This window comes from Acidisoma sp. C75 (assembly GCF_054665095.1).
Genome location: NZ_BAAFHD010000003.1, coordinates 277,577 through 331,961, shown reverse-complemented (window position 1 = coordinate 331,961; position 54,385 = coordinate 277,577). Strand labels below are relative to the sequence as shown.

Genomic DNA, 54,385 nt, shown 5'->3' with positions numbered 1-54,385 from the left:
GCCCTGTTCGGCAGCGGCTCGTAAGGAAAGCTTCGTCATGGCAAAGAGATGGTACGTCGTCCACGTCTATTCCGGCTTCGAGAAGAAGATCGCCCAGCAGATCCGTGAGCAGGCGGCGCAGAAGGGCCTCGCCGATCATTTCGACGAGATCCTCGTTCCCTCCGAGGAGGTGGTGGAGGTTCGCCGCGGCCAGAAGGTCAATGCCGAGCGCAAGTTCTTCCCCGGCTACGTGCTGGTGAAGATGGAGCTGACGGACGAGGCCTGGCATCTGGTCAAGGATACGCCCAAGGTCACGGGCTTCCTCGGCAACCGCAACAAGCCGAGCCCGATCACCGAGGCGGAAGCAGACCGCATCATGAAGCAGGCCCAGGAAGGCGTGGACCGTCCGCGCCCCTCCGTGGTCTACGAAGTGGGCGAGCAGGTGCGCGTGGCGGATGGGCCCTTCACCAGCTTCAACGGCACGGTGGAGGAGGTGGACGAGGAGAAGGGCCGGGTGAAGGTCTCCGTCTCCATCTTCGGCCGCTCGACGCCGGTCGATCTCGAATTCAGCCAGGTCGAGAAGGTCTGATCCGCGCGGCCTTGCCCGGCGGCCAACCGCCGCCGGCGGCGAGCAGGAAAGAGAAAGACAGATGCCCCGCTTCGCCGCCAATCTCTCGATGATGTTCACCGAGTGGTCCTTTCTGGACCGCTTCCAGGCGGCGGCGGATGCGGGCTTCACCGCCGTCGAATACCTCTTCCCCTACGAGCATCCGCCGCAGGCGGTGGGCGCCGCCCTCCGCCGGGCGGGGCTTACCCAGGCGCTCTTCAACCTGCCGCCGGGCGATTGGGCGAAGGGCGAGCGCGGCATCGCCGCCTTCGCCGCCCGCGCGGAGGAGCGCCGCGCCGGGACCGAGACGGCGCTTGCCTATGCCGCCGAAACCGGCTGCCGCACCCTGCATCTGATGGCCGGAATCGCCGACCGGGCAGACGCCGAGGCCGCGGCCGCCTATCGCGCGGCGGTTGCCGAAACCGCCGATCGGCTGGGGCGCGAGGGCATCACGCTCGTGCTCGAACCCATCAACAAGCGCGACATGCCGGGCTATTTCCTCAATGATTTCGATGCTGCGGCGGCGCTGATCGGCGCGCTCGGCCTGCCTCATCTGGCGCTTCAGTTCGACATCTATCACCGCCAGATCCTGCACGGGGATGTGGTGATGGGCTTGCGCGCGATGATGCCGATCATCGGGCATGTCCAGATCGCCGGCGTGCCGGACCGGCACGAGCCCGATTCGGGCGAGCTTGATTTCACCTATGTCATGGCGGAGCTCGACCGCCTCGGCTACCGGGGCTTCGTCGGCTGCGAATACCGCCCGGCGGGCAAGACGACCGATGGCCTCGGCTGGCTCGGCGCCTTTCCGCAAGGCTGAGCACCCCTATCCGCCGCCGACATAGGCGCCGAGTGCGGTCACCAGATGATCGAAGAGCAGGCGGAGCCGCTTCAGGCTGCGCCTGTCCTCATGCATCGTGACCCAGATGCCGACCTCTGCCACGTCGATCTCGGGCAGCACGGGGATGAGCGCGGGATCGGCCGCCGCGATCGGGCGCTGGCAGGCGCCGATGCCGCAACCGGCCCGCAAGGCCGCGAGCAGTCCGATATCGCTCGGGCAGGAGAAGCCGAAGCGCAAGCTCAACCCTGCCAGGGCCTCGATGCGCTCGGCATATTCCTCCCGCCCGATCAGCGAATGCTGTTGCAACCCGTCCAGACTTTCCGGCAGGCCGCAGCGCGCCGCGTAATCCCGATGGGCGAAGAGCCCGATCGGCACGAGCCCGACGCGGCGGACGAGCAGCGCCGCCTGGCTCGGCGCCACGTTCCGCACCGCGAGATCGGCATCGCCACGCAGGAGATCGAGGTTGCGATCCGTCATCACGAGTTCGATTTCGATGGCCGGATAAAGCGCCTGGAACCGCGCGATGATCGGCGGCAGGACGGCAAGCCCCATGAACTCGCTGCTCGTCAGCCGCACCCGCCCTTCGGCGCGGCCGGCCTCGCCCGAGGCGATGCGGGCGAGCTGGGCTGCGGCCGCCGCCATCACCTCCGCCTGGGGAGAAAGGCCGAGGGCCAGCGCCGTCGGCCGCAGCCCGGTTTGTGCCCGGGTGAAGAGCACGGCGCCGAGCGCCGCTTCCAGCAGATCGATATGTCGCCCCACGGTCGGCTGGGTCAGCGAAAGCCGGCGCGCGGCCTGGCTGAGGCTGCCCGTCTCCAGCACGGCGAGGAAGGAGCGCCAGAGGGTCCAATCCGGGTCTGTCATACATTCTTGTATAGCTCTGCTAGAAAGTTAGGCAATTCTTCTTGGGCAATCCCGGGAGGAGATTGAGCCCTGTCAGGAAACAGGAGCGTGAGATGCCCGAGGTTCAGAAGATCGCCTTCGTTACCGGAGCCACCGGCGGGGCCGGCGGCGCCGTCGCCGAGGCCCTGCTGGCGAGGGGATGGCGCGTGCGGGGGCTCACGCGAAAGCCGCGCGCAGCCGCGCCCGCAGCCGCCGAGGGCGGCAGGATCGAATGGATCACCGGGGATGCGATGAATGCGGAGCACATGCGCCGGGCGGCGGAGGGTGCCACCATCCTCTTCCACGGCGCCAACCCGCCGGGCTATCGCAACTGGCGCGGACTCGCGGTGCCGATGCTGGCGAACGCCATCGCCGCTGCGCAAAGCGCGGGGGCGCGGCTGATCTATCCGGGTTCCGTCTATGTCTATGGACCGGATGCCTGGGGTCGCGCGGCGGAAGACGCGCCGCAGCACCCGCGCACGCGGAAAGGCGCGATCCGCGTCGAGATGGAGGCGATGATGGCAAAGGCCGCCGCCCGATCTGGGCTGCGCACGCTCATCGTCCGCGCCGGAGACTTCTTCGGCCCGGGCGCGCCAAGTTCCTGGGTGAGTACCGTCATGCTCGGTAACGGCAAGCCGCTCCGCGCCATCCGCACGCCGGAACGGCCGGGCACGCGCCATGCCTGGGCCTATCTGCCCGATCTGGCCGAGACGATCGCGCTCCTTGCCGAGCGGGAGCGGAGCCTTCCCGCGGAAGCCCGCTTCCATTTCGCGGGCCATGTGCTGCAGGGGTGCGGCATGGCGGAAGCGCTCTCCCCCGGCATCGGCGGCGGCTTGCCCGTCCGCGCCTTCCCATGGGCGCTCGTCTATGCCGCCGCGCCCTTCGTGACCGTCATGCGCGAGTTGATCGAGATGCGCTACCTCTGGCGGGAGGAGGTCCTGCTCGACAATCGCGCCCTCGTCGCCGAACTGGGCGCCGAGCCCCACACGCCCCTGGCGGAGGCGATTGCCGCCACGCTCAGCCGAAGAGATGGCGGATGAAGCGGGCGAAAAGCTCCTGCTGGCTCGAAATGCCGAGCTTGGCATAGATGCTCTTGCGATGGTTCTTCACCGTGCCTTCGGCGATGCCGAGCTGATCGGCGATCGAATGAGTGGAATGGCCCCGCAGGACGAGCTGCACGATATGCTGCTCGCGCGGGCTCAGGCAGCCTTCGGCAAATTGTTCGAAGGCCCGTTCCAGGCCGGAGCCGAAGCTGCGCCGGGATGCTGGCGCCTTGGCGCCCGGCACCGGCAAATCCCGCCAATGCAGCTGGATCGCCTGCCGCACCACGGGCTCGACATGGCGCAGCAGGCCGATTTCGGCCTCGCTGAAAGCTGGGCGGCCATGCCGCCGCATGAGCGAATAGGAAGCCATGAAGCCGGCAGCGAGCGGCACCATGAAGCCGATCTCCTCGGCGAGCGACCCGCTTTCCAGTGAGATGCAGGGATGGACCTCGGGCGAATTGACGTATTCGCCGGCGAAGAAGGCATCGGGCGCCAGTTGCCGCATGCGGTAGAGGCCGGGGCGCACCCGCCGCGCGCAGGCGGTATAGAACGGGTCCAGCAGATAGGCGCCGGATAGGTAGCGCCCCAAGGCCTGGCCGGGAACGTGGCCGTAGAAGCCATCATGCAGATAGAGCGGCTCGGCGCCGTCGGGATAGGCGAAAATGACCGTCATATCGAAGGAGACGAGGCGGGCGAGGCTGCGGTCCAACGCGCGGGGCAGATCTTCCTGGCCGAGGCAAGCCATGATCTCGGCCATATGTTCGGGCCAGGTGGCTAGCGACATCGCGAGGCCGGCCGCCGCATCATCCGCCCGCATCTCCGCCCGCGCCAGAGTCACCCTCGTCTTCTCCTCGCCACCTTAGCCGAGTTCAGCAAGGATCATGCCGCAACAGACTCGCATGTCCCTTTGGGGATATTGCTCCGGTCTGACATGCGCTGCCAGCATAACGTTTGTTTTCGGCAACAGCAGAGGCAGGAGAGGCTTATGGCGCGCCAACCGGGCGGCGACGACCACTACAGCGACACCGACAAGCATCACGACGTCAAGGTTCTGCACGGCATGGGCTATGCCCAGGAACTTGAACGGCGGATGAGCCGGTTCTCGAATTTCGCCATCAGCTTCTCGATCATCTGCATCCTCTCGGGCGGCATCAATTCGCTCGCCCAAGGGATCAGCGGCGTCGGCGGCGCCTCGATCGGCATCGGCTGGCCGCTCGGCTGCATCATCTCGGGCGTTTTCGCGGTCGCCATGGCGCAAATCGCCTCCGCCTATCCCACGGCCGGCGGCCTCTATCACTGGGGTTCGATCCTCGGCAATCGCGGCTCCGGCTGGCTCACCGCCTGGCTGAACCTCATCGGGCTCGTCACCGTGCTCGGCGCCATCAATGTCGGCACCTGGGGCTTCTTCCTCGGCGCCTTCGGCCCGGCGTTGCACCTTTCGGGCACCTATATCCAGCAGCTGGTCTTCGTCATCCTCATCACCGCAGCCCAGGCAATCATCAACCATCGCGGCATCCGGCTGACCAGCCTGCTCACGGATTTCAGCGGCTATCTCATCTTCTTTGGCGCGATCGCGCTCGCCATCGTCTGCTTTGCCTTCGCGCCGCATTACGACTTCTCGCGCCTCTGGACCTTCCACAATTACAGCGGCGATCCCGGCGGCGGCGTCTGGCCCAAGACCGGCCACGCCTCCATGCTTTTCCTGCTCGGCCTGCTGCTGCCGATCTACACCATCACCGGCTACGACGCCTCTGCCCATACCTCGGAGGAAACCCGTCGTGCGGCCCATAGCGTGCCGCGGGCGATGGTCAGCTCCGTCCTCTGGTCCAGCCTGCTCGGCTGGTTCTTCCTCATCGCCATCGTGATCGCCATCCCCGACATGAACAAGGCCGCCGCCCAAGGCTGGAACGTGTTCTTCTGGATGATGGATCAAGTCGTCCCGGCGCCGATCAAGATCCTGCTCTACCTCGTCATCCTGGCCTCGCAATTCCTCTGCGGTCTCGCGACCGTTACCTCGGCGTCCCGCATGATCTTCGCCTTCTCGCGCGATGGCGGGCTGCCGGGCTCGAACTTCCTCAAGCGGGTGAGCCCCAAGTTCCGCACGCCGGTCGCCGCGATCTGGACGGCCTCCGTCCTCGCGGTCGCCTTTACCGCCTATACCTCGCTCTACACCACGATCGTCTCCGTCACGGTCATATTCCTCTTCCTCTGCTTCACGGTGCCCATCACCCTCGGCCTCATCGGCTACGGCACCAAGTGGCGGGAGATGGGGCCCTGGGATATCGGCCAGTGGTACCGGCTCTTCGCCGTGCTCTCCATCATCAGCATGGTGCTCATCTTCTTCATCGGCGTGCAGCCGCCGAATGAGAACGCCCTCTGGATCACCCTCGCCTTCCTGGTGCTGACGGCGATCGTCTGGTTCGGAGTGGAGCGCCGGCGCTTCAAGGGTCCGCCGATCGGCGAAGAAATCGCGCGCCGCCGCGCCGAGATCGCCGCTGCCGAAGCCGCGATCGGCGAGACCGGGGATTGAGGAGAGGCGTGATGGCTCAAGCGAGGTTCACGGGGCGCAGCGCCCTCGTCTCGGGCGGTGCAGGCGGATGCGGGGCGGAAGCCGCGCGTCTCTTCGCGGCCGAAGGTGCCCGCGTCACAATCGTCGATCGCCAGGCCGAGATGGGCGAGGCGCTGGCCACCGAAATCCGCGCGGCCGGAGGCGAGGCGATTTTCGCCCGCGCGGATGTCTCACAGAAGGCCGAGGTGGAAGCGGCGGTCGCCGCCGCCGCCGCGGCTTTCGGCGCGCCCACCGTGCTCTTCAACCATGCCGGCTCGATCGTCGTGAAACCCTTCCTCGAGACCACGATGGAGGAATACGACTGGCTGATGGATGTGAACGTCCGCTCGATGTTCATGATGACGCAAGCCGTGCTGCCCGGCATGCTGGCGGCGGGCGGCGGCGCGATCGTCAATACCTCCTCGATCTCGGCGGTCGCCGCGACGCCGATGGAGGTGCTCTACGGCCTCACCAAGGGCGCGGTGCATATGTTCTCCCGCGCCATCGCCGTGGAATTTCGCGATCGCGGCATCCGCTGCAACGCCGTCTGCCCCGGCTTCATCCGCACCGCCCACGGCATGCGGGAGGTCGATGCGCTGGCGGGCTACGGCGTCGATGTGTCCGAGGCAGCACTCGCCGCCCAGCAAGGCCGCATGTGCGAGCCGATCGAAGTGGCGCGCGCCGCGCTGTTCCTCGCGAGCGACGAGGCGAGCTTCGTCAACGGCACGCATCTTTTCGTGGACAACTGCTTCACCGCCGTCTGAGGGAGGCCTCCGCCATGGAGTTTGAGAAGGGTGGGCTCTGGCGCAACTGGGTCGGCAACCAGTATTGCGTGCCGGCCCATAAGGGCGCGCCTTCAAGCGAAGCCGCGTTGCAGGGCTTCGTGGCGGAAGCGGCGAAGCGGGATCTCAAGCTCCGCGTCTCCGGCTCGGGCCATTCTTTCACCCCCGTCGTCGGCACGGGGGGGCTCCTGCTCTCGCTCGAAAACCTGCGCGGCGTCCTCGCGGTGGATGCGGCGAAGCAGCGCATCACGGTCGCCGGCGGCACCCCTATCCACGAAATCGGGCGTACGCTGAAGGCGCATGGGCTCTCCCTCATCAACCAGGGCGATATCGATAGCCAGGCGGTCTCCGGCGCGCTGACCACCGGCACGCATGGCACCGGGCTCGCGCTTGGCAATATGGCCTCCGCCATCGCCGGCCTGCGCATCGTGAAAGCCGATGGCACGATCTGGGAGATCGGCGAGGACGAGACCGAGATGCTGGATGCCGCCCGCGTCTCGGTCGGCACCCTCGGTGTGATTTCGGCGCTGACGCTGAAAGTCATGCCCGCCTACAATCTGCATGAGCGGCTGTGGCGGGACGATTTCGAGACCTGCATGGAGCGGCATGACGACCTCGCTGCCCGCCACCGGCATTTCGGCTTCTTCTGGTGCCCGGTGCCGGAAAGCCGGCATCTCTATTGCCTGGCCGATACCGCCGCGGCGCCGCTGAGCACCACACGCGCGACGGCGGACGTCTGCGAGATGAAGGTGATGGACATCACCGATGCGCCGCCGATGAAGTCCGACTTCGAGACCATCGCCTATAGCTCGGAGGTCTATCCGATCGAATACGTGCCGAACTTCGTCGAACTCGAATATGCCGTCCCGCTCGAACACGGAAAGGCGGCCGTGCGCGCGGTGCGGGAGTTGATGCTGACCAAGCATACAAACTGCATCTACCCGATCGAATACCGCTTCACGGCGGGCGACAATGGCTGGATCAGCCCCTTCTACAAGCAGGACAGCATCACCCTCTCCGTCTCCGGCGGCCCGGGGATGGATTACTGGCCCTTCCTGCGGGATGTGGATGCGATCCTGCGCGGCTTCCGCTCCCGCCCGCATTGGGGGAAGATGCACTTCCTCGACCGCGCGGACGTGCCCGCCCTCTACCCGCGCGGCGAGGAATTCCGCGCGCTCCGCCGCAGCCTCGACCCCGCGGGCCGCTTCCTCAACGATCATCTCGCGGCCCTCCTCGGCTGAGCCGCTCCCCGCCCTCTCGTGACAAGCGGGCCCCGGCGTGCTTCTACCGCCACGCGAGCGCAGAACGGGCGCGGACGGCTTTCGGGAGATCCGGCCGCGCCGGGCCGCTCGCGACGACAAGAACCGAGAGGGCCGATCGCGCGCGCCAGGCGTGCGGGATGCGCCCTGCGAGCGAGCGGATGCGATGGCGGGCGACGAGACCACCCCCTCTCCTGTCTTCGACGCGGCGTTCCGCGGCCGGCTGATGGCGCTGTTCCGCTGGCGGCGCGATGTGCGGCACTTCAAGCCTGATCCGGTTGCTCCAGCCCTGCTCGCCCGCTTGCTGGAGACGGCCTGCCTCGCCCCCTCGGTCGGCCTCTCCGAGCCATGGCGCTTCGTGCTGGTGGAAAGCGCCGGCTGCCGCGCCGCCATCCGCGCCAATTTCACTGAGGCCAATGCCGCGGCGCTGGCCGCCCAGGCCGAGGGCCAGGCCGCGCTCTATGCCCGCCTCAAGCTCGCCGGGCTCGACGAGGCGCCCGTGCATCTCGCGGTTTTCGCCGAGAGCGACCCCGCCCAGGGCCATGGCCTCGGCCGGCAGACGATGCCGGAAACCACCGCCTATTCCGCCGTCATGGCGGTGCATACCCTCTGGCTCGCCGCCCGCGCCGAAGGGATCGGCCTCGGCTGGGTCTCGATCCTCGATCCCGAAGCTGCCGCCCGCAGCCTCGACGTGCCGCGGGATTGGCTCTTCATCGGCTATTTCTGCCTCGGCTTTCCGGCGGAAGAGAGCGAAACCCCAGAACTCGCGCGCCTCGGCTGGGAGCGGCGGCAGGCGCAGGCCCGGCCGCCGCTGCGGCGATGAGGCCGCCGCGCCGCTTCAGATGAGGATGCGGCTGCGGCGAAGCTCGGCGAAGAGATCGAGGAAGGAATCCTCCGTCGGCTGATAGTCGAGAAAGCCGAGCCGGCGGCTCTTGGACATATCGGTCAGCACCTCGATCGGGCGGCCGAGATCGGCATCCGTGTGCCAGGGGGAAGCCAGCACGCCGAGATCGGGCTCGGCCAGGCCGTGCCGGGCGGCAAGCTCCGCCCAGAGCGGCTTGGCATCCGCCAGCTGCCTCTCCAGCGGCAGGCCCCCGGGCGGCGGCGCCACCGGCTCCAGCTCGAAATAGGCGGCAAGCCGGCCCCACATCCAGCTCCAGCGGAAGACATCGCCGTTGACGACGTTGAAGGCCTGGTCGCGCGCGGCGGGCGTGGTGCTCGCCCAGAGCAGATGCCGCGCGAGCAGCCGCGCATCCGTCATGTCGGTGAGGCTCGTCCATTGCACCGCCGAGCCCGGGAAGACGAAGGGCCGGTTATAGGCGCGGCAGATCGTGGCATAGGCGCCGAGTGTCACGCCCATGTTCATGGCATTGCCGATGGCATAGCCGATGATGGTGTGCGGGCGATGCACGGTCCAGCCGAACCCGTGCCGCGCGGCGGCGGCGAAGACCTCGTCCTCCTGCGCATAGTAGAAATTGTCGATGTCGAGCCGACCCTGCTCCTCGCGGAAGGGCGTCTCGGGCAGCTTACCTTTGCCATAAGCTTCGAAGGGCCCGAGGTAATGCTTGAGGCCGGTGACGAGCGAGACGCATTCCACGCTACCCGCGGGTGCCACCGCTTCGAGGAGATTGCGCACCATGCCGGCATTGATGCGGATATTCTCCGCTTCCGTCGGCTGGCGCATCCAGGTGGTGATGAAGACATGGCTCGGCTTCAGCCCGCCGAGGGCGGCTTTCAGCGAAGCGGGGTCGAGCAGGTCGGCGGCAATCGGCGTCATGCCCGCGATCGCGCCGGGGCGCCGCGCCAGGCCGAAAACCTGCCAACCCTCCGCCACCAGGCAGCGCGCGAGATTGTTGCCAACGATCCCGCTGACGCCCGCAATCAGTGCTGACTTCGCCATATCAATGCTTCCTCTCTATCGTCACACCAGCACCATGCCGCCGTCGCACATGATGATCTGGCCGGTGATGTAATCCGAATCGGCCGAGGCCAGGAAGACGCAGACGCCTGCGAGATCATCCGGCGTCGCGGGCCTGCCCATCAGAATGCCGGCCGAGAAGGATTCGATGAACTCGCCCTTCTTCTGGATCACGCCCTTATCGATCATGTCGCGCTCCAGACCGTCCCAGAGGGGTGTTACGACGACGCCGGGCGCGATGCCGTTCACCGTGATCTTGTCGGGCGCGAATTCCCGTGCTGCCGCCTGGGTGAGCGAGATGACGGCCGCCTTGCTCGCGCAATAGGGGGCGAATTCCGCATAGCCCTGGCGCCCGGCGATGGACGCCGTGTTGATGATCTTGCCGCCGCGGCCGCGCGCCTGCATGTGCCGACGGACCTCCTGCATGCCGATCATCACGCCGAGGGCGTTGACCCGCATGATGTCGTTGAAGTTTGCCTCATCAACCTCCAGGAAGGGCAGCGGCTTGTTCACCCCGGCGTTGTTGAAGAGCACATCGATGCCGCCAAAGTGCGCGGCGACCGCCTCCACCATCGCGCGTACCTGGCCGCGCTCCGCGACATCCACGGCGATGCCCATCGCCTCCTCACCCAAGGAGGCCGCAACCGCCTCGGCCTTCGCTTGGTCGAGATCGGCGATCACCACACGGCCGCCCTCGGCCGCGGCGCGGCGCGCGATGCCTTCGCCAAGCCCCGAGGCACCGCCAGTGACGATGATCACGCGATCGGACAGACGTCCCATATCCCCGCCATCCCTGCCCTAGCCGTTGCGCAGCGTGACCTTGATGCACTTCTCCGCCTGCGCGCCGAGCCTGAAGGCCTCCACGCTCTCCGCCAGCGGAAATTCATGCGTGCGGATCGGCGAAAGATCGAGCCTGGTGCGCTCCAGAAAGCGGATCGCATCCGGCCAGACGCCGGGGGAGCCGATGCAGCCGCGCACGGTGAGGTTGCGCATCTGGATATTGCCGAGATGCGACGAGACCTGCCGCCCGATATTGATCCCGACCATCGAGATGCGCCCCTCTTCCCGCACGAGATCGAAGACGATGCCGAGCGAGGCATCATGCCCGGATGCTTCGACGACGACATCGGCGCCCCGGCCGCCCGTCATCTGCAGGACGGTATCGACCGTATTGCCCGCACCGGGATCGATCGTCTCGGCGGCGCCGAGCTTCATCGCCGCTTCCCGCCGATGGGGAAGCGGGTCAATCACGATGACGCGCGCGCCCATGCCGATGGCGGCCGCCGCCGAGACCAGGCCGATGGTGCCGCCGCCCGAGACGACGACGGTCTCGCTCGCATCCGTGCCGCCGGCGCGCCGCACGGCGTAGAAGCCGCAGGTGAAGGGCTCGATCAGCGAGGCTGTGCCGTCGTCGATCGTCTCGGGCAGCTTGTGCAGCCATTCGGGGCGGGCGACGAAATATTCGCGGTCCGCGCCGTCCAGCGAGAAGCCGAAATGGTGGACGCGATCGGGCAGCCGCACCACGCATTCGCCCACCACCCGCTCGCCGGGCGTGAAGTTCCGCACATTGCGCCCGACCTCGACGATCTCGCCGCACCATTCATGCCCCGGTGTGACGGGATAGCTGATCGGAATGATGTAGCGACCGGCGAGCAGTTCGTAATCCGAATGACAGATGCCGACGGCGCGCAGCCGCAGCAGAACCTCATTCTCGGTAATGCGCGGCATCTCCACCTCGCGCACCACCGGATGCTCGGGCTTCTCGAAAACGAGCGCTTTCATGCTGCGTTCCTCTCCTCCGGTTGAACGGTCTCCGTCCGGCCCGAGCCCGCGCCCCGCACGATCGCCTCCAGAAGCGCGATATTGTCGATCATCTCGGCGCCCGTGATGGGATAAGCGGCTTCGCCACGCACGGCGCGGGCGAAGGCCTCGAAATTGGCAACGACCGGCTCCGCCTTGCCGACCTCCTCGACCGTGATCGGCCCACCCTTCATTCCTTTGGTGACGACCCAACCGTCCGGCGCCTCGACATGCGCACGGTCCCGCACGTCGATCCAGCCTTCGGTGCCGAAGAGCGCGAAGCGTGAGAAGAAGGGGGTCGCGAGCGTCGCCGAGATATAAGCCGTGCCGCCGCTCGCAAAGCGCACATAGGCACTCATCGTATCGCCCGACGGAAGGTCGGAGGCGAGGCGCTCGCAGGTCACCGTCACATCGCGCGCCGACCCCATGAGCTTGACCGCGAGATCGGTCAAGTGAATGCCGGTTGCCGTCATGCCGCCGGCCGGCGCCTGTTCGGGCTTGAGCCGCCAATTGCCACGATCGAGGGTGAGGAATTTGTCGTGGCTGAAATTCGCCTCGATCTGCAGTAGCCGGCCAAGCCGGCCCTCGCCCGCCATCGCCAGCATCTCGGCGATCGGCGGCTCGAACCGCCGCTCATGCCCCATGCCGAGGACGAGGCCGGCATCGCGGCAGAGCGTGACCGCCCGCTCGGCTCCCGCGCGCGTCAGCGCCAGCGGCTTCTCGCAGAAGACATGCTTGCCGGCACGCACGGCGGCGGCGATCTGCTCCTCATGCAGGCTATGCGGCGTGATCAGCAACACGGCGTCGATCGTGGAGTCGCCTAGCACCTCCTCCAGCCGATCGGTGACGGGCACCGGATGCGCGGCCTTGAAGCTTGCTGCCGCCTCCGCATTCACCTCCACCGCGCGGGCAATGCGGATCGCGGCATTGCCGTCGAGCGTGACCGCGATCTTGCGGCCCCACCAGCCAAGGCCCACCAGGGCGACATTGATCGGTTCCATGCGTTTCCTGCCTTTCTCCGCCTGGCGCCGCGCGCTCAGGCGACTTTTGTTGCAGATTTGCGAAACAGCGCGTCGATCTGCTGTTGCGCGCTCACCAATGCGGCGCGGTCCCCGGTGCGGCCGGTCAGCGCATCGTGGATTTCGTTGCCAAGCACCGTCTCCACCGCGACATATTCCGGGATCGGCGGCCGCTGCCACCCGTCCAGCAAATCACGCCGCGCGACACGCTCGACGAAGTTGACGATCGGTGAGCTGCGCATGACCTCAGGGTCCGAAATGACGCTGAACCGCGGCCGCACCGGCAGGCCGCTCTTCACATGATCGCGCACCGTATCGGGCGAGGTGATCCAGGCGATCGCATCAACCGCGAGGCGAATGCGCTCCTCCGGCAGGTTCGCCGGCACGCAGAGCACGAAGCCGCCGATCGGCGCCGTCACCCGCCCCTGGGGCCCGGCCGGATGCGGCAGATACTCGACCTTGCGGGATACTTTCGATCTCGTATCGTATTCGAAGCGCGCGGCGCGCATGCTCCAGCAATAGGTCATCGCCGCGTGGCCGGTGAGAAAGGTATCGAGGCTCGTCTCCCAGTCGAACTCCGTCACGCCGGGTGGGGAGATCTCCACCAGCCGGTGCATGTAGTCGAGCACGCGAAGGCCAGCCGGAATGTCGATCACCGGCCGCGCCGGCGCGTCTCCGCGCGCGGCTGAGCGCTCCAGCAGGAAGCTGCCGCAATCGGCAAGGAAGAAGAGGAAGCTCGCGGCGATCGGCATGCCGCGCGCGGCGTTCCAGGTAATGCCATAGCGGCCATGCGCCGGGGCATGCAGCGCGCGCCCGGCCGAGATCACCTGATCGAAGGTCGAAGGCAGGGACAGCGCCGCTTCCTCGAAGAGATCGCGGCGCAGCGCCAGCGTCTCGATCGTGCAGTAGATGGGCACGCCATATTGCTTGCCGCGCCATTGGCCGGTGGCCCAGAAATCGGCGTGAAACTCGGTCGGGTCCAACCCGGCGGCACGGACCACCTCGCCCACCGGGCGGATATAGCCTTGGGCGGCGAACTCACCCATCCAGGGAATATTGATCGCCACGATGTCATATTGCGAAACCGGCCGCCGCGCATTTTCGAGTGCCAGTTGATAGAGCTGCGGCAGGCGCGCGAGGGTGAAATCGCGCCGGGAGCCGAAGCTCGTCCGCAGATCCGCCCACATATTCTGCATCGCGACGAAGTAGTTGTCCTCCGCCAGCAGAAAGCGCAGGTCGAAGCGGCGCGCCTGGCTCGGCCGGCGCATCGAGGGTGGCCAGGCGAGGCTCGCGGCAGCCGGGGCGCCGAAGTAATAGTCGTCGCTCGCCTCCCCAGGCTCGCGGCTGCCAAGGGTTTCAGCCACCACCCGCTTGACCTGCAGGAGATAGCGCTCGAAATCCTTCTTGAGCCGCGGGCTCGGCTGCAGCGCGAAGGATTTGCCGGTCTTGCTGCGCGGCACGCGAATGATGAATCCCTCGCCGATCAACTCCTCGATCCTGCGAAGCGCGGTGGTATAAGGCGCGTAGCCCGCCTGGGCGAGGCTCGATATCGTCACGAGATCGCCGCGCGTATGGGCAGCCACGAGGTGATGCAGCACGCGCCAATCGAGATCGCTATCGGCGTGAGGGAAGGCTTCCCGCCACGGCAGCCGCAGCTGCTCGAGAAAGTCCAGGATGCGCAGACATTCGAGATCCTTCATGGCTGCTTTCCCGCGCCTCTAGCCCGCCATAGGGGGCCGTCTCATCCCGGCCATCGCCTCATATTGCTCGAGAAGCACGAAGAAGTCCCGCCCGCCTTGGCCCTGGGCGCGCGCCGCCTCGTATTGCTGGCGGATGAGCCCGGTGAGGAAGACCGGCACCTGCTCCTCCCGCGCGGCATCGACGAGAAGATCGAAATCCTTGATCATCTGCTCGATCGTGAAGGCCGGGGCGAAATCCCGCCGCTCCAGCATGTCGCGCTTATAGGCGATGAGGGGTGAGGCGACCGCGCTTTCGCAAATCACCTCCAGCATCTGGGCGATGGACAGGTTGCCCTTCTGCCCGAAGATCAGCGCCTCCGCCAGCAGCGCGGAGGTGGCGCCCACCAGCATGTTGATGGCGAGCTTGAGGTAGCGCGCTTCCTCCCCCGGGCCGAGATAGAATTGACGTGAGGAGAAGGCCGCGAGCAGCGGCTCCACCCGGCGATAGGCACCCTCATCGCCGGAGGCAAGCACGGTAAGCTTGCCGGCTTCGGCGGTTGCCGTGCTGCCCGAAAGTGGCGCGCGCAGGTAGTGCACGCCGGCTGCCGCCAGCGCCTCCGCAACCTCTGCCGAGACCCGGGGCGAGACGGTGCTGGTCTCGACCAGGATCGCGCCCGGCTGCATGACGCGCGCGAGCCCCTCGGGCCCGAGCACGAGATTGCGCAGCACGGCATCGTTCGGGATGGAGGAGAAGACGATGGGTGCCGCCGCGCCGACCGCCGCTGCATCCGCCGCGATCCTGCCGCCCGCGGCTTCGATCGGCCCGTGCACGTCTGACGCAGGGTCATAGGCGTGCAGCTCGTACCCCGCGGCTGCCAGATGACGGCTCATCGGCGAGCCCATCTTGCCGAGGCCGATCCAGCCGACGGCCATCCTGTTCTTCATGCGCGCGCTCCTGCCGAATGCGCAGCTCTCGGCGCGCCAGCCAGATGGGAATGGGTTTCGGGTTGCAGCCGGAAATCGAGCGCGATGGATTTGCACTCAGGCAGTAGGCCATAAGCGCTCCGCTGCTCCGGCGTCGCCACGCCAAGCGGGGCGATCAGCGCATCCTTCACGCCGAAGACTGCGTCGCTATCGAGATAGGGATCACCGTCGATGAATATATGCGTGGTCAAGCTCTCATAGCCCGCGGCGCGCAGGATGAAGTGGATATGGGCTGGGCGCATCGGATGGCGGCCGAGGGCCTTGAGCATCGCGCCTACCGGCCCATCACTCGGGATCGGGTAGGAGGCGGGCACAATGCTGCGAAACCAGAACCGCCCGTCCGCCCCGGTGCGGAACAGGCCGCGCAGGTTCATATCCGGCTGCGTTGCATCCTGCGTGTCGTAAAATCCGTCCTCCGATGTCTGCCAGACATCAAGCTCCACATCGCCGAGCGGCTGCCCGGCCGCATCGGCCACCATGCCGCTGACGAAGAGCGGCTCGCCACGGCCGTGATGCGCGATCGTCTCGCCCATCGCGAGATGCGGCGCGCCCTGCACGTAGAAGGGGCCGAGCACGGTTGACGGCGTCACCTCATCGATCTTGCGGTTGTTGATGGCATCCACCAGCATCGAGACGCCGAGCGTATCCGAGAGCAGGATGAACTCCTGCCGCCGGTCGCTGCAGATCTGCCCGGTACGGGTAAGAAACTGGATCGCCGCCAGCCACTCATCCGGTGTCAACCGCAATTCCCGAACGACGGCGTGGAGATGCGGCACCAACACGCTCATGATCTCGCGCAGCCGCGCATCCGAACAGCCCTCGTTCCGCTGCAGCACGGCCTCCGTCGCGTTCTCCTCGGTAAAGTTGCGGGCAATCGCGGTCATGCATGGGGCTCCGACTGCTGCGGCCTGCGGCCGTGATAGGCGTCATCGAGAAGACGGCGCAGCGCGCCCTTTTCCAGCGGGCGGGGGTTGGGATAGGGCTTGGCCGCCGCCAGCGCCGCCGCACGGTCGAGATCGGCCTCTCGCATGCCGAGCGCGCCGAGGGCGAGCGGGGTGCCCAGGCGCTCGGCGAGATCGAAGAGGCCCGTTGCCGCGTCATCCGTGCCGAGTGCCGTCGCGATACGGCGCATCGCCTCCGGCGCGCCCGCCGCATTATAGGCGACGGCATGCGGCAGGATCACGCTATGCGTCGGCGCATGCGGAAGATCGAAGGTGCCGCCGAGAACATGGCAAAGCTTGTGGTGCAGCGCCATACCGACGGCGCCGAGCGCCACGCCGCACAGCCAGGCGCCGTAGAGCGCCTCCTGCCGCGCCGCGCGATCCTGCGGCGACCGGACGATGACCGGCAGCGAGCGCGCGAGCGCGCCGATCGCGGCTTCGGCCATCAGCGAGATGATCGGGTTGCGCTCCTCAGCATAGAGCGCCTCGACCGCATGGGCGATCGCATTCATCCCGCTCGTGGCACTGATGGCGGGGGGCAGGGTGAGGGTCAGCGCAACATCGTAGATTGTCGTTTCCGGCAGCACTTTCCGCGTGCGCTGCGTAACCTTCTCGCCGTCCCTGGTCTCGCCGATGATCGGCGTCATCTCCGATCCGGCATAGGTGGTGGGGATGGCGATCTGCGGCATGTCGGTCCGAAGCGCGAGCGCCTTGCCGAGCCCGATCGTCGATCCGCCGCCGACCGAGACGACGCCATCTACATCGCGCTCGCGCACAAGGGCAAGCGCACGCTCCGTCACCGCAACCGGCGTATGCATCGTCGCCTGATCAAATACTCCAACCGCGATCGTCCCGAGCCGCGCCGCAATCTCACCTGCCTGCTCCCGCTGCTCCGGCGTGCAGAGCACGAGCGCGCGCCGCAGCCCAAGCCGCTCGGCCTCGGCGCCGAGTTGCGCGAGGGTGCCGTCTCCAAAGACGACGCGCATCGGCAGGCCATCGAATACGAAGTCTTCGAACACTCTACCTCCTCGATCCGCGCGTTTTATTTTGCAGTGCAAAATACCGCGATGGCGCGTTGTTTGTCGGAGGCAGGATAGATCCGCGATCAGCTACCCGGCGAGATGCAAAATATCCATTTTGAACAAAATTGCGCTGGCCAAAATGGCTGCGCCTCGTAGGTTGCGCGGAAGTAAGACCGCTGCGAAGCCCATGCTGAGGCGATAACAAATGCGGCTGCAACGGTCAAAAGGGGAGACGAACAATGAGCGATCGGCAGAGATCCGGCGCATTCGGTAGTCCTTCCAGAACGGGCGTGGCCGGCCTTGCTCTGCCCGCCATCGCCATCGCGCATTCCTTTATCTGATCGAATTCCTGAGCCATTTGCCGGAGCCTCGCCGATGCACTTCATTATCCACTGTCTGGACAAGCCCGGCGCCGTGCAGCAGCGGCTGGCCCATTACGAAGCGCATAAGGCCTATCTTGGCAAGGCGCCGGTGCGTATCCTGGTATCCGGCCCGCTGCTCGCGCCCGATCATGAAACGATGATCGGCAGCTTCTTCCTCGTCGAGGCAGAGTCGGAAGAGGACGTTCAGGCCTTTCACAATGCTGATCCCTTCAAGAAGGCCGGTATCTGGGAACGCGTGTCGATCCACCCCTTCCTCAAGCGGATGGACAATCGCAGCTAGATCACCTGCAATGGCGGCTATCTCGCCCAATGAAGGAGGATTGACCGATGCGTGCCGTTCGCTTCCACACCAAGCGCGATATTCGGGTCGAAGATGTTGCCGAGCCATCAGGGCCGCTCGGAGCGAACGACGTGCTGGTTGCACCCGTCATCTGCGGAATTTGCGGCACCGATCTGCATGAGTTCGTCGCCGGCCCGATCGTGACGCCGACGGAGCCGAACGCGCTGACGGGCGCCACGCTGCCGCAGATCCTCGGCCATGAGTTCTCGGCGCGGGTGATCGAGACCGGCGCCGCCGTGCATCATCTGAAACCCGGTGATCTCGTCTCGATCCAGCCGCTGATGGCGCCGGCGGATGACTATTACGCCCGGCGCGGCCTGTTGCATCTGAGCGAGAAGCTCGGCGTCATCGGCTTGTCGCACCCGTGGGGCGGCATGGGTGAGCGCGCGGTGCTCGATGCCGCCAACCTGATCCCGGTACCCAAAGCCCTCAGCCCGGTGCAGGCGGCGCTGATCGAGCCTGCTGCCGTTGCCGTCTATGCTGTCGATCGCGGCCGTGTGCAGGCCGGCTCATCGGTTCTCGTCTCCGGTGCCGGGCCGATCGGGGCTCTGACCCTGCTCGCCGCGCGCGCCGCCGGCGCGAGCACGCTGTTCGTATCAGAGCCTAATCCGAATCGGCTGCGCAAGGCGCAGGAAATCGTCCCCGGCGTCATTCCCATCGATCCACGCTCAGACGATCTCGTTCAGATCGTGCGGGACAATACCGAGAGTGGCGTCGGCGTCGATACCGCGCTCGAATGCGTCGGCCATGAGGGATCCCTCAACGCCTGCGTCAAGGCGGTGCGGCGCCAGGGTGTCGTCGTCCAGGCCGGGCTTCATGTGCGCTCGGCCTCGGTCGAGCCGATGCTCTGGGCGCTCAAGGATATCACCATTGAAGCGACCTGGTGCTACCCGGTGCAAAGCTGGCCGCGCATCGCCCGCATGATCGCGGCCGGCATTTTCCCGGTGGAACGCGTAGTGACCGCGACGATCGACGCCGCCGACGTGGTGCGGGATGGTTTTGAGGCGCTGCTCGATCCCGCCGGCAAGCATCTGAAAATTATGGTGACGACCTGAAGGTGCCTCGCCCTTCCTTCTAGGACGGCACCTTCGCCGATCCCGCTCAACGGCAGAAACCCGCGCAAGGATTGTGGACATTGCAATGACCATCGAGGCAGGCAGATCCAGGGCAGGAAGGCTAGACAGACGCCGCCCCGTGCCCCGGGGCTTCTCGACGATGGTGTCCGCAACGGCGCTCCTCTTCGTTGTGTGTTCTCTCTTCGCGCCATCGAGCATCGCGGCCGGGGCACTCTCGGGAAGCCTGCCTTTCGCCGCGATCCTGGCGATCGTCGGGCTCGGCCAGATGCTCGTCGTGCAGCAGGGCGGCTTCGATCTTTCGGTGGCGGGCGGCGTTTCACTCGCCGTCGTTATCGCAACGCACCTGCCGGCAGGCCATGACAGCGCCTTGTTGCCGGCCGTTCTGGTAGCCTTCGGCTGTACAGCCCTCGCCGGGGCTTGCAACGGGCTGATGGTCGGCCTGCTGCGGCTCAACGCGATCGTTGCCACGATCGGAACCAATGCGTTGCTCTACGGCGCAATTTTCGCGATTTCAGGGGGCGTTCCGCAAGCCACCACCCCTCTGCTCGCGGCAATCGCGGGGAACAGCGTCTTCGGCATCGGCAACACCGTCTGGTTCGCGCTGCTGATCCTGCTCCTGCTCGTCTTCATCGTGAAGAAAACAGTGATCGGCCGCAGGTTCGAGTTGATCGGCGCCAATCCTCTGGCGGCCAGTGCGATAGGGTTGAAAGTGCGGCGGCACCAGGCGATGGCCTATGTCTTCGCGCAACTCCTTTATTGCGTCGCCGGCATTCTGCTCGCCGGAATCACGGCCCAGCCGACGGCCTATCAGGGTGATTCGCTGCTCCTCCCCTCCGTCGCGGTGGTCGTGCTGGCGGGAACCTCTCTACTCGGCGGCCGCGGCTACCCGGTATCGACGGTGATTGCCGCGCTGTTTCTCAATCAACTGAGCCAGTTCGCGCTCGCCGTGGGTGTGCCCTATTCGGCGCAAACCATCATCCAGGCGCTCGCGCTTGGATTTGGCATCGCAGTCTATTCCCTGCGCTGGCCAAGCAGGACGAACACAATCAACAAAACCAAAGCTCCGGAGGAAAGAGATGACCTTGTCGCTTCCTAGACTGCCGCTGGCCCTGGCCGCAGCGGCGACCGCGCTGGCACTGACCGCGGCTCACGCCCAGGCCGCCTCGCCCTCCTGGTGCGGCGCGAAGAAGACGCAACTCGCCTTGCTCGACGGGTTCGGTGGCAATAGCTGGCGCGAAATCACCCGCGCTTCGGCGACCGAGGAAGCCGCGAAATGCCCGAACGTGACAAGCTTCATCTACTCGAACGCGCAAGGCAATACGGCCAAGGCGATTTCCGACATCAAGAGCATGGCGGCCCGCGGCGTGCCGGCAATGGTCGTCTTCGGTGATTCCGGCCCCGCTATCCTGCCCGCGCTCACCAGCGTCTATCACGCTGGCGATATCGTCGTGCCCTATCGCGTCAATGTCGGCGGCAAGGCCGGTGTGAACTACACCCAGTTCGTTGGCTCCTCCTTCGAGAATGACGGCAAGAACTGGGGAGAATGGATCAAGCAGAACTTCCCGCAGGGTGCCAAGATGCTGTTCCTCAGCGGGCCGGCGGGCAATAGCCAGGGCCAGGAGGAGCTTGTGGGTCTGCGCAGCGTTCTCGGCGCGAACTACACCTTCCTCAACCCCGCGCCCTATGACGTGACCAACTGGGACCCTGCCTTGACGCAGCAGGTGCTGACCTCGGAGATCTCGAAGCATCCCAATATCGACGTCATCATCTCCGACTTCGGACCCTCGCTCGTCGGCGCGCTGCCGGTGTTTCAGAAGTTCCACCGGTCGATCCCGGCGATCGCGACCAGCGATGGCAACTCGCTCGGCTGCTTCTGGCAGCAGCATCATGCGGCAAACCCTGATTTCAAGCTGTTCACCGTCGCCACCGGCAACGACAATGTGCGCCTCGCGGTGGATTGGGCGGTGGCCGAGGCGACCGGCGGCAAGGTGCCCGATACCAATATGTTCCGCGCACCGGTTTTCGAAAATTCGGTAACCGGCAAGCCCCATCCGGTCGAGTGCCGCCCAAACCTGCCGGGCAATATCTATCTCTCCGCGCAGATGTCTCCCGATGCGCAGGCAAAAGTGATCAACCAGTGATCGTCGCTCGGCCCCCGCCGGCAGCCAGGCGGGGGCCGATGTCTTGAGAGTTTCATCCTCCTGGGTCATGCAATGCGGAATGAAGTGGTGTCGATAGCGCAGCCGAGCGTGAAAGGTAGAGAGATCCACGCCGGTGGTCAGCCGAATATCCGCCTTCAGCTCTCGAACGTCTCGAAGAGCTTCGCCGGTATCACCGCGCTTGCGGATGTGAGCGCCACCTTCTTCGCCGGTGAAGTGCATGCGGTGCTCGGCGAGAACGGCGCCGGCAAGTCCACCTTGATGAATATCATCGCCGGTGCCTTGCGCCCGAGTCAGGGGACGATCGCTTTCGAAGGCCAGACGGTCGGGCCGATGTCGCCCGAACTCGCCGCCTCGCTCGGAATCGCGATCTGCTACCAGCATCCGAACCTGCTGGAAGATCTCTCGGTCCTTGAAAACCTGCAAGTCGCGCTGCCGCGCACGCTCTTTGCCGGCCGGCCGGCGGAGGAGATCGCACGCGGTATCCTCGCCAATGTCGGGCTCGAGATTCCGCTGTCCGAGCGTGGCGAGAAACTCACCATCGCGCAGAAGCAGTTGATCGAGCTTGCGAAGGCGCTTGCCGTTCGGCCGAAGCTCCTGATCCTCGATGAGCCCACCGCCTCGTTGGACCAGGAATCGACCGAACTCCTGTTCCGGCGCGTTCACGAAGCGGTCGCCCTCGGCACATCCATCATCTACATCACCCATCGCATGGCCGAGGTGCGCCAGATCGCCCATCGCGTCACCGTCCTCAGGGACGGCCGGGTGCGTGGCGGCGGCATGGTGGATGCGGTGAGCGATGCGGATTTGCTGGCACTCATCGTGGGGCGGACGCTCGGTTCCGCTTTCCCGGCCAAATCGGCCCGCCTGGCGGGGCCGCCCTGCCTCTCGGTTCGCGGCCTGCACGGGCAGAGGTTCCGCGATGTAAATTTCGCGGCGACCGCAGGCGAGATTGTCGGCGTCGCCGGCGTCAGCGGCAATGGCCAATCCGAACTCATGCGGGCGCTGGCGGGGCTCACGCCTTTCGATGGTGAGGTCAACCTCCACGGACGCAAGGTGGCGCGGCCCGAGCTTCAGCGCCGCGCGGCCTTCATGCCCGCGGATCGGCATGCCGAGGGCGTCGCCGGCAGTCTCTCGGTGCGTGAAAACGCGGCCGCCGGCGCGCTCGGGAAGATGGGGCTGTTCGGCGTCATGTCCCGCCGGCGGGAACTCCGCATGATCGACGAGATGTTCGATGTGTTGGCGGTCAAGGCGCCGGGGCTTGAAGCGCCGATCCTCGCCCTTTCCGGCGGCAATCAGCAGAAGGTCGTGATGGCGCGCGCGCTGCTCTCCGGCCCCGATCTTATCATCGCCGATGAGCCGACGCAGGGCGTCGATGTCGGCGCGCGGGCGGAGATCTATCGTATTCTGCGCCAGGCCGCGGATGATGGTGCGGCCGTCATCGTCAATTCATCGGATGCCGCGGAGCTTGAGGGATTGTGCGACAAGGTGATCGTGCTGTCGCGCGGCCGCGTGGTCGAGACGCTGACGGGCGATGAGATCACCGAGACGCGCATCGTGGGCGCGGCGGTCGGTGCGCTCACCCATTTTCATGAGGCCGAGCAGGCCGCCTGGCAGACCGCCGGCCGCTCGCGGTGGCGGCAGGCCTTGGAGGGTGACAGCGCGACCGTGATCCCGCTCGCGGTGGTGACTGTTCTGCTCGCGCTCCTCGGCTTCAGCTACAATCCGCACTACCTTTCCGCCTTCAACATCAGCAATGTGCTGCAATTGGCGACCACGCTCGGCTTCATCGCTTTTGGCCAGACGGTCGCCATGCTGCTCGGCGGGATCGATCTGTCGGTAGGGCCGCTTTCCGGCTTCCTCGTCGTCGTCGCATCCTTCTTCATCAACACCGGGCATCCGGCCGGCATGTTCGCGGCCGGCTTCGTGCTGATTATCCTCGGTGCCGGCGCCGTCGGGCTCATCAATGGCGGGCTCATCCGCTTCGCCAATTTCACGCCGATCGCGGCGACACTTGCCATGTATATCGGCCTGCAAGGCGCGAGCTTCCTGCTGCGCGGCGGCCCGGGCGGCTATATCGATGCCGGTGTCGTCGGTGCGCTGTCGCTGCAGATCGGCCCTCTGCCGGTCGCCTTCCTCGTCATGTGCCTGGTGGCCGGCGCCAGCGAATATCTGCTGCGATGCTCGCGCCTCGGCTGGCGGCTGCGCGCCGTCGGCTCAGATGAGCACGCAGCCCGCCGCATCGGGCTGCGGACTGACCGGATCTTCATTCTCGGCTATATCGCGAGCGCGCTCTTCACCGCGCTCGGCGCGATCATGCTCATGGCGCAGATCGGTGTGGGCGATCCGCAGCAGGGCATCTCCTACACGCTCGGCAGCATCACAGCCGTGGTCCTGGGCGGCACCAGCCTGCGCGGCGGGCGAGGGAGTTTCATCGGCACCGCACTCGGCGCATTGCTGCTGACGGAGGTGCTGAACGTCGTCTCCTTCCTCGGCATGTCGCAAACCTGGCAATATGTCTTCCAGGGGTTGCTTGTGCTCTCCTCCGCTCTCATCTACGCGACGCTGCGCGGGCGGGGTGGCGCAGGCAAGAAGCTGGCATGAAGCCGCCACGGGCGCCGCGAGAGAGCGGAGCCGGTCCTTGCCGGATCACCTCGGCTGATCGGCGGGCGATGCCCGCCCAAGCCTAGACCCGCTCAAGCGCGATCGCGATTCCCTGGCCGACGCCGATGCACATGGCGGCGAGCGCCCGCCTGCCGCCGCTCTCGGCGAGTTCCAGCGCCGCCGTGCCGGTGATCCGCGCGCCGGACATGCCGAGCGGATGGCCGAGCGCGATCGCCCCGCCATTGCGGTTTACCCTTGCGTCATCATCCGCAATGCCGATCTGCCGCAGTGTCGCGAGCGCCTGGGAGGCGAAGGCTTCGTTCAGCTCGATCACGTCGATCTCCGCAACACGAAGACCGAGGCGGGCCATCAGCTTCTGGCTGGCGGGCGCAGGCCCGATCCCCATGATCCGTGGCGGCACGCCGGCCGTCGCACTTCCGAGCACGCGGGCGATCGGCGTGAGGCCATGCTGCCGCGCCGCCGCTTCGGAGGCGATGATGAGCGCGGCCGCGCCGTCATTCACGCCCGAGGCATTGCCGGCCGTCACCGTCGCCCCGGCGATGCCAGGATTGATCGGCTTGAGCCGAGCAAGCGCGTCGAGGCTCGTCGCCCGCGGGTGCTCGTCCCGCTCCACCAGCAGCGGCTCGCCCTTGCGTTGCGGGACGGAGACGGGCGTGATCTCGCGGCCGAGCCGGCCGCTCCGCTGCGCGGCCTCGGCCTTGGCCTGGCTCGCCAGCGCAAAGCGATCCTGGTCGGCACGCGAAACCGCGTAGTCGATCGCGACATTGTCGCCGGTCTCCGGCATCGAATCGACGCCATATTGCGCGCGCATCAGAGGGTTGATGAAACGCCAGCCGATCGTCGTGTCGTGGATTTCCATGTTGCGGGAGAAGGCGCTGTGCGCCTTCGGCATCACGAAGGGCGCGCGGCTCATGCTCTCGACCCCGCCAGCGATGATGAGCTCCGCCTCGCCGCTGCGGATGGCGCGCGCGGCGACGGCCACCGCATCCATGCCGGAGCCGCAGAGCCGGTTGATCGTCGTGCCGGTAACCGATGCCGGCAGCCCCGCGAGCAGGAGGGACATGCGGGCGACGTTGCGGTTATCTTCCCCCGCCTGATTGGCGCAGCCGAAGATCACATCCTCTACCGCCTCCCAATCGAGCGCCGGATGCGCCGCCATCAGCCGCTTGAGCGGGATGGCGCCGAGATCGTCTGCCCGCACGGCAGAGAGCGCGCCGCCGAAACGTCCGATCGGGGTGCGGGTATAGGCGCAGATGAAAGCCTCACTCATGACCTTGGCCTTGCAACACCGGGGCGATGAGATCGCCCACCGGCCCATCGAGATCGAGCGGTGCGCCGGTCATCGCCTGCAGCGCATCGAACGAGAGGCCGGGCAGCTTCTCGCGCAGCACGAAGCGGCCGCCGGCGATGTCGATCACCGCATGGCTGGTATAGACGCGGGTGACGCAGCCGACGCCGGTGAGCGGCAGCGTGCACTGCTGCACGAGCTTCGGCTCACCCGTTTTCGTCTGATGCTCGGTGATGACAAAAACCTGCTTCGCGCCATGAACGAGATCCATCGCCCCGCCGACCGCCGGCACCGCATTGCCGCCGACGCGCCAGTTGGCCAGATCGCCATTGGCGGAAACCTGGAAGGCACCGAGGATGGCGACATCCAGGTGCCCGCCCCGCACCATGGCGAAGCTATCGGCGTGGTGGAAGAAGGCGGCGCCGGGCTTCAGCGTCACCGCCTTCTTGCCGGCGTTGATGAGATCCCAATCCTCCTCGCCGGGCGGTGGCGGCTCGCCGAAATTGAGAATGCCGTTTTCGGTGTGGAAGATCGCCTGCCGCCCTGGCGGCTGGTAGCGCGCCACGAGTTCGGGAAAGCCGATGCCGAGGTTGACATAGGCGCCGTCGGCAATGTCCTGCGCCGCACGCCAGGCGATCTGCGCGGAGGAAAGCCGCTGCTCCGCCACGCTACTCGCTTGCGTCATCATGGGTAGCTCGCTCCCGCGCGAATGAGGTCTTCTTCCTGGGCCGGCGCGGCAATCTCCACCACACGATCGACGAAGATGCCCGGTGTCACCACCGCTTCCGGGTCTATCCCGCCGGCTGGGAGGATACGCGATGCCTGCACGATCGTCTCGGCGGCGGCCATGCACATCAGCGGGCCGAAATTGCGCGCGGCCTTGGTATAGGTGAGATTGCCCATGCGATCCGCGAGATGCGCCTTCACCAGCGCGAAATCCGCCTTGAGCCAGCGTTCCTGCAGGTAGGGCCGGCCATCGAAATGCACGACCGGCTTGCCCTCGGCGAGTTCGGTGCCATAGCCGGTCGGCGTATAGAAGGCCGGGATGCCGGCGCCGCCCGCTCGGATACGCTCGGCGAGCGTGCCCTGCGGCACCAGTTCCAACTCGATCTCGCCCGCCAGATAGCGCTCGGTAAAGGCGCGGGGATCGGAAGAGCGCGGGAAGGAGCAGATGAGTTTCCCCACCATCCCGGCATCGATCATCGCGGCGAGGCCGACCCGCCCGTTGCCGGCATTGTTGTTGACGATGGTGAGGTTGCGCGGCCGCCGGTCGATCAGCGCATGGATCAGCTCGATCGGCGCGCCCGATCCGCCGAACCCCCCGATCATCACCACCGCGCCATCCCCGATGGCGGAGACGGCTTCGGCCGCGTCGGCGGCTATCTTCATGGATCTGCCCTCGTTCTTCCCGTGCAGCGCTGCGCAGCTTTTGGCCGGCGTGCCGGCCCCTCAGACCTAGAGCCCGCGCCCCTGTTCATCAACCAAATTGTGCGATATTTGATTTTTGTTCAATAATCGCACGGTTCTGGTGTCTGGAGGTGCCATGAAGCAGACGGATTTCCTCGGCGGCTTCGCCAAGGGCCTCTCCGTCATCGAGGTGTTCGACGCGAGCCGCCCGCGCCTCTCGATCGGCCAGGTTTCAGCCGCGACGGGGCTCGACCGCGCGACCGCGCGGCGTTGCCTGCTCACCCTGGTCCAACTCGGCTATGCGCGGAGCGATGGCAAGTATTTCGAACTGACGCCGCGCGTGCTCCGCCTCGGCCATGCCTATCTCGGTGCCAATGCCCTGCCGCGGCTGCTGCAGCCGCATCTCGACGCGCTCTCCGCAGAGGTCGGGCAGAGTGCCTCCGCCAGCGTGCTGGACGGCACCGAGATCGTCTATATCGCCCGCGCGGCGCAGCGGCGCGTCATGTCCATCACCCTCATGCCGGGCTCGCGCCTGCCCGCCTGGTGCGCATCCATGGGCCGGGTCTTGCTCGCCGCACTGGCCGAGGATGCGGCGCGCGCCATTCTGCAAGCCTCCGAGATCCGCGCGCTGACACCGTTCACGCGCACCGAGCCTGCGGCACTCCTCGCCGAACTCGCGCTGATCCGTGGCCAGGGCTATGCGGTGATCGATCAGGAATTGGAGCGCGGTCTCTGCTCCATCGCGGTGCCGGTCGCCGATCAGCGCGGGCGCGTCGTCGCCGCGCTCAATATCGGCGCTGCCGCCTCCGTCGTCCCGGCGGCGGAGATGCCCGGCCTCTACCTGCCGGCGATGCGCCGGGTGGCAGCCGCGATCGCCGCCGTGCTCGCCTGAACCGCCGCCGCCGAGCCCTCACTCCGCCAGGAAGGGATCGCGCAGCGTGCTGACAGCGTTGACGTGCGAGGAGAAGCCTTCATAGGTGCCCAGCACGCGGGCCGCAGCCGCGAGGTCGGGGTAGCCTTTGCGGGTGACATAGCCCACGGAACTACGGCGGATGAAATCCGTCACCGCCAGGGGGCCATAGGTGCGCGCGCCGCGCGAGGTCGGCAGCACCGCATTGGGGCCGAGCGCGAAATTGGCGATCGAGATCGGCGTATGCGGGCCGAGCAGAATCTCCGCCGCATCGGTGATCGCGCCGAGATATTCGAAGGGCCTGGTGGAGAGGATCTCCAGATGCTCCGGCGCGTAATCGTTGACGAAGGCGCAGGCCTCCTCCATCGAGCCCGCGAGGATGATGCCGCCGGCCCGCCCGGTCAGCACCGCGCGGGAGAACTCCGCCCGTTGCGGGGTCATCTTCTCCCAGAGGCCGGGCAGCGCGGCAAGCGCCTCCTGCACGACGCGCTCGGACGGGGTGACGAGCCAGGCAGAACTATCCGGCCCATGCTCGGCCTCGATGAGGAGATCGAGCGCCGCCAGCCCGCCGGAAACCGTCTCATCGGCGAGGATGATCGCTTCCGATGGTCCGGCCGGCAGCCCGGGGTCGATCGCGCCGGCGAGCAAGCGCTTGGCCGCCACCACCCAAGGGCTGCCCGGCCCCACGATCTTCTGCGCCTTCCGCACCGTCTCGGTGCCGAAGGCGACCGCCGCCACCGCCTGCGCGCCACCCACCTTATAGACGGTCTTGACCCCGGCGATGCGCGCGGCCACCAGGGTTGCGGCATCCACCTTGCCGTCCGGCCCTGGCGGCGTCAAAATCGCGAGATGCGGCACCCCGGCAACGACGCCGGGCACCGATGTCATCATCGTGACGGAGGGGAAGGAGCCCTTGCCGCGCGGCACGTAGAGCGCGACAGAGTTGATCGGCAGGTAGCGATCGCCTGCGAAAGCGCCGGGGCGCACTTCCTTCAGCCACATCGGCTCGGGCAGCTGCTCTTCATGGAAGCGGCGAATATTCTCGATACTAAAACGAATAGCCTCGCGCACGGCCTCGTCCACCGCGCCGAAGGCCTCGTCGAACTCGGCGTCCGACACCTGGAGCTGGTCCCCGGTGAGGCTCGCCGCACCATCGAATTCGCGGCCGAAGCGGACCAGCGCATCGTCGCCCTCCTGCCGCACCGCATCGATGATCGGCCGGACCTTGTCGAGAAAGCCCGAAAGATCGGCCTCCGAACGGGCGGTCAGCGCCGCCCGCTCCTCTCCGCTCAGCTTCTGGAGGGTCTGGACGTTGATGCCGGACATGTGCTTGCCGCCTCGCTTCAGATCGTTGACAGGTAGCCGCCGTCGATCACCAGGCATTGCCCGGTCATATAGCCGGCGGCGCGGCTGCCGAGGAAGAGCGCCGCGCCGACGAGATCGGCCAACTCCCCAAGGCGGCCGAGCGGCACTTTCGCCGTCATCGCCGCGACCCAGGCCGGATCCGCGTAGAAGGCTGCGGTCAGGTCAGTCTCGAAATAACCCGGCGCGATGGCATTGACGCGAATGCCGGCCGCGCCCCATTCGGCGGCCAGCCCCCGCGTCATGCCGAGCAGCCCGGCTTTCGAAGTGGTGTAGGGCACCGCCTTCGGCACGCCCACGAAGGAGGTGAGCGAGGCGATGTTGATGATGGCGCCGCCGCCGCGCCCCGCCATCTCCTCCGCCACCGCCTGCGCGACGAAGAAGGCGCCCTTGAGATTGGTCTGCATGATCCTGTCCCACAGCGCTTCATCGACATCGCGCGCCGGGCGGAGTTCCTCCACACCGGCATTGTTGACGAGAAGATCGACGGGCCCGGCGAGCGCCAGGGCGTGGCGGATGGAAGCGATGTCCCGCTGGTCGCAGGCAAGGCTCTGCGCCGTGCCGCCGAGTGCTGCGATCTCCGCGGCGGTCGCCTCCAGCGCCTCGGCGCTCCGCGCCGTGATGATGAGCGCGGCACCCGCCTGGGCGAAGCCGAGCGCGAGCGCGCGGCCGATCCCGCGGCTCGCCCCGGTCACGAGAACGCGCTGGCCGGCATAGGAGAAGAGACGCTCGATCCAGCTATGCCCGCCGGCCGCCGCAGACATCCGCGCCCTCCCCACATGTCTATACAAAAATGCCAGCCCGCTCCGCTTGCGTCAATCAAAGCGGCGCCCCGGGCCGGTCCCGGCTCAGGGCGCGAATTCGGCGATCAGCTGATGCGCAACACCTGGGTAGAGCAGGCGCACATGCGTCACCCAGCTCTGGTCGATGCGCGTCTTGCGGAGGATTTCGAGGCAAGCGGCGCCGATCGGCAGTTCGAGGTGCCGGGCATCCTTGCCGAGCGCGTTGACCGCCCGGATGCGATGGCTCGCGGCGCTGAAGGGCATGGAGTGCAGCAGCCACTGGCCGGGCACGGTCGTGCTGAAATCCGCCTCCAGCGCGGCCGGGGCGATGCGGGTGTTGATCGCCCGCGTCTCCAGGCAGAAGGCTTCGCCATCGGCGAGATGCAGGCCGGCGAGGATGAGCATCGCCTGCATCCCGCCATCCTGGCGAAGATCGAGCAGGCTCCGCTCGCTCTCCTGCAGCGGCCGCAGCTCGGCTTCGAGCAGCCGCCAGGCGTAAAGCCGGCCGAGGCCCGCGATCTCCTGCGCGATATCAGCGATTTCCATGACCGCGGACTGGCCACGCGGCTGCGCCACCACCGTGCCGCTGCGGCGGCGGCGCAGCAGCAGCCCTTCCCGCGAAAGCTGCGTCAGCACCTTGTTCATCGTCATGCGGGAAACGCCGTGGGCGGCGGCGAGGTCGGTTTCCTTGGGCAAGGGGTGGCCGGGCGGCCAGAGGCCGGAGAGGATGTTCTGCCGCATCTCTGCGCTGATGCGCGCATGCCGCGTATCGGCTCGGTCGGAAGGCGGCATGCACCACTCTCTGCAACGGGGGCGGTCTTGAGGCGCGGGCGCGGGCGCCGCCACCCGGCAGCGCCCGCAGCACGCAGCGCCTATCTATAGGCGTGACACCCCGGCCCCGCCAGCAAGCCCGCGGATGCCGCGCTCGTCCCCCCGGCCTTCGCCTCCGCCGTTCCGGCGCCTACAGCGCCTTCTCAAGCTCCGGCAGGATGGTGAAGAGATCGCCCACCAGCCCGTAATCGGCCACCTGGAAGATCGGCGCTTCGGCATCCTTGTTGATGGCGACGATGATCTTGCTGTCCTTCATCCCCGCCAGATGCTGGATGGCGCCGGAGATGCCGACCGCGATGTAGAGATCGGGCGCCACCACCTTGCCCGTCTGCCCCACCTGCTGGTCGTTCGGCGCGTAGCCGGCATCGACCGCGGCGCGCGAAGCGCCGATCGCAGCCCCGAGCTTGTCGGCGACCGGGGTGATGAGTTCCTGGAACTTCTCGGAAGAGCCGAGCGCGCGGCCCCCCGAGACGATGATCTTGGCAGACGGCAGCTCCGGCCGCTCGGATTTCGAGAGGCTTTCGCCGACGAAGCTCGAAACCCCCGGATCGGCGGCGGCCGCCACCGTCTCGATCGGCGCGGCGCCGCCTTCGGCCGCCGGCGGGAAGGCGCTGGTGCGGATCGTCAGCACCTTCTTCGCATCCGTCGCCTGCACCGTCTGGATGGCGTTGCCGGCATAGATCGGCCGCTCGAAAGTATCGGGCGAGACGATCTTGAGCACGTCCGACACCTGCATGACATCGAGCAGCGCGGCGACCCGCGGCATGACATTCTTGCCTGAGGCGGAGGCGGGTGCGGCCAGCACGTCATAGCCCGGGGCGAGGGACAGGATCAGCGCGGCCAGCGGCTCGGCCAGCTGGTGGGCGAGCGCGCCATCTTCGGCGAGCAGCACCCGGGCGACGCCGGCGAGCTTGGCCGCCGCCTCCGCCGCCGCGCGGGCACCCTGCCCCGCCACCAGCACATCCACCGTGCCGCCGAGCGCCTGGAGGGCGGCAATGCTCCGCGCCGTCGTCTCCTTCAGCGCCAGGTTATCGTGATCGGCCAGAACGAGCGTCTTCATCTCTCTCTTCTCCCGTCTCGCGTCTCAGATGACGCCGGCTTCGTCGCGCAGCTTGGAGACGAGTTCGCCGACCGAGCCGACCTTCACCCCCGCCTTGCGCCCTGCGGGCTCCACCGTCTTCAGCACCTTGAGTCGCGGCGCCGGATCGATGCCGAGTTCCGCCACCGGGCGGATGGCGACGGGCTTCTTCTTCGCCTTCATGATGTTCGGCAGGCTCGCATAGCGCGGCTCGTTGAGGCGGAGATCGGTCGTCACGATCGCGGGAAGTGCGAGCGAGACGGTCTGCAAGCCGCCATCGACCTCCCGCGTGACGGCGATCCGCCCCTCGCCGACCTCGACCTTGGAGGCGAAGGTGCCCTGCGGCCAACCGAGCAGGGCGGCCAGCATCTGGCCGGTCTGGCCGCAATCATCGTCGATCGCCTGCTTGCCGAGGATGACGAGGTCGGGCTTCTCCTCGGCCACCACCGCCATGAGGATCTTGGCGACGGCGAGCGGCTCCACCGCTTCGGCCACCTCCACCACGAGGCCGCGATCGGCCCCCATGGCGAGCGCGGTGCGCACCGTCTCCTGCGCCTGCGAAGGCCCGATGGAGACGGCGACGATCTCGGTCGCGCGGCCGGCCTCGCGCAGGCGGATCGCCTCTTCGACGGCGATTTCATCGAAGGGGTTCATCGACATCTTGACGTTGGCGAGCTCGACGCCGGACCCGTCCGCCTTGACACGAACGCGGACGTTGTAATCGACCACCCGCTTTACAGGCACCAGGATCTTCATCAGGCCTCCAGAAACAGCATGCACGCGCCGGCGCGCGATGGGGCCAGTCCTATAGGCTGGGGGCGGGCCGGCGCAACTCCCTCGATGCCGCCATTAGGTGAAACGCCCCGGCCCGGAAAACTGGACCGGAGGCGACCGTGCCCCAGCCCGAATGCGACATGCGGGCGGGCAGGACCACCCGGCAGGCCCGGCTGGACAGGGCCGGCCGGCGCAGGCAGGCTCCCTGCGCCCGAGCCGCGCGGGGTGCGCCCCACGCTGATCAGCAAGAAACAGGCGGAAGCAGAGGAAAACCCATGGCAGCGACGGTCAACTGGGGCGTGCTCAGCACGGCGAAAATCGGCCGCGAGCAGGTAATCCCGGCGATGCAGAAGGGCGCGGTCAGCCGCATCCTCGGCCTCGCCTCGCGCGATGAGGGCAAGGCCCGCGCCACCGCCGGGGCCCTCGGCATCCCCCGCGCCTACGGCTCCTACGAGGCGCTGCTGGCGGACCCCGAGATCCAGGCGATCTACAACCCGCTGCCCAACCACCTGCATGTTCCCTGGACGATCCGCGCGCTCGAAGCCGGCAAGCATGTACTCTGCGAAAAGCCGATCGCGCTCGGCGCGGCGGAGGCGGAGGCGCTGCTGGCGGCGCGCGACCGCACCGGGCTGATCGTCGCGGAAGCCTTCATGGTCCGCCACGCGCCCTGGTGGCAGCGCGTCCGCAGCCTGGTGCGGGAAGGCCGGCTCGGCCGCGTCTCAGCGATCCAGACGGCTTTCAGCTACTATCTCGATGATCCCGGCAATATCCGCAACATGGCCGATATCGGCGGCGGCGGGCTGATGGATATCGGCTGCTACGCCATCGCCACCGCCCGCTACATCTGGGGCTCGGAGCCGAGGCGCGTCGCCGCCCTGATGGAGCGGGACCCCGCGATGGGGACGGACCGGCTGACGAGCGCGCTGCTCGCCTTCCCCGAGGGCCAGCTGAGCTTCGTCTGCGCGACGCAGCTGGTGCCGCATCAGCGGGTGACGATCATGGGCAGCAAGGCGCGGGTGGAGGTGCTGATCCCCTTCAACGCGCCGAAGGACACGCCCTGCGAGATCCTGATCGACGAAGGCCGCGCCCTCGGCGGCCGCATGGCCGAGGTCGAAAGCTTCGCGCCGGCCGACCAGTACACCCTCCAGGGCGACGCCGTCTCCCGCGCCATTCTGGGCGAGGCAGCGCTGGAATTCCCGCTCGAAGACGCGATCGCCAATATGCGGGTGATCGACGCGCTGTTCCGCGCCGCCGAACGGGGAAGCTGGGAGACGGTCTGAGCCGCCTCCCGCTCGCTCAGCCGGCGCGCCCGGGCGGCTGGATCATCCGGCCGAGCGGGCCGCCGCCGAAGAGATGCACATGGAAGTGCGGCACCTCCTGCCCGGCATGCAGCCCGTGGTTGGAGAGCAGGCGGTAGCCCTCCTCTTCGAGGCCGAGTTCCAGGGCGACGCGGCCGACCGCGCGCCAGAAGCCCGCGATCTCGCCCTCCGCCGCGCGGGCGGTGAAATCGCGGGCCGAGACGTAGCGGCCCTTCGGGATCACCAGCACATGCACCGGCGCCTGGGGCGCGATGTCGTGGAAGGCCAGGGCGACATCGTCTTCGTACACCTTCCGGCAGGGGATCTCGCCGCGCAGGATGCGGGCGAAGATGTTCTGGTCGTCATAGGGCTCAAGGCCGGTCACGGGCATCACGCCTCTCCTCTGCTATCCGCGCCCGCTTCTTTAGGACGGGTCGCCACGGTTCCGAAACTGGCAAGCGTCACGCTCAGCATGCCGGCGAGTTGCAGGAGGCTGAGGCGCTGGCCGAGGATGAGGAAGCCCATGATGGCGGCGGCCACCGGCTCCAGGCTCATCAGGATGCCGAAATGCCGCGGCTCCATCCGCCGCAGCGAGGCCATCTCCAGCCCGAAGGTGAGGATCGGCGAGAGCAGCGAGATCCCCGCCATGGCGAGCACGGCGAGCGGCGTGACGGCCTGCCAGTGCGGCACGAGGCCGATCGGCAGGCCGGCGAGCGCCGCCGTGCTCATCGAAAGGGCGAGGCCCTGGAGGCCGGAGAAGACCTTCCCCACCCGCCGCGTCATCAGGATATAGCCGCCCCAGAAGACGCCCGAGCCAGCGGCGAAGAGCAGGCCGAGGAGATCGCCGCCGCCATAATCCTGCCGGGTGAGCAGCCAGACGCCGAGCGCGGCGAGCGCCGCCCAGAGCAGATCGCGCAGGCGCCGCGAGCCGGAGAGCGCGACGGCGAGCGGCCCGAGGAACTCGATCGACACCGCCTGCCCCACGGGAATGCGGCCGACGGCGGCGAAGAAGCAGAAGGACATGGCGGCCGTGATCAGCCCTAAGGCCGCCGCCGCGCCGAGCTGGCGGCCGGAGAGGCGCCAGAGGCGCGGCCGGGCGATCGCCAGGAAGCAGAGGGCGCCGGCGATGAGCCGGAGATTGGTCGCGGCCGCGCTGCCGATGAGGTGGATCACCGGCACCGACAGCGCCGAGGCGAGCTGCGCCGAGGAGACCGCGGTGACGAGCCAGAGGGTGACGGGGATCTTTCCGGCCAGCTGCCGCAAGCCCGCGAGCGAAGAGTTCATGCGTCAGACAGTCAGGGAGCGAGCGCCGTGGCGCCCCGGTGGCGGGAAGCCTCTCTGACGGCCCTGCCGCGCGGCCTCTGTCAAGGGCAGGCAGCAGCGTCGTGCCCTCGTCCGGATATTGACAATTCAGCGGCACCGGCGACGGCGGCACTGGCTTCGCTTGACGCGGCTTGGCCGGACGCCGCTAGCTCACCCACCGGCCGATCCCCCGCGCGGCATGCGCGACAGCCTTCGATGCAGGATCGATCAGCCCGATGCCGGACCTCTGCGAGGAGAATGCGATGCCGCCCGATCAAGGACCGACCGATGAAGGAGCGAGCGGCACCAAGGCCCGCGCCACAGCGGCGGGGCCAGGCCCACAGACCGCGGCGCTCGGCCAGGTCGTGCTCGTCTTTCAGGGCGGCGGCGCGCTCGGCGCCTATCAGATCGGCGTCTTCGAGGCGCTGGCGGATGCCGGCATCGCGCCCGACTGGGTGATCGGCACCTCGATCGGCGCCATCAACGCCGCCCTCATCGCCGGGTCGAAACCTGCCGACCGCATGGCGAAGCTCGAAACCTTCTGGTCGCGCATCGAACGCCGCAGCCTCGGCCAGAGCCTCGCGGGCCTGCCGGGCCTCGGCTCCCTCGCCGCCAATTGGACGACGCTGATGGCCGGCCTGCCCGGCTTCTTCACCCCCAACCCGCTCGCCTTCACCAGCCCCTTCATGCCGCTCGGCGTCGAGAAAGCCGCCTATTACGCGACGGATGCGCTGCGCGAGACGCTCGCCGATCTCATCGACGAGGACCTGCTCAACGCCGGCACGCCCCGGCTGACGGTCGGCGCCGCCAATGTCGGCACCGGCGAGATGCGTTATTTCGACAGCCGGGAGGAGCGGCTCGGCGTCTCCCATATCCTGGCCTCCGGCGCCCTGCCGCCCGCCTTCCCGGCGATCCGCGTCGGCGAAGAGCTGTTCTGGGATGGCGGCATCCTCTCCAATACCCCGGTCGAAGCGGTGTTCGACGATAAGCCCCGGCGGGATTCGCTCGTCTTCTCGGTCCATATCTGGAACCCGCACGGGCCGCAGCCTGAAAGCATCTGGGAGGTCGCGAGCCGGCAGAAGGACATCCAATATGCCAGCCGCACGCTCTCCCATATCGAGCGCCAGCGGCAGCTGCACCGCCTCCGCCACATCATCGCCGAGCTGGCGAACCGCCTGCCCGAGGATGACCGTGCCGATCCGCGCGTGCGGCTGCTCCGCTCCTATGGCTGCGTCACGCGGATGCATGTCGTCCGCCTCATCGCCGCCCGCCTGCCGGGCGAGGATCATATGAAGGACATCGATTTCAGCCATGAGGGGATCATGCAGCGGCGGCTGAGCGGCCGGGAGGATACGCGCCGCGTGCTCGCCCGCGCGCCTTGGCAGGGCACCTTCGATCCTCTGGAGGGCTTCGTGCTGCATGAGGCGAGCGAGCCCCCCGCCCGCCCCGGCTGAGGGATTTTTGAGGGATTTTTGAGGGATCGCTGATCTATCGCGGCCCTCGAAACTCGAAGATTGTGGCAATCCTTGCCCATCCGAGAAGAAGAAGACCGCATAATGAACCGTATGGACGGAAAGATCTGCCTCGTCGCCGGGGCGACCCAGGGGCTCGGCGCCGCCATCGCCCAGAGGCTCGCCCAAGCCGGGGCGGCAGGGCTCGTCATCACCGGCCGGTCCGAGGCGCGGGGCGCTGCACGGGCCGCGCGGATCGAGGCTGAGACCGGCTGCCCCACCCGCTTCATCCGCGCCGATTTCGCCTCCGTCGCCGAATGCCAGGCGGCGGTCACCGAAACCGAGGCCGCCTTCGGCGCGCTCCATGTGCTCGTCATCGCCGGCGCCTCGACCGAGCGCGGCACCATCCTCGACACCACGCCCGAAGCCTTCGATGCGATGATCGCGACCAATCTGCGCGGCCCCTTCTTCCTCATGCAGGCCGCCATCCGCCAGATGATCGCGCGCGGGATCGCGGGCGCCATCTGCAACATCGGCTCGATCTCGGCGCTCTCCGGCCAGCCCTTCATCAGCGCCTATTGCGCCTCCAAGGGAGGGCTCGCGACGCTCACCGCCAATACCGCCTTCGCGGTGATGCGCAACCGCATTCGCGTCAACCAGCTGAACGTCGGCTGGATGGCGTCCGACCATGAGATCGCGATGCAGGCGGCCGAGCGCGGCGATGCGGACTGGCTCGGCAAGGTCGCGGCCGAGATGCCCTTCGGCCGGCTGGTCGATCCGGCGGAAGCGGCGCGGGCGGTGAACTTCATGGTCTCCGAGGATGCCGGGCTGATGACCGGCGCCATCGTCAACTTCGATCAGTCGGTCTGGGGTGCGGCGGCGGGCGCGATGCCGATGCCGGAAGCGCCGATGACCCTGGCGCGCTGAAACGACGAGGTTCGGACATGGCTGAGATCAAAGTAGGCGTCATCGGCACCGGGGTGATGGGGGCGGATCATGCACGGAAATTCGCGGGCCAAATTCCCGGCGCGCGGCTCACCGCGGTGCAGGATTTCGCGGCCGAACGCGCGGCGGCGCTTGGCCGCGAACTCGGCGCCCAGGCCTTCGAGCGGGCGGAAGACCTCATCGCGAGCCCCGAGGTCGGGGCGGTCGTCATCTGCACGCCCGATGCCACCCATGCCGCCCTCGGCCTTGCGGCCATCGCCGCCGGCAAGCCGGTGATGATCGAGAAGCCGCTGGCCGCCGGCCGCGCCGAGGCGGAAGACCTCCTGCGCGCGGAAATGGCCGCCGGCCGCCGGCTGGTGCAGGTGGGTTATATGCGCCGCTTCGATCCTGGCTATGTCGAGATGAAGCGGCATCTGGCCTCCGGCCGCCTCGGCGCGCCGCTCTTCCTCCATTGCCGGCACCGCAATGCGGTCTCCCCCGATTACCTCGATTCCCCCGGCATCATCGCGAGCACCGCGGGGCATGAGTTCGACATCGCGCGCTTTCTGCTGGATGAGGAGATGGCCGCCGCGACCGTCATCAGCCCGCGCGCCTCGCGCCTCGCGCCCGGCCGGCAGCCGCAATTCATCGTGCTGCAAAGCGTATCCGGCGCGGTGATCGATATCGAGGCCTTCACCGATGCCCGCTACGGCTACGATGTGCGGGGCGAGCTGGTCTGCGAGGAAGGCACGGTCTCGCTCCGCCCCGGGCCGCCCACCAGCCTCCGCCTCGCGGGCCAAGATGGGCTGGAGGTTCCGCCCGATTGGCGCGCCCGCTTCGCGGATGCCTATCGCATCCAGTTCGAGCAGTGGATCGCGTCCCTCCATGCCGGCACCGCGCCCGAGGGCGCCAGCGCCTGGGATGGCTATATGGCGCTCCTCGTCATCGATGCCTGCCTCGCGGCCTGGCGCACGGGAGAGCGCGTGGCGGTGGACCAGCCGGAACGGCCGGGCTTCTACCTCAGCGGTGGCCGCTGATCGGGGCGGCGCTGGCGAGCGCGGAGGGCCGCGTGACGGGAGATGGCGGCCGCTCGCATCAGGATGGCCGGATCTGTCCTGTCAAAGTCCGGCACCTTGCTTTCGCGCTTGCGCCAGCCCATCGATCATGATGCCACGAACCATCATTCGAGGCCGCTCATGTCCGATACCGCCCTTCTTGTCATCGACGTGCAGGAATCCTTCCGCCACGCCGCCTATTGGAGCGAGGCCGATCTCGCCCCCTTCGCCGCCCACCTCCAGGCGCTGATCGAGGGCGCGGCGGGGCGGGGCATGCCGATCGTGCAGATTTTCCACACGGCGGAGAGCGGCCCCTTCGCGCCAGCCGCGGGCCACGTGCGCACCCTCGCACCGATCGCCATCCGCCCGGATGCCATCTTCCACAAGACCCGGCATAGCGCGCTGGTCGGCACCGGCCTCGATGTCTGGCTGACGCAGCGTGGCATCCGCCGCCTTGTCATCTCGGGCATCCGCACCGAACAGTGCTGCGAGACGACGGCGCGCCATGCCTCGGATCGCGGCTGGACCGTCGATTACGTGACGGAAGCGACGCTCACCTTCGCCATGACCCATCCTTCCGGCGAGCGGTTCACCGCCGCGGCGATCAAGACGCGCACCGAACTGGTGCTGGGCGGCCGCTTCGCCCGGATCACGACGGTGGCGGAGGCGCTCGCCCGGCCGGATCTTCCGGCGGCGGCATGAGTACTGCCGCGCGGCCACGCCCCGTCATCGTGGTGCTGCCACCGCGCGTGCTGCTGCTCGATCTCGCGGGGCCGCTCGAAGTGCTGCGTCTCGCCGGCACGCTGCAAAGCGCGGTCACCTTCGCCGTGCAGTATGTGTCGCCTCTCCGCTCGGTCTCGTCCTCCATCGGCCTGCGGGTCGAGGGCGCCGGCCCGCTGCCCGACAGCGTTCCCGAGGATAGCCTCATCTTCATCCCAGGCTCGGCCAGCCAGGGCCTGCTGCCCTGGCCCCCTCCCGGGCAAAACGAGCCGGCGGAATCCGCCATCATCGCCTGGCTCGGCCGCATCCTGCGGCCACAGCACCTGCTCGTGACGGTCTGCGAGGGGGCGCTGCTCGCCGCCCGCGCCGGCTTGCTCGATGGCTATGCCTGCACCACCCATCACGCGCGATGCGCGGCGCTGGCCGCCACGGCACCCGGCGCCCGCGTGTTGCAGGACCGGCTTTTCGTGGAGGATCGCAACCGCCTCAGCAGCGCCGGCGTGACAGCGGGGATCGATCTCATGCTGCATCTCGTCGCCCGCTGGTGCGGCCCGGCCACCGCCGTCGCGGTCGCGCGCAGCCTCGTCGTCTATCTCCGCCGCGGTCCCAATGATCCGCAACTCTCACCCTGGCTTGAAGGACGCAATCATCTGCATCCGGCGGTGCATCGGGCGCAGGACGCGATCGCCGCCGACCCGGCGCGGCGCTGGTCGCTCGCCGAACTCGGCCGCATCGCCGGGGCAAGCCCGCGCAACCTCTCGCGCCTCTTCATGGCCCATGCGGGCATGACGGCGACAGAGGCGGTCAATCGCGGCCGCGTGGCGCTGGTGGAGACGCTTCTGGACCAGACCGATCTCGGCATGGAGGAGATCGCCCGCCGGGCGGGTTTCGGCTCCGCCCGGCATCTACGGCGGGTCTGGCGTCAATACGAGCGGCGGCCGCCTTCGAGCCTGCGCGGCAGGGCGAGTGCCGAGGCGCCGCGCTGACGCCCTATCCGCCAGGCTTGCCCGCAGCCCTCGGCGTCTCGGGGTATTCCGCCATCAGCGCGGCCATGACCCCGTTGGTCCAGCCGAAGCCGACCTGCAGGCTGTATTCACCGCCATGGCCGCCGGCCGGGGCACCCGCCGCCGCGACGACATTGTATTTCTCGACCAGCACGCCATCCTGCGCGAATCCCTGCTCCACCCGCATCTCCCAGCGCATGGCGATGGTGCGGGCCATATCCGTCAGCCCATAGGCGCGGAAGCCCTGCACGGCCATCCACTGCAACGGCGCCCAACCATTCGGCTCGTCCCATTGCTGGCCGGTATCGGTCGTCGTCGTCAGGATGCCGCCGGGGCCCATCAGATAGGTCTCGACCGTCTTGCCGACCTGCTTTGCCTGGTCATCGGTCGCGGCGTGGAAGAAGAGCGGCACCATGGTGGCCGCCGACAGCACGCCGGTGAAAGTCTGCGTCTTCCAGTCGTAATCGCCGAAGGCGCCACCCTTGGCATCCCAGAGCAGGTGCTGGATGGCGGCTTTGCGCCTGGCCGCAAGATCGGCAAACTTCTGCGCCTTCGTCTTGTCACCCTTCAACTTGTAGGCGTAGGCGAGATCGCTTTCGAGGTGGAACATCTCGGCATTGAGGTCGACGGGGACGATATCGAGGGTGTCGATCGTGCCGAGCGTCTTGCCGTCGGCGAGCCAGCGGGAGCTGTAATCCCAGCCGGATTCCGCGCCCGCGCGCAGATTGCGGTAGAGCACGGCGGGTTTCTCGCTGGATTTCTTCGATGTCTCCACATCCTCGCGATAGCTCTCGTCGCGCGGGGTATCCCGCGCATCCCAGTAGCGGTTGAGGATGGTGCCGTCCTTCAGCATGACGACGTTGCGCTTGGCCTGCCCAGGCTGGAGCTGATCCGCGCCCTGCATCCAGTAATCGTATTCACGCTGCATTTCGGGCAGGAAGGTCTTGTAGACGTCCTTGCCCTCTTTCTCGGCAAGGAGGTCGACCATGCAGGAGAAGAAGGGCGGCTGGGACCGGCTGAGATAGTAGCTGCGATTGCCGTTCGGCATATGGCCGTAGGTGTGGATGAGATAGGCGATGTTGCGCACCATGTTGCGCGCGGTCTTGTCCTGCCCGTCCTGCTCCAGGCCGAGCATCGTGAAATAGGTGTCCCAGTAGTAGATTTCGCGGAAGCGGCCGCCCGGCACGATATAGGGGTAGGGCAGCGGCAGCAGGGAGGACCACTTCTCCTTCTCGTCGGGCTTGCGCTCCAGCAGCGGCCAGACGGCGGAGATGTATTGGCTCACCGTCTCGCCCTGCTTGCGGTCGAAGGAGACGGAGATCTGCTTCGGCGCCTTGAAGTTCTTGGCGACGAAGGCTTTCAGGTCGAAACCCGCCTGGCTTTTCTGCGCCTCGTAGGCCGCCATGATCTTGGTCGGCGCTTCCGTGGGGATGGCATCCGCGAAGGTCTTCTGGTCGGGGAAAACCTGCGCCATCTCGACCGCGCGATAGAGATCGCCGAACACCACCGAGGGGGGCTGCGGTGCGGCCGCATCGGGCGCAGGTGCGCGCGCGAAGGCCGGGGTGGCGAGGGCGGTGGCGCAGAGCGCCAGGAGGAGGGTCTTCTGCATCACCATTTGAAGCTAGGCAGGGTCGCGACGGGCGCAAGCCCCGCAGCCGCCGCTTCGCGCTCGGCCTCAGCTTCCTGCCCGACGAGATCATGGATGCCATCAAGCACCCAGGCGGAATCGAGGCCGACTGCCGCCGCGCCGGCGATATCGGTGCGGAGCGCATCGCCGACCGCGAGCACAGGCGCGCCCGGGGGAACGCCGAGCATGGCAAGCGCCGGGCGATAGACCTCCCGGTCCGGCTTGCCGCGCCAGCGGAATTCCCCGCCCATGCGGGCATATTCCTCGGCCAGCAGCCCGGCGCAGAGGATCTCCACCCCGTCGCGGACGATGATGAGATCGGGATTGGCGCAGACCATCGGCAGCCCGGCGGCGCGGCAGGCGGCGAGCACCGGCAGGTGGGGGCCAAGCTCGGTCGCGCTCACCGCCTCGTCGGCGCCGATGTTGAGCACGAAATCGGCCTCCGCCGGGCTCAGCGCGAGATCGAGATCGAGCCCTTCGAGCAGCGGCAGATCCCGCGGCGGGCCGAGCCAGAAGGCCCGCCGGCCGAGGCCCGCGAACCACGGATCGTCCCGGTCGTGCAGCGCCTGCCACACGCTCTCGCCGCTCGTCATCACACCATCGTAGAGATCGCCCGGAATGCCGAGGGCGGCGAGCGCCCGAGCGACCATCGCGGCGCGGCGCGGCGCGTTGGAGAGCATGACGATGCGCTTGCCCCGGGCGCGCAGCGCGGCGAGCGTCGCCTTCGCGTCCGGATAGAGCTTCACCCCGTCGTGGATGACGCCCCAGAGATCAAGGATGAAGCCGTCATAAGCCTCGGCCAGCGGGCCGATCCCCTGCAGATGGCGCATGCCCGCTCAGATCCCTTCCGCGAAATGCGCAGCACGGCGGCCGACGCAATCGGCCAGCCGCGTCACCCCCTCGGCGCGAAGCCGGGCGGCGAGATCGGCCTTGATGCGGGCGATGCGCGCCGGGCCGCCATAGATGAAGGCGGTATAGACCTGCACGAGATCGGCCCCCGCCTCGATCTTGGCGAGCGCCTGCGCGCCGGAGCCGACGCCCCCCACCCCGATGAGGGCGAGGCGCCCGCCGGCGGCAAGGCGCGCCCGGGCCAGCATGGCGGTCGCCCGCGCGAAGAGCGGCTGGCCGGAAAGGCCGCCCGCTTCCTTTGCATTCCCGCTCCGCAAGCTGTCCGGCCGGGCGATGGTGGTATTGGTCAGGATCAGCCCGGCGACGCCGGCGGCCAGCGCCACGGCCACGACAGCCTCCAGCCCCTCGACCGAGAGATCGGGCGCGAGCTTGACGAAGACCGGCGGCGCATCCGGCACCGCCGCCCGCATCGCGGCGAGAATGGCGGCGAGCCGCGCCTCCCCCTGCAAATCGCGCAAGCCCGGCGTATTGGGGGAGGAGACGTTGACCGTGACGTAATCGCAATGCAGGGCGACGCGGCGGAGCAGCGCCGGATAGTCCCGCTCGGGCTCGGCGCCCTCCTTGTTCACGCCGATATTCGCCCCCACCGGCACCACCCGGCGGATCGCCGCGAGGCGCCGGACGAAGGCATCGATGCCGGCATTGTTGAAGCCCATGCGGTTGATGATCGCCTCATCCTCGGCGAGGCGGAAGAGCCGCGGGCGCGGGTTGCCGGGCTGTGGCCGCGGCGTCACCGTGCCGGCCTCGACGAAGCCGAAGCCGAGCCGCATGAGGGCCGGGAGCGCCACGGCATCCTTGTCGAAGCCGGCGGCCAGGCCGATCGGGTTGGCGAAGGCGAGGCCGCCCAGCCCGGTCGCGAGGATCGGCGCATCCGCCTCCCGCGGGCCGTCGGCGAGGCCGAGGCGGAGGCGGAGGCCGAGGATGGCGAGCCGATGCGCGCGCTCCGCCTCCATCCGGCGGAGCAGCGGCAAGGCGAGGGCGCTCAATCCGGCCATGCGCGCGGCCTCAGCCCCGGGCGGCCAGCGCCGCCGCGATGGCGGCGTTCATCGCCCGCACCCCGGCGCCGGGCCCTTCGGCGTGGTTCCACACGGCGCCGATAACGGCGAGGAAATCGGCCCCGGCCTGCACCAGGGGCGTGCAATTCTCCGGCGTGATGCCGCCGATCGCCACGGCGGGCAGTTCCATCATCTCCGACCACCAGGCGAGGATGCCGGGCTCCGCCTCCACCGGCGCATCGGCCTTGCTGCCGGTCTCGAAGAAGGCGCCGAAGGCGACGTAATCCGCCCCATCCTCGCCACCCTGCATCGCGAGTTCGCGGCTGCCATGGCAGGAGACGCCGAGCGTCAGCCCTTCGCCCAAGATCCGCCGCGCCTCCCGCACGCTCATATCCCCTTGCCCGACATGCGCGCCGTCGCAGCCGCAGGCGACGGCGAGATCGGGGCGGTCGTTCAGCAGGAAGGCGACATCCCGCGCATGGGCGACCGGGCGCAGCAAATCGGCCGCGCGGCGGATCGCATCATCCTCCACCTCCTTGAGGCGAAGCTGCACCGCGCCGACATCCCCGGCATCGAGCGCCTCGGCCAGCCGGTCGCGGAAGGGCGCCGGGTCGAAAGCGGGCGGGGTGATGAGATAGAGGCGGCAGGCGGGCTCAGCGGCCATGACATGCTCGAAACAGCGCAAGCGCGCGGCGGGGTGGGAGAAGCGGAGGGGTTAGCGGAAGCGGCCCTCCTTGTCACCCCGGTCACCCCGGCGGGGCTCGGCCGCCGGCCTCCGCCCCGCCGCTGGCCGTCAGCCAGGCGCGAAGCCGCCGCTCCGCCCCCCGCCCGGCGAGATCGAGGGCGGGCGGCGCCTCTGGCAGCAGCAGGGCACCCGTGGCCGCCGCCCGGGCCGCGATCTCGGCGCGAAGCGCGGGCTCGGGATGGCTGAAGACGAGGGCAGGCTGGCCGAGGCGCAGCGCCTGGGCGGCCAGCCCCGGCGCATCGGCGCAATCCAGCAGATCGGTGAAGCGCGCGCCCGGGCAAGCCTGCGCGACTTCGCCGATCAGCGCCCGCCACCAGGCAGCCCCCGCGTAAAGCGCCGCGCCGGGGCCGGAAAGCAGCGTCACCGGCAGGCCGGGGCGGAGCGCCGCGCAGCCGCCGGCCCGATCATGAATGGTCACGGCAGGGGGGAGGGCTGCCATGCGCGAAATCCTTGACGCGCCCCGCCCGACCTGTGCTGATGCGGCGAGGACTGTGAACGAGACGGTAGACTATCTTCCATGTCAGAGACCGAAGATGCCAGAGCGGCGCTGACCCGCCTGGAGACAGCATTGAGCCGTATCGCAGCCCAGGTTGCCAAGCCCCGTTCCGCTCCGGCCGCCGACGATCGGGGTGCCGCGCCCGGCGCGATGCCGGAAGGCGCTTCCGCCGAGAGCGCCGCGGCCACGGAGGCCGCGCGGCACGCAATCGTGACCCGGCTGGACGATCTCATCGGCGGCCTGCGCAGCGCGCTCGGCATGGAACGCCCCACCTGATGGCGGCCACGCCTTCACCCCGCCCATCGCGCTGAGACGGAGCACGCCATGGCCCAGGTCAATCTGCGTATCAACGGCTATGCCTATCTCGTCGGCTGCGATGATGGGCAGGAGCGTCATCTCGAAGCCATGGGCGTCGCGCTCGAACGGCGGATAGACCGGGCGCGCGCCGCCCTCGGCCCGCAGAGCGAGGCGCGGATGCTGCTGCTCGGCGCCCTGCTGCTCGCCGACGATCTGCACGACCAGGAGGCCGCATTGGCCGAAGCGCAAGCGGCCCTCGTCGCGGCCGAGCGTGCCGCGCGGGAGGCGGCAGCCGAGGCGGAAGCCGCCCGCGCCGCCGCCGCCCAGATGGCCGCCGCCCTGCCGGAACGGGCAGAGCCGGGCGGCGCGGACGATCCCGAATTCCAAGCAAGGGTGCGGCGCCTCGCGGACAGGGCGGAAGAGATTGCAGAAGCGCTCGAACGCTCCTAAGTATGGTGGGCGGAGCTGCCCGGTTCGACAGGTACATCATCCCCGGGGCCGATATCCATTCTCCTTGGGAGCTGGCGCTGCCGGGGCCCTGGTCTCGGTATCTGGTGCCCACCTGCTTTGGCAGGCTCTAGGAGGATGACCACGCCACCGGCCATGGCGGCTCCGCACTCACCCCCCACAGACACGCCTGCGCCCGCCGCGCCATCCTGGATGCAGGATGCGCCGGAGCTTGCCGCCGCCAAGGCCGCCGCGCGGCGAGAGGCGGCGGAGGCACGGGCGGGGCAGAACCCGGCCCTCGGCGCCGCCATCGCCCGCCACTTCCTCACCGGCTTCGCCCTGCCGCCCCGCGCCACCATCGCCGGCTTCTGGCCGATGGGCGATGAGATCGACATCCGCCCCCTGCTCGAAGCGCTTGCCGCCCGCGGCCACCCGATCGGCCTGCCGGTGACGGGGCGGCGCGGCGAGGCGCTGATCTTCCGCCGCTGGCAGCCGGGCGTGCCGCTCACCCCCGGGCGCTTCGGCACCAGCCATCCCGAGGGGCCGGCGATCACCCCCGATCTCATGCTGATCCCACTGCTCGCCTTCGATGCCGAGGGCCATCGCCTCGGCTATGGCGGCGGCTTCTACGACCGCACCATCGCGGCCCTGCCCGATGCCCTGCGCATCGGCTGCGCCTATGCCGCGCAGGAGCGGCCCCTTGTGCCGACCGGCGCCTTCGACCAGAAGCTGCATGCGATCGTCACCGAGGCCGGGCTGCGCCTGTTTGCCGCCGCCGGCCCATAGCGGAAGTTCCATGCGCATTCTTTTCCTTGGCGATATCGTCGGCCGGGCCGGGCGGGATGCGGTGGTGCAGGCGCTGCCCGGGCTACGCCAGCGGCTGAAGCTCGACCTCGCCATCCTCAACGGCGAGAATGCCAGCCACGGCTTCGGCCTCGGCCCGGATATGGCGGAGGCCTTCTTCGCCGCCGGCGCCAATGCCATCACCCTCGGCAACCATGCCTGGGACCGGCGCGAGATCATCCCCTATCTCGCCCAGGAAAAGCGGGTGATCCGGCCGATCAACTTCCCCCCCGGCACGCCGGGCGCCGGCAGCGTTATCCTCACGCTTGCCGATGGCAGGCGGGCGCTCATCGTCAATGCCATGGGCCGGCTCTTCATGGACCCGCTCGACTGCCCCTTCCAGGCGGTGGAGGCGCTGCTCGGCCGCTATCGGCTGGGCGCCGGCATCCAGGCCGCCATCGTCGATTTCCACGCCGAGGCGACGAGCGAGAAGCAGGCCTTCGCCCATAGTTTCGACGGCCGGCTGTCGCTCGTGCTCGGCACCCATACGCATGTGCCGACGGCGGATCACCAGATCCTCGAAAAGGGCACCGGCTATATCAGCGATGTCGGCATGTGCGGCGCCTATGACAGCGTGATCGGCATGGCCAAGGCAGGTGCGGCGGAGCGCTTCTGGCGCAAGATGCCGGGGGAGCGGCTGCAGCCGGCGGAGGGGCCCGTCACCATCTGCGGCGTCTTCGTCGAAACCGACGACGCGACCGGCCTTGCCCGCCGCATCGCGCCCTTGCGCCTGGGCGGGCGCCTTGCTGAAACGATCCCCGACGTTCTGTGAACCACTGCCGGAGCCGCGCGCCGTTAAGCTTGCCGCCGTCACCATGGTCTATAACGAGCCCTATTACCTGCCCATCTGGTGCCGCCACTACGGCGCGGCGGTGGGGCCGGAGAATTGCTACATCATCGACCATGGCTCGGATGATGGATCGACGGAGCGGCTCGGCGGCGTGAACCTCACGCGGCTTCCCCGCAGCCCGTTGGACGAGGACTGGCGCGCCCAGCTGGTCTCGGACTATTGCGCCGATCTCCTCGGCCGCTACGATGCGGTGATCTATGCCGATGTCGATGAATTGCTGGTGGCCGATCCCAGGCATCATGCGAGCCTCGCCGATTGCGCGGCGGCGATGCAGGGGCCGGTGCGAACCGCCATCGGGTTCGACGTATGGCACATCGCCAGTGAGCAGCCGCCGATCGACCTCTCCCGCCCGATCAGCGAGCAGCGGCAGTGGCTGTGGTTCAATTCCGCGATGTGCAAGCCCTCGCTCATCCGCGCGCCGGTGAAATGGGCGCCCGGATTTCATTCAGCCGGCGTGCCCGTCGATTTCAGGCACCTCTATCTGTTCCACCTGCATTATTTCGACACGGAACTCGGCATCCGCCGGCTGGGGAAAACGCGGGCGACCGACTGGCCCAACGATCACGTGAATCTGCACCAACGCCGATCGGATGAAGAGTGGCTGCAGATGTCACGGGACGTCGCGAAACTACCGAGAGCGCAAGGTGCCGACTTTGATAACGACCCTTTGCTGCACCTCGTGCTCAAAACTGTTCTGAGCCAGCGGGGGCGCGAGCATGACCAATATCGGATCGACCTCACCATCAACAGCCAGAGCCTGATCCCGCTGCCCGCACGATTTAAGGGGCTGTTTTAGCGTCCGCTGGGCGTAAGTTGCTTCGCGGTTGCCTCGGCGTTAACCTATCGTGCTCGCAAGAGAAAGACAAAGTGGGAGATCCGCCCGAGATGCTCGGCTTATTTCTGCGGCCTGACGCGGGAACACTGATCACAGGTCTCGCGCATGCACCAGCCGTGACGGCGCATGCTCTTGAAGTCATCGATCAAGGCTACACCGTCATCCCGAAGGCGATTTCACCTGAAACCTGCGCAGACACGATCAAGATTTTCCGCGCCTACGAAGCAGCAAACGAACCGATCTTTGCGCCAGCACGGGACGCGAACGGGCACTATCCCCGGATCGTAAACCTGCATCAGGTGATCCCCGAACTAAGCCGGCTTTTCACCCGCAACCCGATCTTGCTCGCGACCCTCGATGCTCTCTTCGGCGCGCCGGTCAGCCTCTACACCTCCTTATTCTACGAGGTCGGCTCCCAGCAGCCGATCCATCGCGATACGCCAGTCTTCGCAACCCGGCCGGAATACCTCTATTTCGGCCTCACCGTATATCTTGAGCCGACGGACGACGATAACGGCTGCCTGGAGGTACTGCCGGGTGGCCACCTGATCCCCGAGGTGGACCGTGAGGCGATGGCGATTAGACGTTTCGGCTCTCTCGATGCCGTGCCCGCGCTCGATAACGATTTGTGGGTCGAATATCAGGCGGCGGTGACTTCAGAAGCCGAGCGCCGGGGCATCATCCCAAAACGCCTGCATGTAAGCGCTGGGGATACGCTGATCTGGCATCCGCAATTGCCCCATGGCGGCACCCCGATCCACGACCATACCCGCACGCGCTTCAGCTTCGTGATGCACGTGACCCCGGAGGGCGTACCCGTCTATCACCAGAACGTCTTCTTCGCGCCGAGCAAGCCGATGCCGGAGGAGCCGCGGTGGGGCTATCACACCGTCGATGGCCGCAAGATCGCGGATCACCACGGCTATACCTCGCTCGGCAATGGGCGCGGCTATCATCGGGATGAGTTCGTCCGCCCCGTAGATCTGCCGGCTTTGGACGCCTAGAGGGCTCCGCTACTCCGCCGCGTGGTCCTGCGCCGGGGGCGGCGGGGTCGGCACTTCGGCGGGTGCCGCGGGCTTCATGCCGGGGGCGGGTGCGCTCGTCGGCGTCGTCGGCGCGACGACGGCAGCAGCACTGCCGCGCGCGAGGCGGTTGAAGGCATCGAGGGCGGCAATCTTGTAGGCTTCCGCGAGCGTCGGGTAGTTGAAGGTATTCTCGATGAAGTATTCGAGCTTGCCCTTCAGGTTGAGCACCGCCTGGCCGATGTGGATAAGCTCCGTCGCCCCCTCGCCCACGATATGCACGCCGAGCAGCCGGTGGGTGCGGATCGAGAAGATCATCTTCATCATCCCGGTCTCAAGCCCCATGATATGCCCGCGGGACGTCTCCCGGAAGCGCGCGATGCCGCATTCATAGGGAATGCCGCGCCGCTGCACCTCCTCCTCGCTCATCCCGACGGTCGAGATCTCGGGCACCGCATAGATGCCGTAGGGGAAGAATTCGGGCGCCGGCGGCAGCGGCTGCTGGAAGGCGTGGCAGGCGGCGATGCGCCCCTGCTCCATCGAGGTCGAGGCGAGGCTCGGGAAGCCGATCGCATCGCCCGCGGCATAGATATGCGGCACCTCGGTCTGCAGCGTCTGCGGATTGACGCGCACGCGCCCGCGCTCATCGGCCGAGAGGCCCGCGGCTTCGAGGTTCAGCGTGTCGGTGGCACCCACGCGCCCGGCGCAGTAGAGCAGCATCTCGCTCCGCACCACACGCCCGCTCTCCAGCACCGTCGTCGGCCAGCCGCCTTCGAGGGAGATCGAGGAGACCTTGGAGCCGAGGCGCAGCGCCATCCCCCGATCCCGCATCTGGTGGGTGAAATCCTCGATGATCTCGTGGTCGATGAAATCGAGGAAGCTGGTCTTGGCATCGACCAGCGACACGGCGACATCGAGCGCGCTGAAGATCGTCGCATATTCCACGCCGATGACCCCGGCGCCGACCACCGTGAGGCTGCGCGGCAGCTTGGGCAGTTCGACGATCTCGTCGCTATCCAGGATATGCGTGCCGTCGAAGGGCACTTCCGGCGGGCGGTAGGGCCGCGTGCCGACGGCGATGAGGATCTTGCGGCCGTGAACGCGCGTCACCTCGCCGCTTTCGGCCGTGATCTCGACCGTATTCGGGTCGATGAAGACGCCCGCGCCTTCTGCCGTGCGCACGCCGTTGCGGGTGAACTGGTGTTCGAGGATATCGACCTCGTGATCCAGCGTCTTGTGCAGCCGGGCCATGAGGTCCTCGGCCGCGATATCCTTCTTGACGCGGTAGGAGCGGCCGTAGAAGCCGCGCTCGCGATAGCCGGTGAGGTTCAGCACCGTCTCCCGCATGGTCTTGGAGGGGATGGTGCCGGTATGCACCGAGACGCCGCCCACCCGCCGGCCCTTCTCGATGACGAGGACGGAATAGCCGAGCTTGGCGGCCTGGATGGCGGCTCGGCGGCCGGAGGGGCCGCTGCCGATGACGAGGAAGTCATAGGACAACACGCGCTCACATTCCCTTCGCTTCTGCACAAAAACCCTAGCACGCCCCGCCGGCGAAGAAACGCCCCCGATCGTTGCCGCATAGCCGCATCGCCACTACCATTCGATGACCATGGGCCCCGCCCGGGGCCCAAGACCACCTGCGAGGACAGCGAGAATGGCGACCGAAACCAGCGCGCGAGCGGCTTTCGACTGGGCAGACCCCTTTCTGTTCGATGCGCAGCTGTCGGAAGAGGAATGCATGGTGCGCGATACCGCGCGTGCCTTCGCGCAGGAGCGGCTCCAGCCCGGCATCACCTCTGCCTATATGGGTGAGGCCTTCGACCGCAAGCTCATGGAGGAGATGGGTGCCCTCGGGCTTCTGGGCCCGACGATCCCGGCGGAATATGGCGGTGCCGGGCTCGGCTACGTCTCCTACGGGCTGGTGGCGCGGGAGGTGGAGCGGGTCGATAGCGGCTACCGCTCGGCCATGAGCGTGCAATCCTCGCTCGTGATGTATCCGATCCACGCCTATGGCTCGGAAGCGCAGCGGCGGAAATACCTCCCCGGCCTCGCCGCCGGCCAGCTCATCGGCTGCTTTGGCTTGACCGAGCCCGATGCCGGATCGGACCCTTCGGGCATGCGCAGCAAGGCGGTGCGGGTGGCGGGCGGCTACAGCCTCTCCGGCGCCAAGATGTGGATTTCGAACAGCCCGATCGCCGATGTCATGCTCGTCTGGGCCAAATCAGAGGCGCATGATGGGGCGATCCGCGGCTTCATCCTCGAACGCGGCATGGCGGGGCTGACGACGCCGAAGATCGAGAACAAGCTCAGCCTGCGCGCCTCCGTCACCGGGGAGATCGTCATGGATGAGGTGATGGTCCCGGAAGAGAACCTGTTGCCGGGCGTCTCCGGCATCAAGGGGCCGTTCAGCTGCCTCAACCGCGCCCGCTACGGCATCGCCTGGGGGGTGATGGGGGCGGCGGAATTCTGCTTCCACGCCGCCCGGCACTATGTGCTCGACCGGCAGCAGTTCGGCCGGCCGCTCGCCGCGACCCAGCTTGTCCAGAAGAAGCTCGCGGATATGGAGACCGAGATCGCGCTCGGCCTGCAAGCTGCCCTCCGCGTCGGCCGGCTGTTCGACGAGGGGAGGCTGGCGCCGGAGGCGATCTCCCTCGTCAAACGCAACAACTGCGGCAAGGCGCTGGAGATCGCCCGCGCCGCGCGGGACATGCATGGCGGCAACGGCATTTCGGCGGAATTCCATGTCATGCGCCACGCCGCCAATCTGGAGAGCGTGAATACCTACGAGGGCACGCATGATATCCACGCCCTCATCCTCGGCCGTGCCATCACGGGGCTGGCGGCGTTTTAGAGGAGCGACGATTGCGGGCGGGTCAGGGAGCTGCCGGCCCCGGCTCTCCCCCGTCTCGCGCCGCCCCTCNGGGGGCGCCGGCGACGTAGGATTTGAGATCCTCGACCTCGCGCTGTTGATCCTCGATCCGGATCTTGACGATATCGCCGATGCTGACGATGCCGACCAGGCGCCCCTCTTCCACCACCGGCAGGTGGCGGAAACGCCCTTCCGTCATGATCGCCATCGCCTCGTCCACCGGCGTCGCCCGCGTGATGGTGCGGACGGCGCGGGTCATCACCGCCGAGACCGGGCGTTCCAGCGCGGCAGCCCCCTCGGCCGCCAGGGCCCGCACGAGATCCCGCTCGCTGATGATGCCGATGAGACGCTGCCCCTCCATCACCGGCACCGCGCCGATGCGCTTCTCGGCCAGGAGCCGGCAGACCGCGGCCAGCGAGGCGGCGGCATCGGTGACCGCCACCAGATGAGATTTCCCGCGCAGGATCCGATCGACAGACATGGCACGCCTCCCTCTGCTCTCTGCATTGCCGGCCCGGGCGCGCGCGGCGGCGCGCGGCGGGCCAGGGGGGAATGATAGCAAACTTCGTTGCGCGCCTGGGCGGAATTCTCGCCCGCCCCGGCGGCCGCGGCACTCAGATCACCCGGGCGCGCCGGCGATACCAGAAGGTGCCCGCGAACATCAGGCCAAGCAGGCCGTAGCCGATGATCGGGGAGAGCAGCAGATAGGTCGCGATCGGCCAGAGAAAGACGAGCCAGATCATCAGCGCCGTCTGCGCCACGAGGCCGATGCCCCAGAACAGGGTGAGGCGGCGGAAGAAGGCGGCTCCCCCCGCGCTGGCGGCGAAGGCTTCCAGCCGGGCGGCCGCCTCCGGCCCCTGGCGGGCGAAGGTGGCGCGGGCGAGATGGGTGAGCAGCGGCTGGCGCAGGCAGAGGCTGGCGAGGAAGACGAGGCCGATCAGGCCGGTCACCGCATTTTCGCGGATCTGCAGCAGCTTCGGGCTGCCGCCGAGGAAGGTCGCCAGCATGGTGAGGATGATGCCGGCGAGCACGATGACGCTCACCGCATCGAGCCGCCGGCTGCGCGCCAGTTCGAACAGGCTCCAGAGCAGCGGCGGCAGGGCGGAGCCGACGAGGCCGGCGAAATCCCCGTAATGCGGGGCGAGCAGGGAATAGACCGCCCAGGGGGCGAGGATATTGGCGCCGAGTTCCAGCACCAGATTGACGGAGAGGTGCTTCACGAAGGCCCTTGCGCTGCCGGTTCCGCCAGCCGCCCGACCCGGCCGGGCGATCTCAGCGGCGGAGCCTAGAGCAGATCCTGCCGGGATGGAAATCTTCGCCGCACGGGGCGGGCGGGCCGATCCCGGCCGCTCGGCCGCTCGCTCGGAAGGTCGGGCCGGTCAGAAGGCCGGCAGGTCGTAATCCCCGGCCTCCTCGGGCGCCGCCGCACGCAGCAGATCGACCGAGCGGCGCAGCCCTTCGCGCCGCGAGAGGATGACATCCTCATGCTCGATGGCGAGCCAGCCATCATAGCCCGCGAGCCGCAGGCGGTAGCAGAATTCCCGCCACCAGCCCTCTCCGTGGCCGTAGCCGAGGGTGATGTAGCTCCAGGCGCGGGCGCCGATATCGGTGAGCGGGCCGTTCTCCAGCCGGCTCGTCAGCGCCATCCGCGGCTTGTTGAGGAAGGTATCCTTGGCGTGGCAATGCAGGATCGCCTCCCCCAGCGCATCGACGGCCGCGAGCGGATCTGCCCCCATCCACATCAGATGGCTCGGGTCGAGATTGGCGCCGACGATGGGGCCGATCTCTGCCCGCAGGCGCAGCAGGCTCGGCACGTTATAGACGAGCTGGTTGCCGTGGATCTCGACCGCGAGCTTCGTCACCCCCTCGGCCTTCGCGAAAGCTGCGAGATCATGCCAATAGGGCAGCAGCTTCTCCTCCCACTGCCATTTCAGGCTGCGGCTCGTCTCGGGCGGCCAGGAGGAGATAATCCAGTTCGGGCAGCGGTCGCCCGGGCCCCCGGCCGGCAGGCCGGACATGAGCACGACCTTGTCGATGCCCAGCGCGCCGGCGAGGCGGATCGTCTCGTAGAGCGCGGTCGATTGCTGCTCGCCCTCCACCGGATGGAGCTGGTTGCCATTGGCGTTGAGCGCGATGAGATCGAGCCCGCGGGCCGCGAAGGCGCGCCGCAGCGCATGGCGGCCGGGCTCATCCGTCAGCAGGCCGATACGGTCGAGATGCGGCGCCGCCGTCCAGTTCGCGGCGTTGAGCTCGATGCCCTGGATGCCGAGTTCGGCCGCCTGGTCGAGCATCGCCTCGAAGGGCAGATGGCCGAGACTGTCGGAAACCATGCCGATTTTCATGCGTCGTCTTTCGCTGGAGAAGGTGCCGCGGCGCT

At 67.8% G+C, this 54,385-nt stretch carries 57 protein-coding genes and 1 other RNA gene (2 of these 58 cut by a window edge); 28 read left to right on the top strand and 30 right to left on the bottom strand.

Features of this window, described 5'->3' with window-relative positions; translation table 11 throughout:
* The 3 genes from secE to otnI all read left to right on the top strand — a co-directional run.
* Positions 1-24, top strand: partial view of a preprotein translocase subunit SecE gene (gene secE, locus ACYQ7X_RS05935; RefSeq protein ID WP_459695943.1) — the end only. It extends 171 nt beyond the left edge of the window; 24 of the gene's 195 nt are visible here — the last part of the coding sequence; the start codon falls outside the window, past its left edge; its stop codon occupies positions 22-24.
* Between the two features lie 13 nt (positions 25-37).
* Entirely contained in the window at positions 38-568 is a 531-nt protein-coding gene (gene nusG / locus ACYQ7X_RS05930; RefSeq protein ID WP_459695942.1) for a transcription termination/antitermination protein NusG, read from the top strand.
* Positions 569-629: 61 nt separating this feature from the next.
* Positions 630-1,406, top strand: a complete 777-nt coding sequence (gene otnI / locus ACYQ7X_RS05925) for a 2-oxo-tetronate isomerase (protein WP_459695941.1) — start codon at positions 630-632, stop codon at positions 1,404-1,406.
* 6 nt (positions 1,407-1,412) lie between these two features.
* Here otnI and ACYQ7X_RS05920 read toward each other — a convergent pair whose 3' ends face one another.
* On the bottom strand, positions 1,413-2,288 hold the full coding sequence (locus tag ACYQ7X_RS05920; RefSeq protein ID WP_459695939.1) for a LysR family transcriptional regulator: 876 nt from the start codon (positions 2,286-2,288) through the stop codon (positions 1,413-1,415).
* Between the two features lie 92 nt (positions 2,289-2,380).
* On the opposite strand from ACYQ7X_RS05920, the gene ACYQ7X_RS05915 reads away from it, so the two are divergent.
* Positions 2,381-3,346: an NAD-dependent epimerase/dehydratase family protein gene (locus ACYQ7X_RS05915; RefSeq protein WP_459695938.1), complete on the top strand. Its 966-nt coding sequence runs from the start codon at positions 2,381-2,383 to the stop codon at positions 3,344-3,346.
* Here the strand turns inward: ACYQ7X_RS05915 and ACYQ7X_RS05910 are convergent.
* Entirely contained in the window at positions 3,324-4,187 is an 864-nt protein-coding gene (locus ACYQ7X_RS05910; RefSeq protein WP_459695937.1) for a response regulator transcription factor, read from the bottom strand. The two genes, ACYQ7X_RS05915 and ACYQ7X_RS05910, sit on opposite strands and share 23 nt — an antisense overlap.
* A 147-nt stretch (positions 4,188-4,334) precedes the next feature.
* On the opposite strand from ACYQ7X_RS05910, the gene ACYQ7X_RS05905 reads away from it, so the two are divergent.
* From ACYQ7X_RS05905 to bluB, 4 genes are all read left to right on the top strand, one after another.
* On the top strand, positions 4,335-5,879 hold the full coding sequence (locus ACYQ7X_RS05905) for an amino acid permease (protein ID WP_459695936.1): 1,545 nt from the start codon (positions 4,335-4,337) through the stop codon (positions 5,877-5,879).
* 11 nt (positions 5,880-5,890) lie between these two features.
* Positions 5,891-6,661 (top strand): SDR family NAD(P)-dependent oxidoreductase, encoded by a 771-nt coding sequence (locus ACYQ7X_RS05900; protein WP_459695935.1) that lies wholly within the window; start codon positions 5,891-5,893, stop codon positions 6,659-6,661.
* A 14-nt stretch (positions 6,662-6,675) separates the two neighbouring features.
* Entirely contained in the window at positions 6,676-7,920 is a 1,245-nt protein-coding gene (locus ACYQ7X_RS05895; protein WP_459695934.1) for a D-arabinono-1,4-lactone oxidase, read from the top strand.
* Between the two features lie 184 nt (positions 7,921-8,104).
* Positions 8,105-8,761 (top strand): 5,6-dimethylbenzimidazole synthase, encoded by a 657-nt coding sequence (bluB, locus tag ACYQ7X_RS05890; RefSeq protein ID WP_459695933.1) that lies wholly within the window; start codon positions 8,105-8,107, stop codon positions 8,759-8,761.
* 15 nt (positions 8,762-8,776) lie between these two features.
* Here bluB and ACYQ7X_RS05885 read toward each other — a convergent pair whose 3' ends face one another.
* The 8 genes from ACYQ7X_RS05885 to ACYQ7X_RS05850 are packed head-to-tail and all read right to left on the bottom strand — an operon-like array spanning position 8,777 to position 17,298.
* Entirely contained in the window at positions 8,777-9,838 is a 1,062-nt protein-coding gene (locus tag ACYQ7X_RS05885) for an SDR family oxidoreductase (protein ID WP_459695932.1), read from the bottom strand.
* Between the two features lie 21 nt (positions 9,839-9,859).
* Complete coding sequence (locus tag ACYQ7X_RS05880) at positions 9,860-10,636, bottom strand: SDR family NAD(P)-dependent oxidoreductase (protein ID WP_459695931.1); 777 nt, start codon at positions 10,634-10,636, stop codon at positions 9,860-9,862.
* A gap of 18 nt (positions 10,637-10,654) precedes the next feature.
* Positions 10,655-11,638: a zinc-dependent alcohol dehydrogenase gene (locus tag ACYQ7X_RS05875; protein WP_459695930.1), complete on the bottom strand. Its 984-nt coding sequence runs from the start codon at positions 11,636-11,638 to the stop codon at positions 10,655-10,657.
* The gene (locus ACYQ7X_RS05870; protein ID WP_459695929.1) at positions 11,635-12,657 is read right to left on the bottom strand and encodes a Gfo/Idh/MocA family protein; all 1,023 of its coding nucleotides are present in this window, start codon (positions 12,655-12,657) and stop codon (positions 11,635-11,637) included. The genes ACYQ7X_RS05875 and ACYQ7X_RS05870 overlap by 4 nt, the downstream gene beginning before the upstream one ends.
* A gap of 35 nt (positions 12,658-12,692) precedes the next feature.
* Entirely contained in the window at positions 12,693-14,375 is a 1,683-nt protein-coding gene (locus ACYQ7X_RS05865) for an extracellular solute-binding protein (RefSeq protein WP_459695928.1), read from the bottom strand.
* 18 nt (positions 14,376-14,393) lie between these two features.
* Positions 14,394-15,299, bottom strand: coding sequence for an NAD(P)-dependent oxidoreductase (locus ACYQ7X_RS05860; protein ID WP_459695927.1), 906 nt, complete (start codon positions 15,297-15,299; stop codon positions 14,394-14,396).
* Positions 15,296-16,222: an intradiol ring-cleavage dioxygenase gene (locus tag ACYQ7X_RS05855; protein ID WP_459695926.1), complete on the bottom strand. Its 927-nt coding sequence runs from the start codon at positions 16,220-16,222 to the stop codon at positions 15,296-15,298. The genes ACYQ7X_RS05860 and ACYQ7X_RS05855 overlap by 4 nt, the downstream gene beginning before the upstream one ends.
* On the bottom strand, positions 16,219-17,298 hold the full coding sequence (locus ACYQ7X_RS05850; protein ID WP_459695925.1) for a maleylacetate reductase: 1,080 nt from the start codon (positions 17,296-17,298) through the stop codon (positions 16,219-16,221). Before ACYQ7X_RS05850 ends, ACYQ7X_RS05855 begins: the two co-directional genes overlap by 4 nt.
* A 378-nt stretch (positions 17,299-17,676) precedes the next feature.
* Between ACYQ7X_RS05850 and ACYQ7X_RS05845 the strand changes: the two genes are divergently transcribed.
* From ACYQ7X_RS05845 to ACYQ7X_RS05825, 5 genes are all read left to right on the top strand, one after another.
* On the top strand, positions 17,677-17,964 hold the full coding sequence (locus ACYQ7X_RS05845; protein WP_459695924.1) for a YciI family protein: 288 nt from the start codon (positions 17,677-17,679) through the stop codon (positions 17,962-17,964).
* Positions 17,965-18,011: 47 nt separating this feature from the next.
* Complete coding sequence (locus ACYQ7X_RS05840) at positions 18,012-19,079, top strand: alcohol dehydrogenase catalytic domain-containing protein (RefSeq protein WP_459695923.1); 1,068 nt, start codon at positions 18,012-18,014, stop codon at positions 19,077-19,079.
* Between the two features lie 85 nt (positions 19,080-19,164).
* Complete coding sequence (locus ACYQ7X_RS05835) at positions 19,165-20,196, top strand: ABC transporter permease (RefSeq protein ID WP_459695922.1); 1,032 nt, start codon at positions 19,165-19,167, stop codon at positions 20,194-20,196.
* Positions 20,177-21,241: a substrate-binding domain-containing protein gene (locus ACYQ7X_RS05830; protein WP_459695921.1), complete on the top strand. Its 1,065-nt coding sequence runs from the start codon at positions 20,177-20,179 to the stop codon at positions 21,239-21,241. Before ACYQ7X_RS05835 ends, ACYQ7X_RS05830 begins: the two co-directional genes overlap by 20 nt.
* A gap of 87 nt (positions 21,242-21,328) precedes the next feature.
* A complete protein-coding gene (locus tag ACYQ7X_RS05825) occupies positions 21,329-23,863 on the top strand; it encodes an ATP-binding cassette domain-containing protein (RefSeq protein ID WP_459695920.1) in 2,535 nt (844 codons plus the stop codon).
* An 82-nt stretch (positions 23,864-23,945) separates the two neighbouring features.
* Here the strand turns inward: ACYQ7X_RS05825 and pcaF are convergent, their stop codons facing one another.
* From pcaF to ACYQ7X_RS05810, 3 genes are read right to left on the bottom strand one after another with little or no spacing between them, the layout of a single operon-like run.
* Positions 23,946-25,154 (bottom strand): 3-oxoadipyl-CoA thiolase, encoded by a 1,209-nt coding sequence (gene pcaF / locus ACYQ7X_RS05820; protein WP_459695918.1) that lies wholly within the window; start codon positions 25,152-25,154, stop codon positions 23,946-23,948.
* Positions 25,147-25,860, bottom strand: a complete 714-nt coding sequence (locus ACYQ7X_RS05815; RefSeq protein WP_459695917.1) for a CoA transferase subunit B — start codon at positions 25,858-25,860, stop codon at positions 25,147-25,149. The genes pcaF and ACYQ7X_RS05815 overlap by 8 nt, the downstream gene beginning before the upstream one ends.
* Positions 25,857-26,561, bottom strand: coding sequence for a 3-oxoacid CoA-transferase subunit A (locus ACYQ7X_RS05810; protein WP_459695916.1), 705 nt, complete (start codon positions 26,559-26,561; stop codon positions 25,857-25,859). Before ACYQ7X_RS05810 ends, ACYQ7X_RS05815 begins: the two co-directional genes overlap by 4 nt.
* Before the next feature lie 154 nt (positions 26,562-26,715).
* Between ACYQ7X_RS05810 and ACYQ7X_RS05805 the strand changes: the two genes are divergently transcribed.
* Positions 26,716-27,471 carry an IclR family transcriptional regulator domain-containing protein gene (locus tag ACYQ7X_RS05805; RefSeq protein ID WP_459695915.1) on the top strand — a complete coding sequence of 252 codons (756 nt, stop codon included), beginning with the start codon at positions 26,716-26,718 and terminating at the stop codon, positions 27,469-27,471.
* An 18-nt stretch (positions 27,472-27,489) separates the two neighbouring features.
* Here the strand turns inward: ACYQ7X_RS05805 and hisD are convergent, their stop codons facing one another.
* The 5 genes from hisD to ACYQ7X_RS05780 form a co-directional block, all read right to left on the bottom strand.
* Positions 27,490-28,815: a histidinol dehydrogenase gene (hisD, locus tag ACYQ7X_RS05800; RefSeq protein WP_459695914.1), complete on the bottom strand. Its 1,326-nt coding sequence runs from the start codon at positions 28,813-28,815 to the stop codon at positions 27,490-27,492.
* Between the two features lie 17 nt (positions 28,816-28,832).
* Positions 28,833-29,615 carry an SDR family NAD(P)-dependent oxidoreductase gene (locus tag ACYQ7X_RS05795; RefSeq protein WP_459695913.1) on the bottom strand — a complete coding sequence of 261 codons (783 nt, stop codon included), beginning with the start codon at positions 29,613-29,615 and terminating at the stop codon, positions 28,833-28,835.
* 84 nt (positions 29,616-29,699) lie between these two features.
* Complete coding sequence (locus tag ACYQ7X_RS05790) at positions 29,700-30,425, bottom strand: UTRA domain-containing protein (RefSeq protein WP_459695912.1); 726 nt, start codon at positions 30,423-30,425, stop codon at positions 29,700-29,702.
* 169 nt (positions 30,426-30,594) lie between these two features.
* Positions 30,595-31,524 carry an electron transfer flavoprotein subunit alpha/FixB family protein gene (locus ACYQ7X_RS05785; RefSeq protein ID WP_459695911.1) on the bottom strand — a complete coding sequence of 310 codons (930 nt, stop codon included), beginning with the start codon at positions 31,522-31,524 and terminating at the stop codon, positions 30,595-30,597.
* Positions 31,525-31,548: 24 nt separating this feature from the next.
* A complete protein-coding gene (locus tag ACYQ7X_RS05780; RefSeq protein WP_459695910.1) occupies positions 31,549-32,298 on the bottom strand; it encodes an electron transfer flavoprotein subunit beta/FixA family protein in 750 nt (249 codons plus the stop codon).
* A gap of 293 nt (positions 32,299-32,591) precedes the next feature.
* Between ACYQ7X_RS05780 and ACYQ7X_RS05775 the strand changes: the two genes are divergently transcribed.
* Entirely contained in the window at positions 32,592-33,596 is a 1,005-nt protein-coding gene (locus ACYQ7X_RS05775) for a Gfo/Idh/MocA family protein (protein WP_459695909.1), read from the top strand.
* Between the two features lie 16 nt (positions 33,597-33,612).
* Here the strand turns inward: ACYQ7X_RS05775 and ACYQ7X_RS05770 are convergent, their stop codons facing one another.
* Both ACYQ7X_RS05770 and ACYQ7X_RS05765 read right to left on the bottom strand, forming a co-directional pair.
* Positions 33,613-34,005, bottom strand: coding sequence for a histidine triad nucleotide-binding protein (locus tag ACYQ7X_RS05770; protein ID WP_459695908.1), 393 nt, complete (start codon positions 34,003-34,005; stop codon positions 33,613-33,615).
* Positions 34,005-34,898 carry an EamA family transporter gene (locus ACYQ7X_RS05765; RefSeq protein WP_459695907.1) on the bottom strand — a complete coding sequence of 298 codons (894 nt, stop codon included), beginning with the start codon at positions 34,896-34,898 and terminating at the stop codon, positions 34,005-34,007. The genes ACYQ7X_RS05770 and ACYQ7X_RS05765 overlap by 1 nt, the downstream gene beginning before the upstream one ends.
* Positions 34,899-35,152: 254 nt before the next feature.
* Here ACYQ7X_RS05765 and ACYQ7X_RS05760 point away from each other — a divergent pair, with 254 nt between their 5' ends.
* The 5 genes from ACYQ7X_RS05760 (at position 35,153) to ACYQ7X_RS05740 (ending at position 40,052) form a co-directional block, all read left to right on the top strand.
* Entirely contained in the window at positions 35,153-36,370 is a 1,218-nt protein-coding gene (locus ACYQ7X_RS05760; RefSeq protein WP_459695906.1) for a DUF3734 domain-containing protein, read from the top strand.
* Positions 36,371-36,472: 102 nt separating this feature from the next.
* Positions 36,473-37,294 (top strand): SDR family oxidoreductase, encoded by an 822-nt coding sequence (locus ACYQ7X_RS05755; protein ID WP_459695905.1) that lies wholly within the window; start codon positions 36,473-36,475, stop codon positions 37,292-37,294.
* Between the two features lie 17 nt (positions 37,295-37,311).
* A complete protein-coding gene (locus ACYQ7X_RS05750) occupies positions 37,312-38,328 on the top strand; it encodes a Gfo/Idh/MocA family oxidoreductase (protein ID WP_459695903.1) in 1,017 nt (338 codons plus the stop codon).
* A 159-nt stretch (positions 38,329-38,487) separates the two neighbouring features.
* Positions 38,488-39,048, top strand: coding sequence for an isochorismatase family protein (locus ACYQ7X_RS05745; protein ID WP_459695902.1), 561 nt, complete (start codon positions 38,488-38,490; stop codon positions 39,046-39,048).
* Positions 39,045-40,052: a GlxA family transcriptional regulator gene (locus ACYQ7X_RS05740; protein WP_459695901.1), complete on the top strand. Its 1,008-nt coding sequence runs from the start codon at positions 39,045-39,047 to the stop codon at positions 40,050-40,052. Before ACYQ7X_RS05745 ends, ACYQ7X_RS05740 begins: the two co-directional genes overlap by 4 nt.
* A gap of 4 nt (positions 40,053-40,056) precedes the next feature.
* On the opposite strand, the gene treA is transcribed toward ACYQ7X_RS05740, so the two are convergent.
* From treA to ACYQ7X_RS05715, 5 genes are all read right to left on the bottom strand, one after another.
* Positions 40,057-41,679, bottom strand: a complete 1,623-nt coding sequence (gene treA / locus ACYQ7X_RS05735) for an alpha,alpha-trehalase TreA (protein WP_459695900.1) — start codon at positions 41,677-41,679, stop codon at positions 40,057-40,059.
* Complete coding sequence (locus tag ACYQ7X_RS05730; protein ID WP_459695899.1) at positions 41,679-42,527, bottom strand: TIGR01459 family HAD-type hydrolase; 849 nt, start codon at positions 42,525-42,527, stop codon at positions 41,679-41,681. The genes treA and ACYQ7X_RS05730 overlap by 1 nt, the downstream gene beginning before the upstream one ends.
* A 6-nt stretch (positions 42,528-42,533) precedes the next feature.
* Positions 42,534-43,601 carry a quinone-dependent dihydroorotate dehydrogenase gene (locus ACYQ7X_RS05725; protein ID WP_459695898.1) on the bottom strand — a complete coding sequence of 356 codons (1,068 nt, stop codon included), beginning with the start codon at positions 43,599-43,601 and terminating at the stop codon, positions 42,534-42,536.
* A 10-nt stretch (positions 43,602-43,611) separates the two neighbouring features.
* Positions 43,612-44,265 carry a thiamine phosphate synthase gene (gene thiE, locus ACYQ7X_RS05720; RefSeq protein ID WP_459695897.1) on the bottom strand — a complete coding sequence of 218 codons (654 nt, stop codon included), beginning with the start codon at positions 44,263-44,265 and terminating at the stop codon, positions 43,612-43,614.
* 82 nt (positions 44,266-44,347) lie between these two features.
* Positions 44,348-44,785, bottom strand: a complete 438-nt coding sequence (locus ACYQ7X_RS05715) for a hypothetical protein (RefSeq protein ID WP_459695896.1) — start codon at positions 44,783-44,785, stop codon at positions 44,348-44,350.
* A 78-nt stretch (positions 44,786-44,863) separates the two neighbouring features.
* Here ACYQ7X_RS05715 and ACYQ7X_RS05710 point away from each other — a divergent pair, with 78 nt between their 5' ends.
* From ACYQ7X_RS05710 to ACYQ7X_RS05680, 7 genes are all read left to right on the top strand, one after another.
* A complete protein-coding gene (locus tag ACYQ7X_RS05710; protein WP_459695895.1) occupies positions 44,864-45,118 on the top strand; it encodes a hypothetical protein in 255 nt (84 codons plus the stop codon).
* Between the two features lie 48 nt (positions 45,119-45,166).
* Positions 45,167-45,589: a cell division protein ZapA gene (zapA, locus tag ACYQ7X_RS05705; RefSeq protein WP_459695894.1), complete on the top strand. Its 423-nt coding sequence runs from the start codon at positions 45,167-45,169 to the stop codon at positions 45,587-45,589.
* A 9-nt stretch (positions 45,590-45,598) separates the two neighbouring features.
* Positions 45,599-45,756, top strand: a non-coding RNA gene (gene ssrS / locus ACYQ7X_RS05700) — 6S RNA.
* Positions 45,757-45,799: 43 nt separating this feature from the next.
* Positions 45,800-46,372 (top strand): 5-formyltetrahydrofolate cyclo-ligase, encoded by a 573-nt coding sequence (locus ACYQ7X_RS05695; RefSeq protein WP_459695893.1) that lies wholly within the window; start codon positions 45,800-45,802, stop codon positions 46,370-46,372.
* Between the two features lie 10 nt (positions 46,373-46,382).
* The gene (locus ACYQ7X_RS05690; RefSeq protein ID WP_459695892.1) at positions 46,383-47,201 is read left to right on the top strand and encodes a TIGR00282 family metallophosphoesterase; all 819 of its coding nucleotides are present in this window, start codon (positions 46,383-46,385) and stop codon (positions 47,199-47,201) included.
* The gene (locus ACYQ7X_RS05685; RefSeq protein WP_459695891.1) at positions 47,173-48,075 is read left to right on the top strand and encodes a glycosyltransferase family 2 protein; all 903 of its coding nucleotides are present in this window, start codon (positions 47,173-47,175) and stop codon (positions 48,073-48,075) included. Before ACYQ7X_RS05690 ends, ACYQ7X_RS05685 begins: the two co-directional genes overlap by 29 nt.
* Before the next feature lie 89 nt (positions 48,076-48,164).
* Complete coding sequence (locus tag ACYQ7X_RS05680) at positions 48,165-49,118, top strand: phytanoyl-CoA dioxygenase family protein (RefSeq protein WP_459695890.1); 954 nt, start codon at positions 48,165-48,167, stop codon at positions 49,116-49,118.
* 9 nt (positions 49,119-49,127) lie between these two features.
* Here ACYQ7X_RS05680 and sthA read toward each other — a convergent pair whose 3' ends face one another.
* Complete coding sequence (gene sthA / locus ACYQ7X_RS05675; protein ID WP_459695889.1) at positions 49,128-50,639, bottom strand: Si-specific NAD(P)(+) transhydrogenase; 1,512 nt, start codon at positions 50,637-50,639, stop codon at positions 49,128-49,130.
* A gap of 154 nt (positions 50,640-50,793) precedes the next feature.
* Between sthA and ACYQ7X_RS05670 the strand changes: the two genes are divergently transcribed.
* Positions 50,794-51,990: an acyl-CoA dehydrogenase gene (locus tag ACYQ7X_RS05670; RefSeq protein WP_459695888.1), complete on the top strand. Its 1,197-nt coding sequence runs from the start codon at positions 50,794-50,796 to the stop codon at positions 51,988-51,990.
* A 22-nt stretch (positions 51,991-52,012) separates the two neighbouring features.
* On the opposite strand, the gene ACYQ7X_RS05665 is transcribed toward ACYQ7X_RS05670, so the two are convergent.
* The 4 genes from ACYQ7X_RS05665 to ACYQ7X_RS05650 all read right to left on the bottom strand — a co-directional run.
* A complete protein-coding gene (locus tag ACYQ7X_RS05665) occupies positions 52,013-52,489 on the bottom strand; it encodes a CBS domain-containing protein (RefSeq protein ID WP_459695887.1) in 477 nt (158 codons plus the stop codon).
* Between the two features lie 133 nt (positions 52,490-52,622).
* Complete coding sequence (locus ACYQ7X_RS05660) at positions 52,623-53,228, bottom strand: VC0807 family protein (RefSeq protein ID WP_459695886.1); 606 nt, start codon at positions 53,226-53,228, stop codon at positions 52,623-52,625.
* 159 nt (positions 53,229-53,387) lie between these two features.
* A complete protein-coding gene (locus ACYQ7X_RS05655; protein ID WP_459695884.1) occupies positions 53,388-54,350 on the bottom strand; it encodes a sugar phosphate isomerase/epimerase family protein in 963 nt (320 codons plus the stop codon).
* Positions 54,351-54,384: 34 nt separating this feature from the next.
* A protein-coding gene (locus tag ACYQ7X_RS05650) for an ATP-binding cassette domain-containing protein (RefSeq protein ID WP_459695883.1) crosses the window boundary here: on the bottom strand, position 54,385 shows a 1-nt sliver of it. The gene runs 803 nt beyond the window's last position; a 1-nt sliver of its 804-nt coding sequence is all that appears in the window; its start codon lies off the right edge, out of view; only part of the stop codon is in view: it crosses the right edge, with 1 base visible at position 54,385.

What these genes read in the sequence shown, in the direction of transcription:
- nusG (WP_459695942.1), top strand. Translation starts at nt 38, where the DNA reads ATGGCAAAGAGATGGTACGTCGTCCACGTCTATTCCGGCTTCGAGAAG.
- otnI (WP_459695941.1), top strand. Translation starts at nt 630, where the DNA reads ATGCCCCGCTTCGCCGCCAATCTCTCGATGATGTTCACCGAGTGGTCC.
- ACYQ7X_RS05920 (WP_459695939.1), bottom strand. Translation starts at nt 2,288, where the DNA reads ATGACAGACCCGGATTGGACCCTCTGGCGCTCCTTCCTCGCCGTGCTG.
- ACYQ7X_RS05915 (WP_459695938.1), top strand. Translation starts at nt 2,381, where the DNA reads ATGCCCGAGGTTCAGAAGATCGCCTTCGTTACCGGAGCCACCGGCGGG.
- ACYQ7X_RS05905 (WP_459695936.1), top strand. Translation starts at nt 4,335, where the DNA reads ATGGCGCGCCAACCGGGCGGCGACGACCACTACAGCGACACCGACAAG.
- ACYQ7X_RS05900 (WP_459695935.1), top strand. Translation starts at nt 5,891, where the DNA reads ATGGCTCAAGCGAGGTTCACGGGGCGCAGCGCCCTCGTCTCGGGCGGT.
- ACYQ7X_RS05895 (WP_459695934.1), top strand. Translation starts at nt 6,676, where the DNA reads ATGGAGTTTGAGAAGGGTGGGCTCTGGCGCAACTGGGTCGGCAACCAG.
- bluB (WP_459695933.1), top strand. Translation starts at nt 8,105, where the DNA reads ATGGCGGGCGACGAGACCACCCCCTCTCCTGTCTTCGACGCGGCGTTC.
- ACYQ7X_RS05885 (WP_459695932.1), bottom strand. Translation starts at nt 9,838, where the DNA reads ATGGCGAAGTCAGCACTGATTGCGGGCGTCAGCGGGATCGTTGGCAAC.
- ACYQ7X_RS05880 (WP_459695931.1), bottom strand. Translation starts at nt 10,636, where the DNA reads ATGGGACGTCTGTCCGATCGCGTGATCATCGTCACTGGCGGTGCCTCG.
- ACYQ7X_RS05875 (WP_459695930.1), bottom strand. Translation starts at nt 11,638, where the DNA reads ATGAAAGCGCTCGTTTTCGAGAAGCCCGAGCATCCGGTGGTGCGCGAG.
- ACYQ7X_RS05870 (WP_459695929.1), bottom strand. Translation starts at nt 12,657, where the DNA reads ATGGAACCGATCAATGTCGCCCTGGTGGGCCTTGGCTGGTGGGGCCGC.
- ACYQ7X_RS05865 (WP_459695928.1), bottom strand. Translation starts at nt 14,375, where the DNA reads ATGAAGGATCTCGAATGTCTGCGCATCCTGGACTTTCTCGAGCAGCTG.
- ACYQ7X_RS05860 (WP_459695927.1), bottom strand. Translation starts at nt 15,299, where the DNA reads ATGAAGAACAGGATGGCCGTCGGCTGGATCGGCCTCGGCAAGATGGGC.
- ACYQ7X_RS05855 (WP_459695926.1), bottom strand. Translation starts at nt 16,222, where the DNA reads ATGACCGCGATTGCCCGCAACTTTACCGAGGAGAACGCGACGGAGGCC.
- ACYQ7X_RS05845 (WP_459695924.1), top strand. Translation starts at nt 17,677, where the DNA reads ATGCACTTCATTATCCACTGTCTGGACAAGCCCGGCGCCGTGCAGCAG.
- ACYQ7X_RS05840 (WP_459695923.1), top strand. Translation starts at nt 18,012, where the DNA reads ATGCGTGCCGTTCGCTTCCACACCAAGCGCGATATTCGGGTCGAAGAT.
- ACYQ7X_RS05835 (WP_459695922.1), top strand. Translation starts at nt 19,165, where the DNA reads ATGACCATCGAGGCAGGCAGATCCAGGGCAGGAAGGCTAGACAGACGC.
- ACYQ7X_RS05830 (WP_459695921.1), top strand. Translation starts at nt 20,177, where the DNA reads ATGACCTTGTCGCTTCCTAGACTGCCGCTGGCCCTGGCCGCAGCGGCG.
- pcaF (WP_459695918.1), bottom strand. Translation starts at nt 25,154, where the DNA reads ATGAGTGAGGCTTTCATCTGCGCCTATACCCGCACCCCGATCGGACGT.
- ACYQ7X_RS05815 (WP_459695917.1), bottom strand. Translation starts at nt 25,860, where the DNA reads ATGATGACGCAAGCGAGTAGCGTGGCGGAGCAGCGGCTTTCCTCCGCG.
- ACYQ7X_RS05810 (WP_459695916.1), bottom strand. Translation starts at nt 26,561, where the DNA reads ATGAAGATAGCCGCCGACGCGGCCGAAGCCGTCTCCGCCATCGGGGAT.
- ACYQ7X_RS05805 (WP_459695915.1), top strand. Translation starts at nt 26,716, where the DNA reads ATGAAGCAGACGGATTTCCTCGGCGGCTTCGCCAAGGGCCTCTCCGTC.
- hisD (WP_459695914.1), bottom strand. Translation starts at nt 28,815, where the DNA reads ATGTCCGGCATCAACGTCCAGACCCTCCAGAAGCTGAGCGGAGAGGAG.
- ACYQ7X_RS05795 (WP_459695913.1), bottom strand. Translation starts at nt 29,615, where the DNA reads ATGTCTGCGGCGGCCGGCGGGCATAGCTGGATCGAGCGTCTCTTCTCC.
- ACYQ7X_RS05790 (WP_459695912.1), bottom strand. Translation starts at nt 30,425, where the DNA reads ATGCCGCCTTCCGACCGAGCCGATACGCGGCATGCGCGCATCAGCGCA.
- ACYQ7X_RS05785 (WP_459695911.1), bottom strand. Translation starts at nt 31,524, where the DNA reads ATGAAGACGCTCGTTCTGGCCGATCACGATAACCTGGCGCTGAAGGAG.
- ACYQ7X_RS05780 (WP_459695910.1), bottom strand. Translation starts at nt 32,298, where the DNA reads ATGAAGATCCTGGTGCCTGTAAAGCGGGTGGTCGATTACAACGTCCGC.
- ACYQ7X_RS05775 (WP_459695909.1), top strand. Translation starts at nt 32,592, where the DNA reads ATGGCAGCGACGGTCAACTGGGGCGTGCTCAGCACGGCGAAAATCGGC.
- ACYQ7X_RS05770 (WP_459695908.1), bottom strand. Translation starts at nt 34,005, where the DNA reads ATGCCCGTGACCGGCCTTGAGCCCTATGACGACCAGAACATCTTCGCC.
- ACYQ7X_RS05765 (WP_459695907.1), bottom strand. Translation starts at nt 34,898, where the DNA reads ATGAACTCTTCGCTCGCGGGCTTGCGGCAGCTGGCCGGAAAGATCCCC.
- ACYQ7X_RS05760 (WP_459695906.1), top strand. Translation starts at nt 35,153, where the DNA reads ATGCCGGACCTCTGCGAGGAGAATGCGATGCCGCCCGATCAAGGACCG.
- ACYQ7X_RS05755 (WP_459695905.1), top strand. Translation starts at nt 36,473, where the DNA reads ATGAACCGTATGGACGGAAAGATCTGCCTCGTCGCCGGGGCGACCCAG.
- ACYQ7X_RS05750 (WP_459695903.1), top strand. Translation starts at nt 37,312, where the DNA reads ATGGCTGAGATCAAAGTAGGCGTCATCGGCACCGGGGTGATGGGGGCG.
- ACYQ7X_RS05745 (WP_459695902.1), top strand. Translation starts at nt 38,488, where the DNA reads ATGTCCGATACCGCCCTTCTTGTCATCGACGTGCAGGAATCCTTCCGC.
- ACYQ7X_RS05740 (WP_459695901.1), top strand. Translation starts at nt 39,045, where the DNA reads ATGAGTACTGCCGCGCGGCCACGCCCCGTCATCGTGGTGCTGCCACCG.
- treA (WP_459695900.1), bottom strand. Translation starts at nt 41,679, where the DNA reads ATGCAGAAGACCCTCCTCCTGGCGCTCTGCGCCACCGCCCTCGCCACC.
- ACYQ7X_RS05730 (WP_459695899.1), bottom strand. Translation starts at nt 42,527, where the DNA reads ATGCGCCATCTGCAGGGGATCGGCCCGCTGGCCGAGGCTTATGACGGC.
- ACYQ7X_RS05725 (WP_459695898.1), bottom strand. Translation starts at nt 43,601, where the DNA reads ATGGCCGGATTGAGCGCCCTCGCCTTGCCGCTGCTCCGCCGGATGGAG.
- thiE (WP_459695897.1), bottom strand. Translation starts at nt 44,265, where the DNA reads ATGGCCGCTGAGCCCGCCTGCCGCCTCTATCTCATCACCCCGCCCGCT.
- ACYQ7X_RS05715 (WP_459695896.1), bottom strand. Translation starts at nt 44,785, where the DNA reads ATGGCAGCCCTCCCCCCTGCCGTGACCATTCATGATCGGGCCGGCGGC.
- ACYQ7X_RS05710 (WP_459695895.1), top strand. Translation starts at nt 44,864, where the DNA reads ATGTCAGAGACCGAAGATGCCAGAGCGGCGCTGACCCGCCTGGAGACA.
- zapA (WP_459695894.1), top strand. Translation starts at nt 45,167, where the DNA reads ATGGCCCAGGTCAATCTGCGTATCAACGGCTATGCCTATCTCGTCGGC.
- ACYQ7X_RS05695 (WP_459695893.1), top strand. Translation starts at nt 45,800, where the DNA reads ATGCAGGATGCGCCGGAGCTTGCCGCCGCCAAGGCCGCCGCGCGGCGA.
- ACYQ7X_RS05690 (WP_459695892.1), top strand. Translation starts at nt 46,383, where the DNA reads ATGCGCATTCTTTTCCTTGGCGATATCGTCGGCCGGGCCGGGCGGGAT.
- ACYQ7X_RS05680 (WP_459695890.1), top strand. Translation starts at nt 48,165, where the DNA reads ATGCTCGGCTTATTTCTGCGGCCTGACGCGGGAACACTGATCACAGGT.
- ACYQ7X_RS05670 (WP_459695888.1), top strand. Translation starts at nt 50,794, where the DNA reads ATGGCGACCGAAACCAGCGCGCGAGCGGCTTTCGACTGGGCAGACCCC.
- ACYQ7X_RS05655 (WP_459695884.1), bottom strand. Translation starts at nt 54,350, where the DNA reads ATGAAAATCGGCATGGTTTCCGACAGTCTCGGCCATCTGCCCTTCGAG.